Annotated in this window: 55 protein-coding genes and 4 pseudogenes (1 of these 59 running past the window's edge); 44 read left to right on the top strand and 15 right to left on the bottom strand. The window is 61.0% G+C overall.

Annotation, left to right across the window (positions count from 1 at the left end):
- The 4 genes from OB916_RS12910 to OB916_RS12895 form a co-directional block, all read left to right on the top strand.
- On the top strand, positions 1-219 hold the end of the coding sequence (locus OB916_RS12910; RefSeq protein WP_315909705.1) for an NOP5/NOP56 family protein. The gene continues 618 nt to the left of window position 1, outside the view; the window shows 219 of its 837 coding nt (coding positions 619-837); its start codon lies beyond the left edge, outside the window; the stop codon is at positions 217-219.
- The gene (locus OB916_RS12905) at positions 216-845 is read left to right on the top strand and encodes a fibrillarin-like rRNA/tRNA 2'-O-methyltransferase (RefSeq protein WP_315909704.1); all 630 of its coding nucleotides are present in this window, start codon (positions 216-218) and stop codon (positions 843-845) included. Before OB916_RS12910 ends, OB916_RS12905 begins: the two co-directional genes overlap by 4 nt.
- A 52-nt stretch (positions 846-897) precedes the next feature.
- A complete protein-coding gene (locus tag OB916_RS12900) occupies positions 898-1980 on the top strand; it encodes a glutamate--cysteine ligase (RefSeq protein ID WP_315909703.1) in 1083 nt (360 codons plus the stop codon).
- 65 nt (positions 1981-2045) lie between these two features.
- Positions 2046-2615, top strand: coding sequence for a winged helix-turn-helix transcriptional regulator (locus OB916_RS12895; protein WP_315909702.1), 570 nt, complete (start codon positions 2046-2048; stop codon positions 2613-2615).
- A 32-nt stretch (positions 2616-2647) separates the two neighbouring features.
- On the opposite strand, the gene OB916_RS12890 is transcribed toward OB916_RS12895, so the two are convergent.
- Positions 2648-3454 carry a TrmB family transcriptional regulator gene (locus OB916_RS12890; protein ID WP_315909701.1) on the bottom strand — a complete coding sequence of 269 codons (807 nt, stop codon included), beginning with the start codon at positions 3452-3454 and terminating at the stop codon, positions 2648-2650.
- Between the two features lie 167 nt (positions 3455-3621).
- On the opposite strand from OB916_RS12890, the gene OB916_RS12885 reads away from it, so the two are divergent.
- The 10 genes from OB916_RS12885 (at position 3622) to pfkB (OB916_RS12840) (ending at position 13947) form a co-directional block, all read left to right on the top strand.
- Positions 3622-6195, top strand: coding sequence for an efflux RND transporter permease subunit (locus tag OB916_RS12885; RefSeq protein ID WP_315909700.1), 2574 nt, complete (start codon positions 3622-3624; stop codon positions 6193-6195).
- Positions 6196-6304: 109 nt separating this feature from the next.
- Complete coding sequence (locus OB916_RS12880; protein ID WP_315909699.1) at positions 6305-6433, top strand: hypothetical protein; 129 nt, start codon at positions 6305-6307, stop codon at positions 6431-6433.
- 51 nt (positions 6434-6484) lie between these two features.
- On the top strand, positions 6485-7138 hold the full coding sequence (gene purE / locus OB916_RS12875; RefSeq protein WP_315909698.1) for a 5-(carboxyamino)imidazole ribonucleotide mutase: 654 nt from the start codon (positions 6485-6487) through the stop codon (positions 7136-7138).
- Positions 7139-7398: 260 nt separating this feature from the next.
- On the top strand, positions 7399-7806 hold the full coding sequence (locus OB916_RS12870; RefSeq protein WP_315909697.1) for an NADH-quinone oxidoreductase subunit A: 408 nt from the start codon (positions 7399-7401) through the stop codon (positions 7804-7806).
- 2 nt (positions 7807-7808) lie between these two features.
- On the top strand, positions 7809-8507 hold the full coding sequence (locus OB916_RS12865) for an NADH-quinone oxidoreductase subunit B (RefSeq protein ID WP_315909696.1): 699 nt from the start codon (positions 7809-7811) through the stop codon (positions 8505-8507).
- A complete protein-coding gene (locus OB916_RS12860; RefSeq protein WP_315909695.1) occupies positions 8504-10186 on the top strand; it encodes an NADH-quinone oxidoreductase subunit D in 1683 nt (560 codons plus the stop codon). The genes OB916_RS12865 and OB916_RS12860 overlap by 4 nt, the downstream gene beginning before the upstream one ends.
- Positions 10186-11244 carry a complex I subunit 1/NuoH family protein gene (locus OB916_RS12855; protein ID WP_315909694.1) on the top strand — a complete coding sequence of 353 codons (1059 nt, stop codon included), beginning with the start codon at positions 10186-10188 and terminating at the stop codon, positions 11242-11244. Before OB916_RS12860 ends, OB916_RS12855 begins: the two co-directional genes overlap by 1 nt.
- A gap of 28 nt (positions 11245-11272) precedes the next feature.
- Positions 11273-11734, top strand: a complete 462-nt coding sequence (locus OB916_RS12850) for a NuoI/complex I 23 kDa subunit family protein (protein WP_229122713.1) — start codon at positions 11273-11275, stop codon at positions 11732-11734.
- Positions 11735-11889: 155 nt separating this feature from the next.
- Positions 11890-12870: an isocitrate/isopropylmalate dehydrogenase family protein gene (locus OB916_RS12845; protein WP_315909693.1), complete on the top strand. Its 981-nt coding sequence runs from the start codon at positions 11890-11892 to the stop codon at positions 12868-12870.
- A 165-nt stretch (positions 12871-13035) separates the two neighbouring features.
- Entirely contained in the window at positions 13036-13947 is a 912-nt protein-coding gene (gene pfkB, locus OB916_RS12840; protein WP_315909692.1) for a 1-phosphofructokinase, read from the top strand.
- 97 nt (positions 13948-14044) lie between these two features.
- Here the strand turns inward: pfkB (OB916_RS12840) and tnpA are convergent.
- Positions 14045-14452, bottom strand: a pseudogene (gene tnpA, locus OB916_RS12835) (IS200/IS605 family transposase).
- A 44-nt stretch (positions 14453-14496) separates the two neighbouring features.
- Here tnpA and OB916_RS17040 point away from each other — a divergent pair.
- The 8 genes and pseudogenes from OB916_RS17040 (at position 14497) to OB916_RS12795 (ending at position 22034) form a co-directional block, all read left to right on the top strand.
- A pseudogene (locus OB916_RS17040) lies at positions 14497-15852 on the top strand (RNA-guided endonuclease TnpB family protein).
- Positions 15853-16058: 206 nt separating this feature from the next.
- Entirely contained in the window at positions 16059-16820 is a 762-nt protein-coding gene (glpR, locus tag OB916_RS12825; RefSeq protein ID WP_315909690.1) for an HTH-type transcriptional regulator GlpR, read from the top strand.
- Between the two features lie 2 nt (positions 16821-16822).
- Positions 16823-17749: a 1-phosphofructokinase gene (gene pfkB / locus OB916_RS12820; protein ID WP_315909689.1), complete on the top strand. Its 927-nt coding sequence runs from the start codon at positions 16823-16825 to the stop codon at positions 17747-17749.
- Between the two features lie 161 nt (positions 17750-17910).
- Positions 17911-19101 (top strand): PTS fructose transporter subunit IIC, encoded by a 1191-nt coding sequence (locus OB916_RS12815; protein WP_315909688.1) that lies wholly within the window; start codon positions 17911-17913, stop codon positions 19099-19101.
- A 24-nt stretch (positions 19102-19125) separates the two neighbouring features.
- Positions 19126-19590 (top strand): PTS sugar transporter subunit IIA, encoded by a 465-nt coding sequence (locus OB916_RS12810; protein WP_315909687.1) that lies wholly within the window; start codon positions 19126-19128, stop codon positions 19588-19590.
- Complete coding sequence (locus tag OB916_RS12805; protein WP_315909709.1) at positions 19590-19865, top strand: HPr family phosphocarrier protein; 276 nt, start codon at positions 19590-19592, stop codon at positions 19863-19865. Before OB916_RS12810 ends, OB916_RS12805 begins: the two co-directional genes overlap by 1 nt.
- A complete protein-coding gene (gene ptsP, locus OB916_RS12800; RefSeq protein WP_315909686.1) occupies positions 19858-21552 on the top strand; it encodes a phosphoenolpyruvate--protein phosphotransferase in 1695 nt (564 codons plus the stop codon). The genes OB916_RS12805 and ptsP overlap by 8 nt, the downstream gene beginning before the upstream one ends.
- The gene (locus OB916_RS12795) at positions 21549-22034 is read left to right on the top strand and encodes a PTS fructose transporter subunit IIB (protein ID WP_315909685.1); all 486 of its coding nucleotides are present in this window, start codon (positions 21549-21551) and stop codon (positions 22032-22034) included. Before ptsP ends, OB916_RS12795 begins: the two co-directional genes overlap by 4 nt.
- A 69-nt stretch (positions 22035-22103) precedes the next feature.
- Here OB916_RS12795 and OB916_RS12790 read toward each other — a convergent pair whose 3' ends face one another.
- Positions 22104-22937, bottom strand: a complete 834-nt coding sequence (locus tag OB916_RS12790; protein WP_315909684.1) for a DUF4397 domain-containing protein — start codon at positions 22935-22937, stop codon at positions 22104-22106.
- 334 nt (positions 22938-23271) lie between these two features.
- Here OB916_RS12790 and OB916_RS12785 point away from each other — a divergent pair, with 334 nt between their 5' ends.
- The 3 genes from OB916_RS12785 to OB916_RS12775 all read left to right on the top strand — a co-directional run bounded on the left by OB916_RS12785 (position 23272) and on the right by OB916_RS12775 (position 24702).
- Positions 23272-23550, top strand: a complete 279-nt coding sequence (locus OB916_RS12785) for an ArsR/SmtB family transcription factor (protein ID WP_315909683.1) — start codon at positions 23272-23274, stop codon at positions 23548-23550.
- A 52-nt stretch (positions 23551-23602) separates the two neighbouring features.
- Entirely contained in the window at positions 23603-23908 is a 306-nt protein-coding gene (locus OB916_RS12780; protein ID WP_315909682.1) for a hypothetical protein, read from the top strand.
- A gap of 68 nt (positions 23909-23976) precedes the next feature.
- Positions 23977-24702, top strand: a complete 726-nt coding sequence (locus OB916_RS12775) for a ribosome assembly factor SBDS (RefSeq protein WP_315909681.1) — start codon at positions 23977-23979, stop codon at positions 24700-24702.
- A 34-nt stretch (positions 24703-24736) separates the two neighbouring features.
- On the opposite strand, the gene OB916_RS12770 is transcribed toward OB916_RS12775, so the two are convergent.
- The 4 genes from OB916_RS12770 to OB916_RS12755 all read right to left on the bottom strand — a co-directional run bounded on the left by OB916_RS12770 (position 24737) and on the right by OB916_RS12755 (position 27088).
- The gene (locus tag OB916_RS12770) at positions 24737-25183 is read right to left on the bottom strand and encodes an adaptin protein (RefSeq protein ID WP_315909680.1); all 447 of its coding nucleotides are present in this window, start codon (positions 25181-25183) and stop codon (positions 24737-24739) included.
- A gap of 21 nt (positions 25184-25204) precedes the next feature.
- Positions 25205-25519 carry an FUN14 domain-containing protein gene (locus OB916_RS12765; RefSeq protein ID WP_315909679.1) on the bottom strand — a complete coding sequence of 105 codons (315 nt, stop codon included), beginning with the start codon at positions 25517-25519 and terminating at the stop codon, positions 25205-25207.
- A gap of 143 nt (positions 25520-25662) precedes the next feature.
- Positions 25663-26643: a transcription initiation factor IIB gene (locus OB916_RS12760; protein ID WP_315909678.1), complete on the bottom strand. Its 981-nt coding sequence runs from the start codon at positions 26641-26643 to the stop codon at positions 25663-25665.
- A gap of 163 nt (positions 26644-26806) precedes the next feature.
- Positions 26807-27088 (bottom strand): DUF357 domain-containing protein, encoded by a 282-nt coding sequence (locus OB916_RS12755; protein WP_315909677.1) that lies wholly within the window; start codon positions 27086-27088, stop codon positions 26807-26809.
- 110 nt (positions 27089-27198) lie between these two features.
- Here OB916_RS12755 and OB916_RS12750 point away from each other — a divergent pair, with 110 nt between their 5' ends.
- From OB916_RS12750 to OB916_RS12740, 3 genes are all read left to right on the top strand, one after another.
- Positions 27199-29028 carry a DEAD/DEAH box helicase gene (locus OB916_RS12750; protein ID WP_315909676.1) on the top strand — a complete coding sequence of 610 codons (1830 nt, stop codon included), beginning with the start codon at positions 27199-27201 and terminating at the stop codon, positions 29026-29028.
- A gap of 182 nt (positions 29029-29210) precedes the next feature.
- Positions 29211-29402 (top strand): hypothetical protein, encoded by a 192-nt coding sequence (locus OB916_RS12745; protein WP_315909675.1) that lies wholly within the window; start codon positions 29211-29213, stop codon positions 29400-29402.
- A 333-nt stretch (positions 29403-29735) separates the two neighbouring features.
- On the top strand, positions 29736-30032 hold the full coding sequence (locus tag OB916_RS12740; RefSeq protein WP_315909674.1) for a hypothetical protein: 297 nt from the start codon (positions 29736-29738) through the stop codon (positions 30030-30032).
- Positions 30033-30264: 232 nt separating this feature from the next.
- On the opposite strand, the gene OB916_RS12735 is transcribed toward OB916_RS12740, so the two are convergent.
- Both OB916_RS12735 and OB916_RS12730 read right to left on the bottom strand, forming a co-directional pair.
- Complete coding sequence (locus tag OB916_RS12735) at positions 30265-30468, bottom strand: hypothetical protein (RefSeq protein ID WP_315909673.1); 204 nt, start codon at positions 30466-30468, stop codon at positions 30265-30267.
- A 137-nt stretch (positions 30469-30605) separates the two neighbouring features.
- Positions 30606-32360, bottom strand: a complete 1755-nt coding sequence (locus OB916_RS12730; protein ID WP_315909672.1) for a MutS-related protein — start codon at positions 32358-32360, stop codon at positions 30606-30608.
- 131 nt (positions 32361-32491) lie between these two features.
- On the opposite strand from OB916_RS12730, the pseudogene OB916_RS12725 reads away from it, so the two are divergent.
- The 4 genes and pseudogenes from OB916_RS12725 to OB916_RS12710 all read left to right on the top strand — a co-directional run bounded on the left by OB916_RS12725 (position 32492) and on the right by OB916_RS12710 (position 38090).
- Positions 32492-33259: pseudogene (locus tag OB916_RS12725) on the top strand (glucose 1-dehydrogenase).
- A gap of 39 nt (positions 33260-33298) precedes the next feature.
- Positions 33299-33922: a zinc ribbon domain-containing protein gene (locus tag OB916_RS12720; protein WP_315909671.1), complete on the top strand. Its 624-nt coding sequence runs from the start codon at positions 33299-33301 to the stop codon at positions 33920-33922.
- Positions 33923-34221: 299 nt separating this feature from the next.
- Entirely contained in the window at positions 34222-36252 is a 2031-nt protein-coding gene (locus OB916_RS12715) for a hydantoinase/oxoprolinase family protein (RefSeq protein WP_315909670.1), read from the top strand.
- A complete protein-coding gene (locus tag OB916_RS12710; protein ID WP_315909669.1) occupies positions 36249-38090 on the top strand; it encodes a hydantoinase B/oxoprolinase family protein in 1842 nt (613 codons plus the stop codon). Before OB916_RS12715 ends, OB916_RS12710 begins: the two co-directional genes overlap by 4 nt.
- Positions 38091-38204: 114 nt before the next feature.
- Here OB916_RS12710 and OB916_RS12705 read toward each other — a convergent pair whose 3' ends face one another.
- Both OB916_RS12705 and OB916_RS12700 read right to left on the bottom strand, forming a co-directional pair.
- A complete protein-coding gene (locus OB916_RS12705) occupies positions 38205-39419 on the bottom strand; it encodes an alpha-amylase domain-containing protein (protein WP_315909668.1) in 1215 nt (404 codons plus the stop codon).
- 280 nt (positions 39420-39699) lie between these two features.
- A complete protein-coding gene (locus OB916_RS12700; protein WP_315909667.1) occupies positions 39700-41085 on the bottom strand; it encodes an ATP-binding protein in 1386 nt (461 codons plus the stop codon).
- A 233-nt stretch (positions 41086-41318) separates the two neighbouring features.
- On the opposite strand from OB916_RS12700, the gene OB916_RS12695 reads away from it, so the two are divergent.
- The 6 genes from OB916_RS12695 (at position 41319) to OB916_RS12670 (ending at position 47103) form a co-directional block, all read left to right on the top strand.
- Positions 41319-42008, top strand: a complete 690-nt coding sequence (locus tag OB916_RS12695; protein WP_315909666.1) for a TVP38/TMEM64 family protein — start codon at positions 41319-41321, stop codon at positions 42006-42008.
- A gap of 111 nt (positions 42009-42119) precedes the next feature.
- The gene (locus OB916_RS12690) at positions 42120-44702 is read left to right on the top strand and encodes an efflux RND transporter permease subunit (protein WP_315909665.1); all 2583 of its coding nucleotides are present in this window, start codon (positions 42120-42122) and stop codon (positions 44700-44702) included.
- Positions 44695-45597, top strand: coding sequence for an alpha/beta fold hydrolase (locus OB916_RS12685; protein WP_315909664.1), 903 nt, complete (start codon positions 44695-44697; stop codon positions 45595-45597). Before OB916_RS12690 ends, OB916_RS12685 begins: the two co-directional genes overlap by 8 nt.
- Before the next feature lie 242 nt (positions 45598-45839).
- Positions 45840-46016 carry a hypothetical protein gene (locus OB916_RS12680; RefSeq protein WP_315909663.1) on the top strand — a complete coding sequence of 59 codons (177 nt, stop codon included), beginning with the start codon at positions 45840-45842 and terminating at the stop codon, positions 46014-46016.
- Between the two features lie 211 nt (positions 46017-46227).
- Positions 46228-46584 (top strand): YbjQ family protein, encoded by a 357-nt coding sequence (locus tag OB916_RS12675; RefSeq protein ID WP_315909662.1) that lies wholly within the window; start codon positions 46228-46230, stop codon positions 46582-46584.
- A 105-nt stretch (positions 46585-46689) separates the two neighbouring features.
- Positions 46690-47103, top strand: coding sequence for a serine hydrolase (locus OB916_RS12670; RefSeq protein WP_315909661.1), 414 nt, complete (start codon positions 46690-46692; stop codon positions 47101-47103).
- A gap of 150 nt (positions 47104-47253) precedes the next feature.
- On the opposite strand, the pseudogene OB916_RS12665 reads toward OB916_RS12670, so the two are convergent.
- Positions 47254-47659: pseudogene (locus OB916_RS12665) on the bottom strand (IS5/IS1182 family transposase); the annotation flags it as partial.
- Between the two features lie 384 nt (positions 47660-48043).
- On the opposite strand from OB916_RS12665, the gene OB916_RS17035 reads away from it, so the two are divergent.
- From OB916_RS17035 to OB916_RS12650, 4 genes are all read left to right on the top strand, one after another.
- Positions 48044-49063 (top strand): tyrosine-type recombinase/integrase, encoded by a 1020-nt coding sequence (locus OB916_RS17035; RefSeq protein WP_390884085.1) that lies wholly within the window; start codon positions 48044-48046, stop codon positions 49061-49063.
- Positions 49064-49361: 298 nt separating this feature from the next.
- Complete coding sequence (locus tag OB916_RS12660; protein WP_315909660.1) at positions 49362-49649, top strand: hypothetical protein; 288 nt, start codon at positions 49362-49364, stop codon at positions 49647-49649.
- A gap of 594 nt (positions 49650-50243) precedes the next feature.
- Entirely contained in the window at positions 50244-50765 is a 522-nt protein-coding gene (locus tag OB916_RS12655; RefSeq protein ID WP_315909659.1) for a hypothetical protein, read from the top strand.
- A gap of 524 nt (positions 50766-51289) precedes the next feature.
- A complete protein-coding gene (locus OB916_RS12650) occupies positions 51290-51526 on the top strand; it encodes a hypothetical protein (protein WP_315909658.1) in 237 nt (78 codons plus the stop codon).
- Between the two features lie 503 nt (positions 51527-52029).
- On the opposite strand, the gene OB916_RS12645 is transcribed toward OB916_RS12650, so the two are convergent.
- Together OB916_RS12645 and OB916_RS12640 are read right to left on the bottom strand one after the other, a co-directional pair.
- A complete protein-coding gene (locus tag OB916_RS12645; protein ID WP_315909657.1) occupies positions 52030-53208 on the bottom strand; it encodes a hypothetical protein in 1179 nt (392 codons plus the stop codon).
- 1056 nt (positions 53209-54264) lie between these two features.
- Positions 54265-54810 (bottom strand): hypothetical protein, encoded by a 546-nt coding sequence (locus OB916_RS12640; protein WP_315909656.1) that lies wholly within the window; start codon positions 54808-54810, stop codon positions 54265-54267.
- 190 nt (positions 54811-55000) lie between these two features.
- Between OB916_RS12640 and OB916_RS12635 the strand changes: the two genes are divergently transcribed.
- Positions 55001-55375, top strand: a complete 375-nt coding sequence (locus OB916_RS12635; protein WP_315909655.1) for a hypothetical protein — start codon at positions 55001-55003, stop codon at positions 55373-55375.
- A gap of 254 nt (positions 55376-55629) precedes the next feature.
- The gene (locus OB916_RS12630) at positions 55630-56205 is read left to right on the top strand and encodes a rhomboid family intramembrane serine protease (protein WP_315909654.1); all 576 of its coding nucleotides are present in this window, start codon (positions 55630-55632) and stop codon (positions 56203-56205) included.
- Between the two features lie 185 nt (positions 56206-56390).
- Here the strand turns inward: OB916_RS12630 and OB916_RS12625 are convergent, their stop codons facing one another.
- Positions 56391-56918 (bottom strand): hypothetical protein, encoded by a 528-nt coding sequence (locus OB916_RS12625; RefSeq protein WP_315909653.1) that lies wholly within the window; start codon positions 56916-56918, stop codon positions 56391-56393.
- Positions 56919-57671 lie beyond the last annotated feature (753 nt).

Here is a 57671-nt window from a genome sequence, read left to right as displayed (position 1 = left end):
CGGGGGAACGCCCCCTCGCCGAAACACGGGGTCATCTACACCCACGAGTACGTCCGCGGGACCGACCCCGACCACCGCGGCTCGGCGGCCCGGGCCCTGGCGGGCAAACTGACGCTCGCGGCCCGCGTCGACTACTACAGCGGCGAGCGCCGACCCGAACTCGAAGCCGAACTCGACGACCGCATCGAGACGATCCGCACGCGGGGTGAGAGCGAATGAGCCTCCCCGAGGGCGTCCAGCGCCGTTCGTTCGACGGCCAGGAGTCGCTCGCGACACGGGGGCCGCAGGTCTCCGAGGAGCCGATCGTCGACGGGTGGCGACGCTGGGATCCCGACCGGTCGAAGGTCGGCGCGATGTTCGAGCACGGCCTGGATCACGGCCTCGACGGCGGCGAGCGCGTCCTGTATCTCGGGGCCGCCAGCGGGACGACGGCAAGTCATGTCGCCGACTTCGCCGGTCCGACCTACGCCGTCGAGTTCGCTCCGCGACCGACCCGCGATCTGATCGAGGTCGCCGCCGACCGCGAGCGGCTGTTCCCGCTGTTGAAAGACGCCCGCAAACCCGAGACCTACGCCCACGTCGTCGAACCGGTCGAGGTAGTGATCCAGGACGTCGCCACGCGCGGCCAGGCCGAGGTCGCGCTCGCGAACCGGCAGTTCCTGGAACGCGATGGCCGCCTGCTCATGGCGATCAAAGCCCGCAGTGAGGACGTCACGGCCGATCCCGAAGCCGTCTTCGAGGACGTCTGTGAGACCCTCGAATCGAGCTATGAGATCCTCGATCGGGCGCGTCTGGAGCCGTATCACGACGACCATCTGGGCCTGATCGCGACCCCGCGGCAATAACCCAGTAGTAACGGGAAGGTTTTAGCGGGCCGAAACCAAACGCGTGGTAGCGATGGATACGGGCACGGAGTCGCCGTTTACCCGCCTGGGAACGCTGGGTATCGAGGAGGAGTTCTACGTCGTCGACGATGCGGGCCGGCCGACTGCTGGGTCGGACGAACTGATCTACGAGTCCGACCCGCCCGCTGTGCTCGAGGACCGAATCGATCACGAACTCTTCAAGACTGTCATCGAAACCCGGACGCGGCTCATCGAGGATCCGGGGAACGCACGGGACGCTGTCCTCGAGGTGCGAAACGCGCTGCTCGACCACGCTCGTGATCACGGGTTCGGTATCGCAGGTGCAGGACTGCATCCGCTAGCGAAGTGGCGCGAACTCGAACACGCTGAGAAGCCACGCTACCGCAAGCAACTGGATCGGATCCAGTATCCACAGCACCGTAACACGACCGCCGGTGTGCACGTCCACGTCGGCGTCGACGACGGCGAGAAGGCCATGTGGATCGCCAACGAGGTTCGATGGTATCTTCCCATCGTGCTGGCACTGTCGGCCAACTCGCCGTACTGGAACGGGTACGACACGGGACTTGCCTCCGCGCGGGCGAAGATCTTCGAGGGACTGCCCAACACCGGGATGCCGACGGCCTTCGATTCGATCGAGGACTACCGGACGTTCGAAGGGCGGATGCTGGAGACGGATTCGATCAGCGATCGCGGCGAACTCTGGTTCGACGTGCGACCGCACACCGAATACGGCACCGTCGAGATCCGCGCGCCGGACGGCCAGGCCGATCCGGACCGAACGATGGCGTTCGTCGAGTACGCCCGAGCGCTCGTGCTCGACCTGGCTGCCCGGTACGAGGACGGCGAATCCGGCACGGACCTACGGCGCGAACTGCTCGACGAAAACAAGTGGCGGGCGATCCGTCATGGTCACGACGCCTCTTTTATCGCCCGCGATGGCGATGGGACGGTCAGCCTCGAAGAGGTCGTCTCCCGGGAGGCCGACCGGCTCGGCGTCGACGGCATCCGCGAGATCTACGAGGGCGAAAGCGGTGCACAACGGCAGCGACGCCTCCGAGACGAGGAGGGCGTCGACGCGCTCTGTGAGTCACTGCGCCTCCGAGAGCGGTGACAGCAACGGCGTGTCAGCCAAGGGTTTTTATCCGGGAGTCGCTTTTGTCCTCGTAGAAACGACGAATGTCACCAGACGATACCACAGACGACGAGCAGACTGACGCAACGGACGGAGAAGCGGTCGACGTAGAAACCGAAGACACGGAAGACGGCGGCGAGGCCGTCGAAGTCACGGTCGAGGACGACGGGAGCGTCCGCGATCGGCTCGAAGAGGAAGCCGACCGGGCTGTAGAGGAGTTCGACGACCGGCTGGTCGACCTGCTCGCGTGGGTGCTCGACACCGAGACGCGCGCGCGGATCTACGTCCACCTCCGCCAGCATCCCCACAGCACGAGCGAGGAGATCGCCGAGGGGACCGGTCTGTATCCGAGCACGGTCCGGGAGGCGCTGGCAGAACTCCACGAGGAAGAGAAAGTCACGCGGCGCAAACGCGAGAGCGGCGGTGCGGGCAACAACCCCTACGAGTACAGCGCGATGGCCCCGAGTGACCTCGTCTCGGACGTCGTCGACGACGTGCAGGAGCAACTCAACACCGTGTTCAACCTCGATTCACACCTCGGTGAGAGCGAGGACGAAACAGAGGAACCCGTGACGATCTCGGTCGAGGACGCGAGCGAGGACGGCGAGGAGTAACGCGGACGGCCACGACGTTTCATCCGACCTGACTACTGTCGCTCGTGTCCGGACGGCCCGCCCCGGTGACGTTCGCGCCCGGATTCCATCCCGGAGCGCATAAACGCCGCGAGAATTCGACCAATGCTGGAGTCGCCGGTCCACAGCGCCTCTTCTTCGACCGGCGAGGAATCTGTCTCGGCGGCCAGCAGGACCGTCCGGTCGTCGACCATGAGCGCGCGGCCGGCGAAGTCCGCCGGGTTGTCCTCCGACATGACGAACACGTCGATTTCGGTGCCAGCAAACCGGTCGCGCAGCGACGGTTCGGCCGTGACGACGGTCACAGAGACGCCCGAACTGGCGGCGTCCCGAAGCGCCGTCGCGATAGTCTCGGCCAACGACTCGGCGGTCGGCGAGACGAAGACCACCGTCGAGTCAGCGTCGGCGACGAGCGTCGCGATCCGATCGTCGATCGGCCGTCTGCCCCGCAGCGTCGCGACGTCGCCACCGGTCGGTGAGCGGTCGCTGGCGCGGAGTTCCTCGAGGGTGTCGAACGCGCGAGTCGTCTCGCGTTCGAGCCGTTCGGTGAGCAGTTGCCGGGCAGTCGAGAGCTCGACCGGCCTGTAGGTCTTCGGCGAGGACTCGATGACCTCCAGCAGGCCGCGCTCGGCCAGATCGTCGGCGGCCCCGTAGACTTGCGACCGCGGCACTTCGGAGTGGCGACTCACCCCCTGGGCAGTCCCTCCCCCGAGTCGCTGGAGCGTGACGAACACCTGCGCCTCGTAGTTCGACAGCCCCAGCGTCTCCAGCGCCTCGGCTGCCTCGCGTTCGCTCATTGCCGTCGCGTTGTCCCGGCTCATGTTTGGTTCTTTCCGATGTCCAGCTCCCGCGTTATCACCGTGCCCGCTCGCTCCGGCTGTCGCACACGACTGGCTGCAAATATAGTAGGAATCTACAAACACTTAAGTTGATCGTGGCTACTGGACACGTATGAGCAGCCAGAACCCGCGAGGAGCGAGGATCTAAAATGGCCGGGTCGATCTCGCGTCGGTACGCGAACTGGATCGCGGCCCACAGCAAAGCCGTCGTGTTCGCCGTGATCGTGCTGACGGTCGTCGTCGCGGCCGGTGCCGCGCTCGGGGGCGCCGGAAGTTCGGGTGTCGGCCAGTTCGAGATCGACTCGCCCGAGACGGAGGCCCAGGAGTTCGTCCAGAACAATTACGGGGACGACGACGGCGTGGTCGCACAGATCGTCGTCCGCAACGAGAGCGGTGACGTCCTCACGCGGGAGTCGCTTCTGGAGGGGCTGTATCTCCAGCGCGAGGTCAGAGACGACGAGAATCTGAACGCGACGCTGTCCGGGCAGGGAATGGTCGGCATCGAGAACGTCGTCGCGACCGCCGCCGTCCACGCCGACTCCGAAAGCGGCCAGCCGCCGACGGGAACGCCGTCGCTTGACCGTCAGATCGCGGCCCTCGAAGGGCTCGATCAGGCGGCGTTCGAGCAACTGCTCGCGCAAGTGCTCGACCCGAATGCCGAGCTGCCCGGCGAGCAGGATCCGTACGCTTTCCTGCCCCGGAGCTACGACCCGGGCGACACGAGCGCTGAGGCGCGGCTGACGCTGCTGCTGCAGGTCGACGACAGCGGTCCCGACGAGAACCCGCAGGCTGCCTACGACGCACAGGTCGAGATCGCCGACCTGCTCGACCAGCGCTTCGAGGACGCGTTCGTCTTCGGGCAGGGGATCCAGGACGACGCCTCGACGCGCGCGATCGGCGACAGCTTCGCCATCATCACGCCGTTCGCGCTCGCGCTGATCGTCTTCGTCCTCGGAATTACCTACCGGGATCTGCTGGATATCCTGCTGGCGTTCGTCGGCATCGCGGTCGTGATGGCCTGGCTTTCGGGGATCATGGGCTGGCTCGCGATCCCGATGAACGTCATCCTCATCGCCGTCCCCTTCCTCTTGATAGGGCTGAGCATCGACTACGCGTTACACGTCGTCATGCGCTATCGCGAAGCGCGCCGGGGAACGCTCGACGTCCAGAACGGCGACGGGAGCAGCCTCTCTGTCCGGGCGGCGATGGCACTCGGGTTCGGCAGCGTCGTTCTCGCGCTGGCGGCGGCGACCGTCTCGACAGGCGTGGGCTTTTTCTCGAACATCGTCAGCCCGCTCCCCGCGATTCAGGACTTCGCGGTCCTCAGCGCGGGCGGCATCTTCGCGACCTTCGTTGCCTTCGGCGTGTTCCTGCCGGCGCTGAAGGTCGAGGTCGACTCGTTCGTCGAGAACCGGCTCGGCCGAAGTCGAGACAAACCGGCGTTCGGCGTCGAGAGCGGGCTCGCTCATACAGTGCTCGAACGGCTGGGGGCACTGACCACGCGTGCGCCCGTCGCGATCGTCGTCGTCGCGCTCCTGCTCGCGGCCGGGGGCGGTTACGGCGCGACGACCATCGATACGGAATTCAACGAGGCAGACTTCCTGCCCCGGGACGCCCCGGACTGGGCCGGATACCTGCCCGGACCGCTGGAACCGGATACGTACACGATCGCCGACGATTTCGAGTATCTCAGCGACAACTTCCGGCTGCGGGGTGAGGGGGGCCAGTCCCAGATACTGATACGCGGCGACGTGACCGACGGCGCCGTCCTCGCTGCGATGGATGACGCTGGCACCGGCGTCGATCCGGACAGTGCTATCCAGCTCCGGCCAGGCGGCACAGCGGCCATCGAGGGGCCACACACGGTCATTCGTGCGGTGGCCGACGACGACGAGGCGTTCGCCGCGCTGGTCGATCAGTACGACACGGACGGCGACGGGTTGCCTGACGAAAACGTCGCCGAGGTCTACGCGGCACTGTTCGACGCCGACGAGCAGGCTGTGAGCGAGGTCCTGAGTCGCGACGAGGACGGGACCGTCACGTCTGTACGTCTCTTGCTGTCGGTTCGGTCCAGCGAATCGGCCCAGACCATCGCCGAGGACACGCGCACGTTCGCAACGCAGATCGAGCGCGGCGCTGTCGACGCCAGCGGCGGCGCGGCCGAGATTACGGCCGTGGCGACCGGCGGGACCGTCACGACGGCAGTCATCCAGGACGCGTTACTGGAGACGCTGATCGAGGCCTTTGCGGTAACGCTCGTGGTCATCTTGCTGTTCCTGACGGCGCTGTTCCGCGTCCGGTACGGCTCGTGGTCGCTGGGGCCCGTGGCGCTCCTGCCGGTCGTGGTGGCGCTGGCTTGGCTTCTCGGGGCGATGTCGGTACTCGGCGTGTCGTTCAACAGCGAGACGGCAGTGATCACGAGCCTCGCGATCGGGCTCGGCGTCGACTACAGTATCCACGCGAGCGAGCGATTCATGGCCGAACGCGAACGCGCCGGAAGCCTCGCGTCCGCACTGAACCGGACGATCACCGGCACTGGTGGAGCACTCCTGGCCAGTGCCGCGACGACTGCGGCGGCCTTCGGCGTGCTCGCCTTTGCCCTCTCGCCGCCGCTACAGCGGTTCGGAATCGTCACAGGACTGGCGATCATCTTCGCGTTCGTCGCCGTGGTCACGATGTTACCGGGCTTGCTCGTTGTGCGCGAGCGGTCGCTCCCGGACTGACGTTACGAGCACGCGGTCGAGTCGCTCCGGAAGATTCTGTTGAGGTGGTGCGTTCGCAATCGTTGCGGGTGTCGCGCTGGCTACCGGCGCGACCGGCTGGTACGCGGCGATGAGCCTGGATGCGGGCCCGGTCGTGTCGCTGTCGGCGTCGGTGTTCGCGGTCGTGCTCGCCGAGACGGTCGGGACCGCGACCGTGATGCTCTGGAGAGTGGAGATTCGCGACCATCTCGGCGCGTAGAGGATCTCGACATCCCCTCAATATTAGGCAGTGCCGCTTTCACCCTCGCACATGACGACTCCTGAAAGCGTCCAGTCGCTGATCGACCAGTTACACGAGCAAGCCGAGATGGATCTTCCGGACGAAGAGACGCCTGACGTGGGCATCGTGATGGGCAGCGACTCGGACCTGCCGACAATGGCCGGCGGCAAGGGCAAACGACCCGGTGCGTACGCCGCCCTCGCTGAGGAACTCGGCTTCGAGGAGCAAACCGACTACACGGACGCCCCCGAGGCGCGGTTCACGTTCGAGACGTTCGTCGTCTCCGCCCATCGCACGCCCGAACTGATGTACGCCTACGCCGAGACCGCGGAGGACCGTGGCCTGGACGTGATCATCGCGGGAGCGGGCGGCAAGTCCGCGGACCTGCCGAACATGACCGCCTCGATCGCCTATCCGCTGCCCGTGATCGGTGTGCCGGTCCAGGAGAAGTCCGTCGACAGCGTCATCGGCATGCCACAGGGCGCCCCGATCACCGCGGTCGACGCAGGCAAGTCGTTCAACGCCGCGCTGAGCGCCGTCCAGATCCTCTCGCGACAGCATCCCGAACTCCGCGAACGGCTCGTGGACTATCACCGAGACCTGCAGCAAAGCGTCGGTGAGGTTTCCCGGAACCTGCACGAACTCGGGACGCCGGGGTTCAAGACGGAGTACTGGAAGGAGTAACCGCGAGCGAAGCGAGCGGGTTTTTCGCCCACGTTTTTCGACGAGCGGTACCCGCAGCGTCGCGAGCAGAAGCGAAGCGATCAGCGAGCAGAGCGAGGATACCCGAGGAGGAAAAGATTGATGTACACGAGCTCGGGACGCCGGGGTTCAAGACGGAGCACTGAGAGACGTGACGACGAGCGAGAAACGGTCAGCGTTGCCGAAAACGGCAACACTGAATCCTTATATGCAACCGCTCCCAAGCGGTGATCAGGAGTCTTATGAGCAATCCGTGGATCGCGATCGGCGCGCTGGCGGCAGTGGCGATTCTCATCCCGGTGGCGATGATAGTCGTCTCGGCATTGCTTCGTCCGCGCGTCCCAGAACTGAGCAAACGCGCCACGTACGAGAGCGGGGAGATCCCGACGGGCGGCACGCGCATTCGATTCAACATCCAGTACTACATGGTTGCGCTGCTGTTCGTGGTCTTCGACATCGAGACCGTCCTGATCTTCCCCTGGACTGTCATCTATAACGACGCTGTCCAGGCTGTCGGGATGACACGAGCGCTCGTTCCGATGCTCGTGTTCATCGGAATTCTCGTCGTGGGCCTCGGCTGGGCGTGGCGCAACGGCGCAGTCCGGTGGGTGCGGAGCCCGCGGGCACAGCGTCAGAAGGTCGAACGGTAACCATGAGTAGTGAACAGACACCACAGGGAGACGGTACAGGCGGGAAATCAACCCAGGAAGCGCGGATGGGCGAGGGAGTCGACGATCGGTTCAACTCGAAGTTGCGCGATGCCTTCGGCACGTCGCCGTTCATCCTCACGAAGTTCGACAAGTTCATGAACTGGGTTCGCGGGTCGTCGATGTTCATGCTGCAGTTCGGGATCGCCTGCTGCAGCATCGAGATGATGCACACCTACTCGGTCAAACACGACCTCGACCGGTTCCACGCGGGCGTGCCCCGGGCGTCGCCGCGGCAGGCCGACGTGATCATCATCCCCGGGACGATCGTCTCGAAGTTCGCCCCGCGGATGAAGCGCATCTACGATCAGATGCCCGAGCCGAAGTTCGTCATCGGCATGGGCTCGTGTACGATCTCCGGCGGTCCCTTCCAGGAGGGGTACAACGTCATCAAGGGGGCCGAAGAGGTCATTCCGATCGACATCCACGTCCCGGGCTGTCCGCCCCGTCCCGAGGCGCTGATCTACGGTGTCGCCAAGCTTCAGGAGCGGATCGCCCACGGCGAGACTGCACCAGTGACGGTCAAACCGTACGAACTCGAGGAGTTCGGCGACCTCGAGCGGGACGAACTCGTACAGCATCTGGCCGATCAGATCAACGAGGACGACCTCGTCATGCGATACGACTGGACTGAGCAACCATGAGTTTGGAGAAACCCGTCCCGGACGCCCCGGACGAAGTCGGCGTCACCGAAGACGGACTCGACTACGACGCGCTAGAGGAGCTGGTCTCCGAGCACGTCATCGACCGCGAGAGCCACGTCAACGCCGAGGCGCTAGTGATCCGTCCCGACGCGGTCCAGGATACTCTCTCGGCGCTAAAAGAGGAGGCCGGTTTCGATCACTGCTCGGCGGTCACGGCCCAGGAGTACGAGGACCGCTACGAGTCGATCTATCACCTCAAGAAGTTCGACGACCCGACCCAGCAGTTGAGCGTCGTCGTCCCCGCCAACAAGGACGAGCCGGTCTCGGAAAGTGCAGAATCGGTCTACCGGACAGCCGACTGGCACGAACGGGAGGCCTACGACCTCGTGGGCATCGAGTACGACGACCACCCCGACCTGCGCCGGATCCTCCTCCCGGAGACCTGGCAGGGCCATCCGATGGGGAAAGACTACAACCAGAACCAGCCACAGGTCGTACCGCTGCGCGAGCACGTCAATCCCCTCGCAGAGGACCACAGTGCGGGCGAGGATTCGGACACGATGTTCGTCAACATCGGTCCGCACCATCCCGCGACCCACGGCGTCCTCCACGTGAAGACGGTGCTCGACGGCGAGCAGATCGCCGACATCGACCCGGACATCGGCTATCTCCACCGCAACGAGGAGCAGATGTGCGAGCAGTCGACCTACCGTCACCAGATCATGCCCTATCCCGACCGGTGGGACTACACGCCCGGCGGGATCCTCAACGAGTGGGCGTACGCCCGCGCGGCGGAGTCGATGGCCGACATCGAGGTGCCCGAATACGCGCAGGTCCTGCGGACGATGAGCGCTGAGCTGACCCGTATCGCCGCGCACATGCTTGCGCTGGGGACCTTCGGGCTGGACGTCTACGGTGACTTCAACGCGATCTTCATGTACGCGGTCCGGGACCGCGAGGCCGTTCAGAATATCCTCGAAGACCTGACCGGCCAGCGACTGATGTTCAACTATTTCCGGCTCGGCGGGGTCTCCTGGGACGTGCCCGAACCTCGCGAGGAGTTCTTCGAGAAGATCCGCGAGTTCCTCGACGGACTGCCGGAGTACATAGAGGAGTACCACAACCTCATCACGGAAAACGAGATTTTCCAGTTGCGGTGTATCGACACTGGAATCCTCCCGCCGGAGGTCGCGAAGAACTACGGTGCGACTGGACCCGTCCTCCGCGGGTCGGGCGTCGATTACGACCTGCGCCGGGACGACCCCTACGGCTACTACGACGAACTCGACTGGAACGTCGTCACCGAAGACGGCTGTGACAACTATTCGCGCGTGCTCGTCCGCATGCGCGAAGTCGAGGAGTCGGCGAAGATCATCCGCCAGTGTGTCGACCTGCTGGAAGACTGGCCCGAGGACGACCGCGAGATCCAGGCCAACGTCCCGCGGACGCTGCGGCCCGAGGCCGACAAAGAGGTCTACGAAGCCGTCGAGGGGGCGAAAGGTGAACTCGGGATCTACATGCGCAGCGACGGCACCGACAAGCCCGCTCGCTTCAAGATCCGCTCGCCGTGTTTCTCGAATCTCCAGACGCTGCCGGAGATGAGTGAAGGCGAGTACATTCCGGACATGGTCGCCTCGCTGGGGAGTCTCGATATCGTGCTCGGGGAGGTGGATCGCTGATGGTCGAGTCGGCGCCCCTTCCGGAGACGTTCTCCGATCTGCTTGGGCTGGAGCAGTTCGGCGTCGCCGGGGAGTTCCTCGCCGGATTGCTCGCTGCGGGGTTGGTCGGGACGTTCGTGTTGCTGAACACGGCCGTCGCCGGCCCGTGGGCCAAACGGAAGATCACGGCCTCGTTCACCGACCGGATCTCGGTCAATCGGGTCGGCCCGTGGGGTCTGGGGACGATCATCGTCGACTCGGTGCGCCTGCTCAGCAAGGAGCTGATCATCCCCGAAGACGCCGACCGGCCGGCCTACGATCTGGCGCCGCTGGTGCTCGCCGGCTCGGCACTGCTCGGGTTCGCGGTCATCCCGATGGGCAACGGCATCCAGGTTGCCGACCCCGAGGTCGGCCTGGCCTACGTCTTTGCCGTCGCCTCGATCGCTTCGCTCGGGCTGTTGATGGCCGGATATTCGTCGAGCAACAAGTACTCGTTCCTGGGCGGGTTGCGTGCGGTCGCGCAGAACCTCGCCTACGAGATCCCGCTGGTGTTGACCGGTGCGTCGGTCGTCATCTTCGCGGGGACCCTCCAGATGAGCGAGATCGTCGCCGCCCAGCAGGAGACGCTCCTCCAGCTCGGACCGGTCGCGATCCCCACGTGGTTCGGCATCCTCAACCCGTTCGCGTTCGCGCTGTTCGTCGTCGCGAACCTTGCGGAAGTCGGACGCAATCCCTTCGACATCCCGGAAGCGCCGACGGAGATCGTCGCAGGCTACCAGACGGAGTATTCCAGCGTCTATTTCGTGCTGTTCTACCTGGGCGAGTTCATCCACATCTTCCTCGGTGGTGCGCTCATCGCCACGCTGTTCCTCGGCGGTCCGGCCGGCCCGATCCTGCCCGGGATCGTCTGGTTCACCATCAAGATCTGGGCTGTCTTCCTGTTCACGCAGTGGGCGCGTTCGGCGCTCCCGCGCGTTCGCATCGACCAGCTCATCGAGATCGGCTGGAAGGGACTGCTCGTGTTGAGCTTCGCCAACCTGATCCTGACTGCCGTCATCGTCGGGGTGGTCGGTGTATGACGGCGCGAGTAACCCACGGTGATTCCCAATGATCGGACTGCTCAAATCGATGGCAACGACGATGAAACACGCGCTCGACGGCCAGACCTTTACCGTCGAGTATCCCGAAGACACACCCGAAGTGAGCCCTCGTTTCCGCGGGGTCCACAAGTTCAGTCAGGAGCGGTGTATCTGGTGTCGCCAGTGTGAGAGCGTCTGTCCGAACGACACGATCCAGATCGTTCAGGACGACCAGCGCAACGGCGAGCAGTACAACCTCCACATCGGGCAGTGTATCTACTGTCGTCTCTGTGAGGAGGTCTGCCCCGTCGACGCAATCTTGCTGACCCAGAACTTCGAGTTCACCGCCGACACGAAAGACGAACTCGCCTACAACAAAGAACAGCTCAAGAACGTTCCGTGGTACAAGGACATCGATCCGCTGGAGGCACGCGAACCGGACCGTGGTGCGTGGATCGGTGAAGGCGAAGGCGAAGTCGACTATCAGTAAGAGCGGTAAACCGGTTGTTTGACCTCGACCGAACGAAGTGAGGTCGAGATTTTTGGTCCAGCTTTTTCGAGGAGCGGTGGCGAGCGAAGTGAGCCACCCGACGAAGAAAAAGGTGGATCGACATGCTCTTTTCGTCGCCCGCGCGAACTGGATCCATGAGTCACCAGATCGCGGTGATACCCGGGGACGGGATCGGCCAGGAAGTGACGCCCGCAGCAGTCGATGTGTTGAACGCCCTCGACGTCGACTTCGAGTTCCGCGAAGGGGAAGCCGGCGACCACGTCGCCGAGGAAACCGGCGAACCGCTGCCCGAAGAGACGGTCGAACTCGCACGGGAATCCGACGCGACGCTGTTCGGTGCGGCCGGCGAGCGCGCGGCCGACATCATCCTTCCGCTCCGTGGGGTCGTCGGCTCCTACGCCAACGTCCGTCCGGCGAAAGCCTATCCCGGTCTGGAGGCAGTCAAACCGGACACGGACATCGTCTTCATCCGCGAAAACACCCAGGGCGTCTACGCCCAGATCGAGAGTCAGCTCACCGACGACGTCGCCACGCTGACCCGCGTCGTCACGCGCGAGGCCTCCCGAAAGATCGCCGAGTACGGCTTCGAGTACGCCGAGGAACACGGTTACGACAACGTGACGATCGCACACAAGGCGAACGTGATGCAGAAGACCGACGGCCTGTTCCTCGAAGCCGCCGAAGCGGTCGCCGAGGAGCGTGGCGCCGACTACGACACCGAACTGATGGACGCGCTGGCGATGAAACTCGTGATGTATCCCGAAGACTACGACGTGATCATCACGCCCAACCTCGCGGGCGACGTCCTTTCGGATCTGGCAGCCGGGCTCGTCGGCGGGCTCGGGTTGTTGCCCAGCGCAAACGTCGGTGACGACAACGCGCTGTTCGAACCGGTCCACGGCTCGGCTCCCGACATCGCCGGGCAGGGAATCGCTAACCCCTCGGCGATGATCCTCTCGGCTGCGATGCTGCTCGACCACCTGGATTACGACGCCGAGGCGGCCCGCGTGACTGACGCCGTCGAGACGGTCCTCGATGAGGGGCCACACACCCCGGATCTGGGCGGTGACGCCTCGACCGAAGAGTTCACGGCGGCTGTCATCGACCGCCTGTAGAGCGCTCCGGACCGACCCGTTTATGAAGCCTCGGTGAGTCAATGCCGGCTAGTAGACCGCGCCGTGTGATACGGACTGCTGTACCGATCTACTGCGACGATCCACAACTGTGTGATCGGTACAGGACAGACGCACAGCAGTCCGTATGACGGCGTGTCGAGAGCCATGATACTGACAGTAACACCAAATCCGGCAGTGGACCAGACTATCGAGATGAACGAACCGCTCGAGGCCGATGCCGTCCAGCGCTCGGCCGGTGCGCGGTTCGATTCCGGCGGGAACGGCATCAACGTCTCGCAATTCGTGACGGCACTCGGCGACGAGACGGTCGCGACCGGGATCGTCGGCGGCTTTACCGGGTATTTCATCAAACAGGATCTCGCGTCGTTCGACGTCCCGACGGACTTCTGTGAGGTCGAGGAAGCGACCCGGATGAACACGGCCATCCTCGCGCCGAATCACCAGTACCGACTCAACCAGTCCGGTCCCGAGGTCGACTCAGAGGTCATCGATGAACTCGTCGCTGTCCTCCGGGAGTACGATCCCTCGATCGTCAACGTCGGGGGGAGCCTCCCGCCGGGCATGGAGCCGGCAGACATCGACCGACTCGCAGGCGCCGGCGACTGGGACACCGCGATCGACATCCACGGCGACGACATGATGGCACTCGAGGGGACGTACGAGTACGTCAAGCCCAACGAGGTCGAACTGGAAGAGGCGACCGGGATCGAAGTCGAGGACATCGACGACTGTGCGGAAGCCGCCAGGCAGCTCCAGAGCGAAGGGTTCGAGCGCGTCATCGCGTCGCTCGGTGCGGAGGGTGCGATGATGGTAACGTCCGAGAAGACGCTCTACGCGCCCGCACTCGACGTCGAGGTCGTCGACACCGTCGGTGCCGGCGACTCGATGTTCGCCGCCGTCATGTGGGCCTACGAACAGGGCTGGGACGACGAGCAGGCGCTGCGCGCCGGCGTGGCGACCTCGGCGACGGTCGTCGGCCACTCCGGGACCGGCGTCAGGAACCTCGATCCGACGGAACTGATGGACGACGTCCGGGTCTGGACGCTTCGTGGTTGATACTCTCATCTGGCGACTCCCGAGTATCGGTCCGATACTGCCCTCTAACGAAAGGCAGCGCGAGTTCCCCGCCCCCTGTGGGCGGGGGTGAAGCGCGTCACTCCGGCGTGTGTTCCGTCTCTTCGATATACCGCTCAACCACTTCTTCCGACACCGCTCCCGTCGTTCCCACGTAGTACCCAACCTTCTAGAATCCGCCACCCCAGAAATACGACTCTCGAATTCCGGGATACCGCTCCAGCAAGTGCTTACCCGAATACGACTTGAACTGCCGAGCGATGTCAGCCGGACTATGCTTCGGGTCACACTGGACAAACAGGTGAACGTGGTCGTCTGCAATCTCCAGCGCCAGAATCTCGTGACCGAAGTGGTCAGCAGTCTCACCAAACAACTCTCGCACATCGTCTTTCACTACATCAAGAACCGGGTGGCGGTACTTGGGACACCACACGAAGTGATACTTGCAAGAACTAACCGAATGCGCGTGACTGCGGAACTCTTCCATCCCTAATCCATATATTTCTGATGAGTTAGAACGATTGTCAAAATATGGGTGAGGAAGCCACGAAGACGATTCAGACGCGCCTTCACATAGTCTGGTGAACGGTCGTGGCTTCACGACGCCCGCCTCGCCTCACGCGAGATATTCAACGACACCATCCGCCTCAAACAACAAGGGTACAATCGCACCGAGATACAGAAGGAGGTTGACCGCGACGACTTCTTGCGGAACAACAAGTGTGCAGTCGTCGGCAAAGCCCTCCAAACGTGGGGTTCCTATCAATCCCTCAAAGAGTGGTGGGAGAACCAAGACGACCCTGACGGAGGGAAGCCGACGCCGCCGAGTACGGACAGATCTGGTGCGTATCCGCTCGTGATGGCACATACGGAAGGCTACCGCCTCACCGTAGATGATGACACGAACCGCGTCCAGTTCCGCATCAGCCCGAAACCCTACAAGAAGGTGAGGGGGCATCTTCGTGGCGAACCGGACGCGATGAACGAACTTCGGGACGCTATCACGTCGGATGAGGTGGATGTGGGGCAGGCCGAACTCCTGTCTCGAAAATCGAAGATTTTCGACGAGTCATCGAAGTGCTCCGCACTTCGAGATACCGCGATGGCGTGTACTACCTACACGTCACGGTCACACGAGAGTTCGACGTGCCCAAACCCGACACCTCTGATACTGTGGTCGGCGTGGACATCAACGAGCGTAACGTTGCTCTCACCGCCCTCGACCGCGATACAATGCGTACGAAGGGCACACTCATCCTCGACTACGGACGGGTCAAGGAAGAACGCCAACGCTACCACACCATCACCACTCGCTGTCAGGAACACGGCAAGACGAGCATCCACCACAGGCTCGGTGACAAGGAGGAACGATTCACCGAGTGGGTGTTGCATCGGCTCTCCCGTGCTGTCGTAGAGTTCGCAGAACAGTTCTCGAACCCGGTTATCGTGTTCGAGGATATGAGCGGTATCCGCGAAGGAATGCAGTACGGGTCATATATGAACCGTCGATTGCACAAACTGCCGTTCCACAAGTTCGAGACGTTCGTCTCGTACAAGGCGACGTGGCGGGAGATTCCTACGGACACAGTGGACGCGTACTACAACTCAAAGACGTGTTCGTGCTGTGGTGAACGCGGCAGTCGGCAGGGGCGTCGGTTCCGCTGTACGAACGACGAGTGTGATGTGGCACAAGACCACGCCGACCGGAATGCGTCGGTGAACATCGCGTGGCGCGAGACGGCGAAACTCGACGGTAACACGACGAATTACCGGACTCACAAAACCCAGCCGCAGGTTCGGTTGGTGCGTCTGTCCGGGTCGGGGCGTGTAAGCCGCCCAACCTCATCCCGCTCGCTTGCCGAGCAGGGAGTGCTAGCGCACGGCTGAGGGAACTACAAAAGCCTCGGGCCACCGCGCCCGAGGCTGTTTACTAGCCATTCTCGCTGACACTCTCTCCGTCAAGAGTAGCCCGATTTTCGACTCTTCGTGATCGGACCGGCGAAGAATAGCGGTCTCGCGATAGAAAACAATCAGATACGAAGGAAAAAAGTAAATCCGTTCGGTAGTTACGGGTGATTATACGCGAGATAGATATGCTCCCGGAAAAACGCCGGCGGACGATCGTAGACATCGTTAACGAACGCGGTGGCTGTTCGGTATCTGAGCTGGCCGAGGAGCTTGAATACTCGAAGCCGACGATCCGCCGCGATCTCACTACGCTCGAACAGGAGGGGCTCATCGACCGGTCACACGGTGGTGCCGTGCCGGTCGATAAGGTCGGGGCGGAACAGTCCTACAGACAGCGGGAGGTACGGAACCTCGAAAGCAAACAGGCTATCGCCGATCGTGCTATCGAGGAGGTTCTGGAAGACGAGATCGCGTTCTTCGACGGCGGGACGACGACGATGCAGATCGCAAAACGGATGCCGGAGGAGAGGTCCTACGTCGCGGTGACGAACTCGCCGCTGCTGGCGGACGAGCTCGTGACCACGGCTGACGAGGTGAAACTGACCGGGGGCACGCTCCGCGGGAAGACCCACGCGCTGGTCGGCCCGACCGCCGAGCAGTTCATGCACCGGACGAACTTCGATCTCGTTTTCCTGGGGACTAACGGGATCTCACCCGACGCGGGACTAACGACCCCGAGCGAGGACGAAGCCGAGATCAAGTCCCTCATGGTCAAAAACGCCAAGCGGGTGATACTGGTCTCCGACGCCTCGAAGTTCGGACAGCGGAGTTTCGCGCAGTTCGCGGAGCTTGAGGACGTCGATCTGTTGATCACCGACGAGGATCCGCCGGCGTCGCTGCGCAGCGAACTAGATGGCGCGAACGTATCCATCACCGTCACGAGATAACCATGATACTAACAGTCACATTCAATCCGGCAGTCGACCACACGTTACGCATCGAAGAGTCACCGCAAGTCGGCCGGGTTCATCGGGCCACCGAGGGGGGGCAGTTCGACGCTGGCGGGAAGGGGATCAACGTCTCGCAGTACCTGGCTGCGCTAGACTCGGACACCGTCGCGACCGGTTTACTGGGCGGGTTCACTGGTGACTTCATCCGGTCGAAGCTCTCCGATGAACCCTTCGAGACGACGTTCGTCGACGTCCCGGCACCCACTCGCGTGAATACCACGATCCTCACCGCGGACGGTGAGTACAAATTCAACGAGAACGGCCCGAAAGCGACCGAGGCGGCCGTCGACGAACTACTCCAGTGGATCGAGGCACTGCGTCCGAATCGGGTCGCTGTCGCGGGGAGCCTTCCGCCGGGGATCGGTCCGGACGCGATCGACCGGATCGCCCGGGCCGGCCCCTGGAAGACCGACGTCGACGTCGGCGGCAAGATGCTGACGAACCTTGCGGCGGCGTACGACACCTGCAAGCCCAACGAGGAGGAGCTGGCAGCGGCGGTCGACCGGGAGATAGCGGACGTCGACGACGCCGTCATGGCAGCCCGGGAGCTGCTGAATCGGGGGTACGACCGCGTCGTCACGTCGCTCGGTTCGGAGGGTGCGGTACTGGTCACCCCGGACGTCTCGCTGTACGCCGAAGCCGTCGACACGGAAGTGATCGACACCGTCGGTGCGGGCGACTCGCTTTTCGCCGGCGTCCTCTCGGCGCTGGAACGGGGTCTGAGCGAGCGTGAAGCCCTGAAGACCGGAATCGCCGTCGCCGGTCGCGTCGTCGCGACTGCCGGCACGAGCCCGCCGTCGTTCGAGGATCTGGAGTCGCTCCGGGACGAGGTCGACGTTCGTTCGGTTCCGCTGGCATCAGACTGATCGCCAGTCCTGGCACCGTCTTCGCTGTTGATAATCCTCTGTTACTACCCCGCAATGTTGTGCTATCATGATCGAAACTCATATAATATCAAATTAAACAAAACGAAATAATCACATTCGAAGATTACTTTTCACAAGACGTTCATCGATCATGATGTAGCATGTCGAGCACAGACAGCGACTTCAGATCGAAACTCACGTCGCTCAAAGACGACGTGATGACTGGGGTATCGTACATGATCCCGTTCGTGACGATCGGCGGGATCTTCCTCGCACTCGGGTTCGCGTGGGCGTCCCTGCCGTTCTCGGGGACGACCGTAGAGACGATGTTCGAAGAGAGCGCGCGGGGAACACTCGCGTGGTTCTTGGGACAGATGGGTGGTCTCGGCCTAGAGATAATGATCCCGATACTCGGGGGGTACATTGCCTACGCTATCGCGGACCGCCCGGGTCTCGCACCCGGTTTCCTGCTATCGTACCTGATTCAGCAGGGCGGCGTCCTCGCCGAAGCGAACGTGGTGCTGGGCCTACCAGCCGGTGACGGCGGCGCTGCAGCGGGGTTCCTCGGTGCGATTATCGCCGGGCTGCTCGCGGGGTACGTCGCCCTGTGGTTCAAGAACCTGGACGTACCGAACGCGATACAGCCGATGATGCCGGTGCTGATCATTCCAGTCGCGACGACGGCCGTGCTTTTGCCCGTGATGTTGTTCGCCGTTGGCGTACCGGTCGCGATCGCCAACGCTGAACTGACTGGGTGGCTCGAAGGCCTGGAAAACGCCGCCGGGGCAGGTACGGTAGGACAAGCAGCGCTCCTTGGGGCGATTCTCGGGGCAATGATGGCCTTCGACATGGGTGGTCCAGTAAACAAGGTCGCGTACGTCTTCTCGGTCGGACTGGTCGGCGAGCAGATTTACGGACCAATGGCCGCCGTGATGATTGCCGGGATGACCCCACCGCTGGGAATGGCGCTGTCGAACTTCCTGGCCGAGCACAAGTACCCCGATGAGATGTACGAGAACGCGAAAAGCGCGACCGTCATGGGCTTCTCGTTCATCACTGAAGGGGCGATCCCGTACGCCGCGTCGGATCCCGGCCGGGTGATTCCGAGTCTAATGGTTGGTAGTGCGACCGCGAGTGCCCTGGCGATGGCACTGGGTGTCGGAATGCCTGCTCCCCACGGCGGTATCTTCGTCCTCCCGCTGGCCAGAGGTGGCGGCGCGATCCCCGGCCCGCTCGCGTTCCTCGGCTGTATCGCGGTCGGTACTATCGTCACCGGCGTGCTGGTTACGTTGCTCAAACCCGACCACGTGCCGGAAACGGAGACCGCCGCCGAAACCACGACCGCGGACTAAACACAGTTATTCTGATTTCAAACAATGGATAAAGAAACCGTAGATCGCGTTATTTCGCCGGATCTCGTCTCTCTCGAGGAACCGCCCGCAGACAAACGCGCCGTCATCGAACATCTACTCGATCTGGCCGTCGAGGCCGGTCGCGTGAGCGACCGCGAACAGGCGCTCGAAGACCTGCTCGCCCGCGAGGAGGAGACCTCGACGGGCGTCGGCAAGGGGATCGGTATCCCCCACGCCAAGACAGCCGGTGCGATCGAGCCGACCGTCGCGTTCACCCGCTCCAGCGATGGTGTCGACTTCGGCGCTCCGGACGGAAAGCCGGCGACGCTGTTGTTCATGATTCTCGTGCCCGAAGCGGGGAACTCCGAACACCTCGAGATCCTGAGTTCGCTGTCGCGAGCGCTGATGAACGACGAGGTGCGCGAGGACTTACACACTGCCGATTCGCCGAAAGAGGTAACGACCGTCCTGACGAATGCTATAACATGATGGAACGAACCGTCACCATCGTCCCGGAAGCAGGATTGCACGCTCGACCCGCCTCGAAACTCGTCGAGACGGCCAACGAGTTCGAGTCCGAGCTGCAGATCGCCACCGACGGCGCGGAGCCCGTCGACGCGCGCAGCATGCTCGCAGTATCGAGCATGGCCGCCGAACAGGGCGAAGACGTTCGGCTGATCGCCGACGGACCCGACGCCGAGGCGGCACTGGACGCGCTCGAGGAAGTACTCTCGACGCCGGAAGGAGAGTACGACGATGAGTGAGCGGCGGCTCGAGGGGATCGGCGTCACGCCGCTGTCAGGTGTCGGGACGGTCATCTGGTACGATCAGGAGGTCGAACTCCCGGAGCCGCCCGCGTCCGAGAACGTCGACGCTGACGCCGAACACGATCGCTTCTCGAACGCGCTCGGCACGGCGCGCGAGGAGTTGCAGGCCGAGCGCGACCGGACCGCCGAGGAGGTCGGCGAGGAAGAAGCCGAAATCTTCGACGCCCACCTGCAGTTCCTGAACGACCCGCAGATCACCGGTGCCGTCGAGGACGCCATCGACGAGGGGTTGCCCGCCGACCATGCCATCCAGGAGGGCTTCAAGGGCGCGATCGAGCAGATGGAAGCGGCGGGCGGCCGGATGGCCGAACGCGCGGACGACCTGCGTGACATCCGCGATCGGCTGCTCCGGATCGCCACCGACGCCGAACGCCTCGATCTGTCGGCACTCCCCGAGGGCACGATCCTGCTCGCGGAGATGCTCACCCCCAGCGACACCGCACAGCTCGATCCCGAACGCGTGGCCGGGTTCGCGACCGCGAAGGGCGGACGCACCTCCCACGCGGCGATCTTCGCCCGCTCGATCGGGATCCCTGCTGTCGTCGGCGTCGGCGAGCAACTGCTGGAGATCGAGGCCGACGCCGAAGTCGCTGTCGACGGCGAAGCCGGCGAGGTGATCGTCGATCCCAGCGAAGAAACTCGTGAGCGTGCGGCCGAGGGTCGCGACGTCGAGATCCGTACCGAACGAGTCGAAACTGCGGACGGCGAGCCCGTCGAGGTCGCGGCCAACATCGGCACTGCCGCGGAGCTGGAGGGCGCAGTCGCCCAGGGGGCCGATGCAGTCGGCCTGTTCCGGACCGAGTTCCTGTTCCTCGACCGGGAGACGCCACCGGACGAGGCCGAACAGCTCGATACCTACGTCGAGGCGCTGGACGCGTTCCCCGAGGGGCGCGTCGTCGTGCGGACGCTCGACGTCGGCGGCGACAAGCCGATCCCCTACATCGACGCTGAAGAGGAGGAGAACCCCTTCCTCGGCACGCGGGGGATCCGCCGGTCGCTCGGGCCTGACGCGGAGCTGTTCCGAACGCAGCTGCGGGCGCTGTTGCGCGCGGGTGCCGAGGGCGAGGGCGACCTGGCCGTGATGTTCCCGATGGTCGCGACGGTCGAGGAGGTCGAGCAGAGCCTCGACGTGATCGAAGACGTCCGGGCGGAGTTAGACAATGAAGACGTCGATCACGAGGTGCCCGAGCTCGGGGTCATGATCGAGACGCCGGCCGCGGTGTTCATGGGCGAGCAGCTAGCCGAGCGACTCGATTTCTTCAGTATCGGGACCAACGATCTCACCCAGTACGTGATGGCCGCCTCGCGACAGAACGAGGCCGTCTCGCACCTCCACAATCCGCGCGATCCGGCCGTGTTGCGCGCGATCGACCAGGCCGTCGATGCGGCCCACGCGGGCGACGCCTGGATCGGGATGTGCGGCGAGATGGCCGGCGACCCCGAGCTGACCGAACTGCTGCTCGGACTGGGGCTGGACGAGCTGAGCATGAGTGCGGTCACGATCCCGGACGTGAAAGCAAACATCGTCGATATCGACACGGAAGGCGCACGAGAGTTCGCGGAACAGGCGCTGGCAGCGAGCACCAAAGACCAAGTAACTCAAATGTTAACAGATAACACATGAAGTTCGTCGCAGTCACGTCATGTCCGACAGGCATCGCGCACAGCCAGATGGGTGCAGAGGGGCTTGAGCAGGCAGCGGAGTCGCTCGGGCACGAGATCACCGTTGAGATCCAGGGTGCGATGGGGGCCGAAAACGAACTCACGGGCGAAGACATCGCCGAGGCGGACGCGGTCATCATCGCGGCTGACACATCGGTGAGTCGTGATCGTTTCGAGGGGAAACCGGTCGTCAAAGCGCCCGTCGCAGACGCGATCAACGAAGCCGAGGATCTGCTGCAGCAGGCCGCTGAGAAGGCCGAAGGCGACACAGCTGAGACGACGTCGGAGGAAGGGGAGACGACGGAGTCGGAAGCCGCGACGATCGAACCCGAGAAAGAGACTTCGGCCGAAGCAGATGCGGATACGGAGTCCGAGCCCCCTGCTAGCAGTGATCGCTCCGAAAGCACGGGACTCCTCGGAAAGATCAAACAGTTGTTCTCCTGATCGCGTTCGGATTTCGTTTCTGCGGTCTCCGCTGGCGGTCACAAACCTCACCGGGAGTCGAGTCGACCGTTACTGCGTGCTGTCCTGCCCCACGAGCAGGTCAAACGGCACGTCTGCCGGCTCGTCGTCGGGCGTGAGATAGCCGGCAGCGAAGGCCGTGTAGACCGTCCCGCCGTCGAGGCTGACGTCGAAATCGGCGACGACGTCGCCGTCGTTGTCGTCTGTGTCACCGCGGATTTCGACGGTGTAGTCGCCGGCCGCGACCTCAACATATCCCGATTCACCGTATTGGACGCCGTCGAAGAGCACGGTGTCCCCGCCAGCGGCCGTGACGTCGACTGCGGGCGCGTCCGGTGACGCGTGGACGACACGGAGCCGCGACTGGTCGCCTTCGACCGCGCTGTTGTCGTCTTCCAGCACCAGCGGCTCGAACGGCTGATCCGCGTCGTCGCCGAGTTCGCCGATCGCCGCGACGGTGTAGTCGGTGTCCGCAGCGACTGTCACGGGGCCGGAGAACACGGACGTATCCGGGTCGCCGGCGGCCGTGATCTCGATTTCGTGTTCTGCGGCCGGCACGGTCAGGTAATCACTCACGTCCCCGAAGGGTACGTCTTCCAGCACGGCGTCACCGTTCACGTAGACGTCGACGTTCGGGGCGTTTGGCGACATGTGTGCGACTCTGAGCCGAGCCTGCTCCGTGTCAGTGTCCGTCTCCGTGTCAGTGTCCGTCTCCGTGTCAGTGTCCGTCTCCGTGTCAGTGTCAGTGTCCGGCTCCGTGTCAGTGTCCGGCTCGGTCGTTCCGTTTCCGTTCCCGTCCCCGTCAGTACAGCCGGCCAGCGCGATGGTTGAGGTCGCTCCGATCCCCACCAGCAGTTTTCGCCGCGTCGTTAGTTTGTCTGTCATGGGCACGTCTGCCTGGCAGTGTAATACGGTTAACAGTTTCCGAAAATCAGACTCAAATTCGCCGTGAAAGTGCCGAAGTTCGCCCGCAAACCCCTTCATAGTCCAATCCAGTTTTGAGAGAGAATTGCGTCTGATCTACCAAAAATCCTATTTCGCTGGTTCGGATAGGCCAGACCGATGAGTTCGTTCGCGCGGCCACGCCCGCTCGTGCCAGGCACTTCCGACAGCAGCTACCTTCGAGCCCCCCGCGTGGACAGCCGCCGATCGCTCACTCCCGGAAATCGAGTTGTCCGACCGATGGGTTATTTTGTGCCGAGAGCGAATCAAAGGGTGTATGGAGGGGGTTCTATGGCAAACGTTGGCAGGGACGCGCGGCGGCCCCAATCGGGCGCGCATTCTGCGTGCGCTCGACAACCGACCGCGCAACGCCAACCGCCTCGCCGAGGACCTCGATCTCGCGTACAACACCGTCCGACACCACCTCGACGTGCTGGAAGACAACGAGATCGTCACGAGCACCGACGAGAGTTACGGCGTGGTGTACCTCCCGAGCGGGCAGGCGCGCCAGCACTGGGACACCGTCGAGGAGATCACCTCACAGGTAGACCATTGAACTGCAGAGCGACCACGACTGGCGTCGCATCACGTTCGACCGGGGAAGACCGATGACTGTGCCGCTGGAGCTCGTCCCGGGCACGCTCACGATCGCGCGTCTGGCAGCGGTGATCAACGTCGTCCTCCTCACAGCGCTGATAGTCGTCTGGGGCCGTCTGTACCGCGAGATCCGCTCGACGTTCACGCTCGGCTCGATCGTCTTCGCAGTCTTTCTGCTCGCGGAGAACGTCATCGCGCTGTGGTACTACTTCAACCCCACGCCCGGGCTGCCGCCGTTCGCCGTGGAGATCATGATGGTCCTGCAGGTGCTCGAGGCGCTGGCGATCGCGACGCTACTGTATATCACCTGGCAGTGAGAGCGGTCGCCTCGTTGCTCCCGGTCGTTCGGAAACACCTTTTACCCGTCCCCAAGTAGCACCGATATATGATATCCCTTGACGAAGCAGTCACGGCTCGCTTGGAGAGTCACGGCGAGCGCTTCGAAGTGCTGGTCGATCCGGATGCCGCCCTGGCGATCAAACGCGGGGAGTTCGACGGCGAACTCGAGGACGTCATCGCCGCCGAGGACGTCTTCGAGAATGCCTCTCGCGGGGACCGTCCGCCCGAAAACGCGCTCGAAGAGGTGTTCGGTACGACCGATCCGCTGGAAATCATCCCGGAAGTGATCGAGCGCGGAGAGATCCAGATCACGGCCGAGCAGCGCAAGGAGATGCAAGAACAGAAGCACAAGCAGTTGATCCAGCGGATCACGCGCAACGCGGTCAACCCCCAGATGGACGACGCGCCCCACCCGCCGGAACGGATCGAATCCGCACTGGAGGAAGCCGGGTTCCGGGTCGATCCGATGGAGCCCGTCGAGAATCAGGTCGACGAGGCCCTGGAAGCGCTTCGCCCGGTAATCCCGATCCGGTTCGACGAGGTGACGATCGCCGTCCAGCTCCCGCCGGATTACGCCGGCAGCGGCCAGTCGAAGATTCGGGAATTCGGAGATCTCGAACGCGAAGAGTGGCAAAACGACGGCTCGTGGGTCGGCGTCATCCAGTTCCCGGCCGGACTGCAAAACGACTTCTACGATCTGGTCAACGAGGTCTCCAGCGGGACCGCCGAAACGCGGATGATTCAAGACGAGGACGAGATCAACCGTCGGTGAAGGCGGTCTCACCTTTCTCCCGCCATTGGTACTATCAATCTGCCGTCACTTCGAGGTCCACGTCACCACTACGGACTACATCGACGAACTCCCAGGGATAGTAGTGGGTCCAGTCCTCGATGTACGAGAGGTCTTTGTCGTCGACGACGAGATAGTCGTCCGCGTCGGGGAATAGTTCGGCGAGCATCTCCACGCGGCGAGCGCGACGCGGCCACCCGTCGACGTGTTCGTCGTCGTCGGTCTCGTTGAACTCCCGGTACCACTCGTTTTCGAGCCGCATGACCGCCTCGCGAACGCCCGGAATTCCGGCTTCCGATTTCAACCGCTGGTTGCCGATCGCCCAGACCTCGTGGTCGGTCTCGTTTGCCCAGTGTTCGATCCAGGACAGCGGCACAGCGGACCGGTCAGCGGGGGGATTGACGTCGACGGTCCGATCGCGATCGAACGCCAACACGAGATAGCCACTCACTGATGTGGACATCGGTAGAAACAGCCCCTCCGCTCACGCTTTCTTGAATCCCAGTGCGAATCCACCGATGAACCCGGCCCCGACGCCGGCCGTCGAGATGAACGTCGTTACCCAGTCTTGCGCCTGTTCTGTCCCGGCTTCTCTGGCCTTCGTCAGCCCGGCCGTCAGTCGGTTCCAGTCGACCGAAATGATTCCCCGGGATTCGAGAAACTTGAACAACACGAGTTCGGCGCCGATGATGACTGCGATCACTTTCGCGATTTTCTTGGCGGCGAACCCGATCAGAAATCCGAGTGCACCGCTGCCGCCGACTTCGAGTCCGAACTGTGTGGCGTCGAGTTCTACCATGTCCGGATAGTTTCCGCCGGCCATAATGATTCTTGTGTCCGAGGACACCCGTCAAACGGCGACGGCGGTCACTACAGCGAGTTGAACAACGCAAGAGACACCGCGAAAAACAGCGAGCGAGGCGACGACGGAGCGACGGCCGATTAGACCGGCATGTCCCGGACGCCGTCGGACTCCAGCAGTTCCTTGTAGCGGTTGCGGATCGTCACTTCGGAGATGTCCGCCACCTCGCTGACCTGGCTCTGAGTGACGCGCTGGTTGCTCAGCAGGGCCGCAGCGTAGATCGCGGCCGCCGCGATACCGACCGGGCTCTTCCCGCTGAGGATCCCCTCTTCTCGGGCCGCCTCAATCAGCCGTCGGGCGGTCCGCTCGACCTCGTCAGACAGGTCGAGATCGGAGGCGAATCGGGGGACGTAGCTCTCGGGGTCGGCAGGCTTGATCTCGAGACCCAGCTCGCGGACGATGTAGCGGTAGGTCCGGGTCAGTTCCGTCTTGTCGACCCGGGAGACGGTCGTCATCTCGTCGAGGCTCCGGGGGACGCTCGCCTGCCGGGCGGCGGCGTACAGCGCGGCCGTCGCGACGCCCTCGATGGAGCGGCCGGGCAGCAGATCCTCCTGCAGCGCACGGCGGTAGATGACCGAGGCGGTCTCGCGGACGTTCTCGGGCAGGCCCAGCGCGGAGGCCATCCGGTCGATCTCACCGAGTGCCTGCTTGAGGTTGCGCTCCTTGCTGTCGCGGGTGCGGAACCGCTCGTTCCAGGTGCGCAGCCGCTGCATCTTCTCGCGCTGGGAGGCGTTCAGCGACCGCCCGTAGGCGTCTTTGTTCTGCCAGCCGATATTGGTCGACAGACCCTTGTCGTGCATCATCGTTGTCGTCGGCGCACCGACGCGGGACTTCTGGTCTTTCTCGGCGGCATCGAACGCGCGCCATTCGGGCCCGCGGTCGATTTCGTCCTCTTCGACGACCAGTCCGCAGTGGTCACAGACCGTCTCGCCGCGCTCCTCGTCGGTTACCAGCGGACCGCCACACTCCGGGCAAACTTCCTGCTCGGTCGTCGGCGTCTCCGCTCGTTCGTTGGCTTGCTCGTACTCGCTGTTGGTGGTTCGTGTCGTTGTCTCGCTCATGGTGGTGGGGAGGGCGAAACCGCGTGGTTCGGGGGACCAGAGCCCTCTTGACTCATAGTTAGTCCGAAAAACATATAAACCTTTTGGTCACACTTATATACTGGGGATCTCTGGTATTTATTCATCACGGTCTTTTCGTCGTGTGAGTGTGGCACACGCGGATTCAAACAGTAAAAAGGTGTCCCTCTGTCGGGACCTCGAACAGTCCGAGTCGAGCGCCGGCATCGAGCCAGGCGTGCCCGTAGGAAAACGCTGCCAGCGCGTTGACGAAATCGTCCTGTTCGCGGAAGTGTCGTCCGTCTTCGAGGTACGAGCGGGCCATCTCAAGGTACTCGGCAGCCGCCGTTTCGAGCGGGGTGTCTTCGGGCGGGGCGACGGTCGCTTCTGCAAGTGCCTCGCTGAGCAGTCCCTCGTAGCGGTCGGTTTTCTCGACGATGTCGGCCATAGCGAGTACGACGCCCCCCGCGTGCCTGAACGTGACGGTTCGGCATAACTCCGAGCGACGGCTCGCCACGTCCCGCAAACCGTTTGTAGCCGACTCGACTAGGACAGGCAGTGACAGAGGACGATACTCCCGAGCCGACTCTAGAGGCGTTCTACGACGCGCTCGAAGCGATCGGGCAGCCGGTCGTGACGGCGACCCGCTACGCCCAACAGCGTGGGCTCGATCACGACGAGGCGACTGACCACCTCGATGCGCTGGTCGAGGCGGGCTCGCTGGAGCGACAGGACGTCTCCTCGGATCCGGTCGTTTACTATCCCGAAGAGTGGTCACGGATGACAGATCGCGAGCGGATCATCGCTTTCCCCGACCGCCGTCAGCTGGTCGTCGATCAGCCCCGCCAGTTCACGCGCGCGCAGCTCTCGCAGTTCGCCCGCCTGATCGACACGACCGGTTCGGAGAGCTACCTCTACGAGATCCGGCCGGCCGACATCTGGCAGGCACCCTACGACGACGTCGAGGCCTTACTCGGGACAGTACGGGACGTGCTTCCCCGGCGAGAGCCCGACCTCGAATCGTGGATCGAGAGCCAGTGGGAGCGAGCCCACCAGTTCACGCTCCGGACTCACGAGGACGACTACGTCGTGCTCTCGGCCGCCAGCGCGGATCTGATGGGCAACGTCGCCAGGCAGAAGCTCGAGGCGGGCCAGCTCCGGGCTGATCTCTCTGACACCGAGAGCTGGGTCGCCGAGGAGGCGGTCGCGGAGGTCAAGCGCACGCTCTACGAGGCCGGTTATCCCGTCGTCGACCGTCGCGATCTCGACACCGGCGAGCCGCTCCCGGTCGATCTCCGCCCCGAGTTGCGACCCTACCAACACGAGTGGATCGAGTCGTTCCTCGAACGCCGGTCCGGCGTGCTGGTCGGGCCGCCGGGCAGCGGCAAGACCATCGCCGCGATGGGGATCCTCTCGCGAATCGAGGGTGAGACGCTGATTCTCGTGCCAGGCCGGGAGCTTGTGACCCAGTGGCACGAAGAACTGCTGGCTCAGACGACGCTCACCGACGACCAGATCGGCGAGTACCACGGCGGACAGAAAGAGGTCCGCCCGGTGACGATCGCGACCTACCAGACCGCCGGCATGGACCGTCACCGCCACGTCTTCGACGACCGGGAGTGGGGACTGATCGTCTTCGATGAGGTCCATCACGTGCCCAGCGACGTGTTCAGGCGGACTGTGGATCTCCAGAGTCGTCACCGACTGGGGCTGTCGGCCTCGCCCGTCCGCGAAGACGATCGCGAGGAGGAGATATTCACGCTGATCGGCCCGCCGATCGGCACCGACTGGGACGCGCTGTTCGACGCCGGGTTCGTCGCCGAGCCGACCGTCGAGATCCGGTACGTTCCCTGGGCTGACGAGACCGCGCGCAACGAGTACGTCAGCGCCCAGGGCCACGAACGCCGCCAGCTGGCCGCGAGCAACCCCGCCAAGATCGAGGAGACGCGACAGTTGCTCCGCCAGCACGAGAGCCAGCAGGCCCTGATCTTCGTCGACTACCTCGATCAGGGCCGGGAGCTTTCGGCGGCGCTCGACGTCCCGTTCGTCAGTGGCGAGACCCGCCACGCCCGCCGGTCGGAACTGTTCGATGCGTTCCGATCCGGGCTGCAGGACACGCTGATCGTCTCCCGGGTCGGCGACGAAGGGATCGACCTCCCGAACGCGGAAGTCGCCGTCGTCGCTTCGGGACTCGGCGGGTCGCGCCGACAGAGTTCCCAGCGTGCCGGCCGAACGATGCGCCCGGACGGCCGAGCGAGAATGTACGTGCTCGCGACGCGCGGCTCGCGCGAGGAGGACTTCGCCCGCCAGCGCATCCGACACCTCGCCGAGAAGGGCGTCAGGGTGACCGAGCAGTCAGCCCAGACCGTCGAACCCGACTCGTCTTGAGCCCGTCGATCACGCCACTGTGTGGTTCACGTACTGACCTCTGCGTGGAACTGTCCTACTAGCTTCTGTGAGGTTCTCATCCTGACTTTCGTCTGGTTCCCAACCTGACCACGGTGTGGTATCTATTCCCATGTGAGTGGTTTCCAATAGTGCAAAAGAACTAATATATTCCCCCTCACAGGATGAGATACAGCGATCAGGTGATCCAGATGACCGACGTCCACTATCCGTCGCCGGCCGTTGCGACCAGCAACGGCACGGCCGCGATCGAGGGGCTGATCCCAGCCCCGTCGATCTGCGGCGAGGTGGCGGGGGACGTCGGCCCGATTCTGGGTCGCTGGTCCACCCGGTTCGCAGCCAGCCTCGCCGCGTAACCCGCTCCGCGGGAGATCGGCACCCATTGGGTGCCCGACGGCGGCGAGTGGCCGCGACCGGCGTGGACGCGTCCGTTTTCCGCCGTCGATATCTCCCCGAGCGACCCGTCACCGGAACCGCCCGGCGCATACGGCACGCTGCTGTTCGTGTGACCGGCGGTCCCGCCTGTAGCGGCCCGCCAGACGCATCGCCGTCGATCAGCTGCAGCACCCGGCGCACGTGGTCGTGACTGCCGGCCGTCCGTTCGGGAAGGCTCTCGGTGCCTGAGGTACCGAGGATTCCCGAGACAGCACGGCCGGGAGTATGGCCGGTTCGATCCCGGCCGCCGGTCTATGGCAGTGCAAGCCAGACACACCGACGTGACGGTGACAGTCACGCTCTGGGTCCGCCGCGACGCGGGCGGCGATCTCCAGACCAGCGTCGAAGGCGTTCTCGGCGACGTCGAGGGCGTCGACACGGCCCAGGTTCGGGACGTGACCGACGTGCAGCCGCGGGCAACCGACATCCAGGTCACCGCCGTTGCTGACGTGACGATCGTCGTTCCTGGCGACGACGAACAGCCCGTTCGGGAGACGCTGGCCGATGGCTTCGGCGTCATGGACGTCGGCCGCTGCACCGTCGAGCCGTGACCGGACGACCGATCACCCCGGCTGGTACGCCGACGATGTCGGCGTGTGGGTTCGATTCCCGCACGGGGACTGGGGATACTACCCCCGCTGATAGCATGTTCCAAGAAACGGTCCTCCAGGCTGCACTCCTGCGACAGGAGTACAGACGCAGACGCACAGGTCACAACCACCGACGACACACCGGCCGTACACATCGACGGTACTATCGGTGACCGTCGGTCGCTGCGGTCGATCAGTCGCTCGTTTCCGTTCTGACGACATCGACGCCGTCGTCTTCGGCGTCGTCGCCACCGCGTTCGAACGCGAGTCCGGCGAGTCCGGCCGCGATCATCCCGACGCCGGTCGCGCGCGTGGCGTCCGTGTACCACTCGCGCGGTTCGAGTTCGTCGGCGTTCTCGAACCCCATCGCCAGCATCTTCGTGGACAGTTTGAGCATCAATCGCGGTGCGATCGCGTACAGGAATCCGTTGAGCACCATCCACGCGTAGCCGAGTTTACGACACTTGCTGCACGGTGACGGACGCTTGTTGAACATCACCAGCAATAGGGGTTCCAGTACCGTCAATGCACGCTTTATCGCGACCACCGGGCGTCAGAAAGCGTCCGCTGGACGGCCTCCTGGCCGATTGCCCGCGCGAGCGTGTCGAAGCCGGCCCGCTCTTCGCGGTCGTCTGCGTTGGCCACGAGTCGCGAGACGATGAACTCCGGGGTCGAACGTCCGACGGTCTCGAAACGCGGCTGGTAGTCGACTTCGAGTTCGAGATCCGGCGTCAGCCCCTCGGCGAAGATGCCGTCGACGCGGGCCGACTCCGGCAGGGGCTCGAGATCGTCCGCAAGGTGGGTGACGAACACGCCGAGTGCCTCGCGTTCGACGGTCAGTGTCACCAGTCCGTGCAGCAGGTCGGCGGCGCTACCGGGTTCGGTGATCGCTTCGAACTCGTCGACCAGCATTAGCGTGTGCCCCTCGTTAGTCAGCGGTGGGACGACGTTCTTCAGCGTCGATTCGAGCACGCCGGCGTTGAAGCTGGCGTGGCGCCGGTGGAAGACGACCGCATCCACGAGCCCGACTTCCGCTGTTTCGGCCGGCACGGGCAGCCCCATCTGTGCGAGCAACTGCACCTGTGCGAGCGTCTCCAGCAGCGTCGTCTTCCCCCCGCTGTTGGCTCCCGTGAGTACTGCCACACGATCGCCGCTGGGCGGAGCGTTCGCCGTCGGATACTGGAGTCTATGATCGCCGACTGCGTAGTTCACTGTCTGGACCGCCTCGTCGCTCGCTTCGAGAAAGAGGTTCCGAGCGCCCTCGACCGCGAGGACGTCGCTGTCGTCGGCGAGCGTCGGACGGGTGAGTTCGAAGTCGATCGCAAAGCGGGCCAGCGACAGCGACAGTGCGATGTCGTCGACGGCCTCGACGGCGGCATCGATCTCCGAGCGAGCGTCTTCGGTCGTCGATCGCGCGTCCGCGGCGACGATCTCGGCCCGTTCGTCGACAGCCGAGCGGAGGTCGTCGGCGAGCGACCGAAGCGTCTCCGCGACGAAATCGCGGGCGTCGGCAGCATCGGCCGGCATCGCGGCCCGGACGCGATCCCGGCCGACGTCGGCCTCGCGGACCACGTAATCGAGCACGCCTTCGTCGAACTCGTCTGCCGTCCGGATTTCGTTCCGGACCGCTTCGACGACGGACTCGCTGTCCGCCGCCAGGTCCTCGGCCGTCCCGAGCTGTGAGTCGAGCCGGTCCAGCGTCTCGTCAGCGCCGGACGCGACGCTCCCGTCTCCTTTGAGGGCGGCCAGCGCGTCGGCCGCGTCGGCGAGGACGCTGGCGTCCAGCTCACCCAGCGGCGCGAACACGCCCGAGTCGAGCCCGGCGTCCCGGAGCGCGAGCGCGGCCCGGACCGCCGACTGTTCGCCGTCGAGACGCTCGTAGGTCTCGAAAGCGTCCAGGACCGTCTCCCGATCTGCGTCGCCGAGACGACCCCAGGTGTCTCTGGCCTCGATCACGTCGTCGAGGCGGTCCTCGATGTCGGCGCGGTCGACGAGCGGCGTGAGCAGACGGATCCGATCGGCGGCGTGATCGGTCACAGCGTAGCGCCCGACCACCGCGAGCAGGTCCTTGTAGACCTCGCGGGTATCCCGCGTCGCGAGGATATCCATCGCTGACCCGCCCTCGACGCGTCGGAGGATTCGCGTCGCTCGGCCGCGGCTCAACCCGGCCTCGGTCAGCGTCCGGATGTCTCCGCTCTCGATGGCCTCGATGGCCGTCTCGACGCCCAGTTCGGAGGCGAGCAACTCCCGGGTCTTCGGCCCGACGCCCCAGTAGTCCTCCAGTCGCATATCGGATCGTCGGACCCGGTCCGGGTATAGCTTTCCTCGTCTCGCCGGTTATCGGTAGGTGATAATTCTTCCAATCCTATATTTGCTGGCCAGGTCTACAACCAGTCGTCCAGTAATCGGACGTGTTCAACATGGACGGGATCAGCGACAGCGTCGCGATCGTCACGGGTGCGAGTACAGGGATCGGCCACGCGGCAGCGCTTTGATTCGCCGAAGAGGGATCCAGCGTCGTCGCCGCCGACGTGAACGTCGAGGAGGGGGAAGCGACGGTCGAAGAGATCGAGGAGATGGGTGGTGACGCGGTCTTCGTCGAAACGGACGTCAGCGCCTGGGACGACGTGCAGGCGATGGTCGACGCCGCGGTCGACACCTACGGCGGGCTGGACTTCGCGTTCAACAACGCCGGCATCGAAGGAGCGAACGAACCGACGGCCGACCAGCCGATGGACAACTGGGAGCAGGTCATCAACGTCAATCTGAAAGGTGTCTTCCAGTCGATGAAAGCCGAGATCCCGGTCATGCTCGAGGACGGCGGCGGCTCGGTCGTCAACATATCCTCGATCGCCGGGAAAATCGCCGGGAAAGTCGGCTTCCCCGAGATCAGTTCCTACGTCGCCAGCAAGCACGGCGTCATCGGGCTCACCAAGACCGCGGCACTGGAGTACAGCGAAGCAGGGGTTCGAGTCAACGCCATTTGTCCGGGTGTCATCGACACGCCGATGGTCGACCGTGCGTCCGGTGACAGCGAGGCCGTCAATCAGGCGATCGCCGCGACACCGATCGGTCGGCTGGGCGAGCCGGAGGAGATCGGCGACGCCGCCGTGTGGCTCTGCTCGGACGACGCGACGTTCGTCACCAGTGAGGCACTTGTGGCCGACGGTGGCCTGACGAGCCAGTAGCCCCACACACTGAAATACGTCGGGCGAGAACCGTCGCCGGTGAGTGACGAACGCCCACGGGAAGACGTCGAAGCCACCTGCCCGCAATGTGGCACGTCGATCGCGGATCACGACGGGTCGTGTCCCTCCTGCGGGCTCGTCTTTCTCGACGACGAGGGTGGCTTGACCGACGAGGCTGCGGACGCACTCTTCGAGGACAGCAATCTCGATCTCGAGAACCTCGACCTGTCTCGCAGTGAGTATTACACGCCACAGTGGATGCGATTGATCGTCGGGCTGGCGATCAGCACGCCGATGGCACCGCTCGTGCTGTTCGTCGTCGGATCGATCGTGTCGCTCCCACTGTGGGTCAGCGGGCTCGTCTTCGTGCTCGGCTGGCTCCTGCCGGCGGTCTTGCTCTCGCGGCTGGCGTTACCGAGCGTGATCGTCGCCGTCGGGCTCGTCGTCCTCGGTTCGACGCTCGCGCTGGCCCCGCCAGCGATCGTCGTCGGACGCGCGGTCGTCGGCTCGGACGCCGAGACGATCGGGACGTTCGGCCCCGACGCCTGGGCGGCGCAGGCCGCGTTCCTGGCTGTCGGCATCGTCGTGCTCGGACTCGGTGGATTCCTCTACCGATATGCGAGTGTGAAACGCGGTGCGTGGGCCGAGGACGGGCATCGATAGACCGTTTAGCCGGCAGTATGAAGTGCCCGACTCCCCAGTCAGTATCCACTGACACATCGGGCGACTGCCGTTCCCGGTGGGGTGTCGATTCTTCGTGCTGACGCCTCACTTGCCGCACGCGACCGTGCGATATCCGGCGACTGGTGGCCCGGACACGACTGAAACATGATCTATCAGCGATCAACTACGATACAGGACGTTTCGAGCGAACCAGTCGTTGACCGAAACGCGACTGGCCAGCGAGACGGGCAGCGCTCCGGTCGAGCAATCTCGATTCCCTGTGGGAGGGACACCGATCAATGACCCGCATCGGCGTCGACATCGGTGGCACCTTCACCGACGTCGTGATCGTCGACGACGAGGGGCGCCTCAGGGGAGTGAAAACCCCGAGCACGCCGGAGCAGCCGGATGACGGCGTCGTCGACGGGCTGGAGCAGGCCCGTGACGACGGGATCGACGTGGCCGACACCGAGTTTCTCGGTCACGGGACCACTGTCGCGACCAACGCTGTCCTCGAGGACGACCTCCCACCGACCGCGCTCGTCACGACCGACGGGTTCCGTGACGTGCTCGAAATCGGGCGACAGGACCGGCCGGATCTCTACGATCTCGATTTCGAGCGGCCGCCCCCACTCGTCCCGCGGGACCACCGACTGACCGTCTCGGAACGGATCGGCCCCGACGGGAACGTCGTCGAGCCACTGCGCGAGTCGGAGGTGGCCGAACTCGCAGATCGGCTCCCGGACGTCGACGCGGTCGCGGTCTCGACGCTGTTTGCCTTTCGCAACCCGGTCCACGAGCGAGCGATCCGCGAGGGCCTGCGCGAGCACGGCGACGACGTCGCCATCGCGCTCTCGTCGGCGGTGCTGCCCGAGTTTCGAGAGTACGAACGCACGTCGACCACGGCGCTCAACGCCGCGCTGAAACCGCGACTCGACGCGTACCTCGGCCGACTGTCCGACAGGACGCGAGCGACCGGCATCGACGAACAGTGGGCCGTAATGCAGTCACACGGCGGGCTCATGAGCGTCCGCACGGCCCGCGAGAAGCCCGTCAACACGGTTCTTTCGGGCCCCGCTGCGGGCGTCCAGGGTGCCCAGTATCTCGCCGACGAAGCCGGATACGAGGACATCATCACGATGGACATGGGCGGGACGAGTACCGACGTCAGCCTGGTCGATGGCGGCGAACCGTCGCTCTCGACGGACTGGGAGATCGCCGGCCACCCCCTCGGCGTCCCGACGATCGACATCCACACGATCGGTGCCGGCGGCGGCTCGATCGCCTGGATCGACGCCGGTGGCGCACTCCGGGTCGGTCCCAGGTCGGCCGGTGCCGATCCCGGACCCGCGGCGTACGGCCGGGGTGGGACGCAACCGACGGTGACTGACGCACACGTCGTCCTCGGACGGATTCATCCCGAGTACCCGCTCGGTGGCGACCTCTCGGTGGACGTCGACGCGGCCCGGGAAGCCATCGAACGCGGGATCGCCGACGAGCTGGGACAGTCAGTTCGCGACGCAGCGCAGGGCATCCTGGAAGTGGCTCGCGCGAACATGGAACGGGCACTGCGTGTCGTGAGCGTCGAACAGGGCTACGACCCGCGATCGTTCGCGCTGGTCGCGTTCGGCGGTGCCGGACCGCTTCACGCGCCCCGACTCGGCGAAGAGCTGTCGATCCCGACAGTTCTCGTACCGCGTCTCGCGGGCGTCCTGTCGGGACTCGGGCTGCTGGCGTCCGATCTCGAACACGCCTACGTGACGTCCGTCGTCGAGCCGCTGACCGACGTGACCGCTGACGAGCTCCGCGACTGGTTCGCCAAGCTCGCCGCCGAAGGGACAGAGACGCTCGCGGCGGACGGGATCGACGAGGCGTCGATGCGATTCGAGCGATCGCTGGACCTCCGATATGCGGGACAATCGTACTCGCTGAACGTTCCGATCGAGGGCGATCCGTCCGAGGAGACGCTCGCGGCCGCTACCGATCGGTTCCACGCGGAACACGAGGCCCACTACGGCCACGCGAACCCCGACGAACGGGTCGAACTCGTGAACGTCCGCCTCCGAGCGATCGGAGAAATCCCGTCGATCGACGTCCGAACCAGCGTCGAGGGAACCGTCCGGGACGCCGTCCTGGGCGAGCGGCCGGTTCAGTTCGGCGACGAGAAACGCGAGGTCACGGTCTACGAGCACGGTCACCTGCCATCCGGCGGCGAGTTCGACGGGCCCGCAGTGGTACAGGCCGCCGAATCGACGACTGTCGTGCATCCGGGACAGTCTGTCTCGGTCGACGACCGCGGCACGCTCGTCATCACCACGGGGAAAACATGACTGACGACAGCCATCAGGAAGACGACAGTTACGGCCGTTACGAGAGGGGCGACGCATACGACGGTCACGAGACGGACGACGCGTCCGACAGTCACCAGACGGATCGAGATCACCAATCGACCGACCCGGCAGGCGACACGACGACCGGAGGAAACCTGGCCACGGACGGAGGAGAGATCGACCCTGTCACCCTGGAGGTGCTCCGGAACGCCTTCGCGACGGTCGCAGAGGAGATGAGTGCGAACCTCATCCGGACGAGCTATTCGCCGAACATAAAGGAGCGAAAGGACGCCTCCTCGGCGGTCTTCGACGCACGGGGGCGGATGCTCGCCCAGGCCGAGAACATCCCTGTCCACCTGGGCGCGATGCCACACTCCGTCCGGACGGTCGTCGAGGCCTTCGAGGGAGCGTTCGAACCCGGCGACACGGTGATACACAACTCCCCGTTCAGCGGCGGGGCACACCTGCCCGACATTACATTCGTCAGTCCGGTGTTCGTGGACGGTAAGCTGGTCGCGTACGTCGCGAACCGCGCGCATCACGCGGACGTCGGTGGCAGCCTGGCGGGGAGCGTGTCGGCCGACGCCACGAGCGTCTTCGCCGAGGGGATCCAGATCCCGCCGGTCAAACTGTTCGAGCGCGGCGAGATCGTCGACGGCGTGCTCGATCTGCTCACCGAGAACGTCCGCACGCCGGACGAACGCGAGGGTGATCTCCGGGCCCAGCAGGCCGCGAACGAGACCGGCCGCCAGCGGTTCGAAGCGCTGGTCGAGAAACACGGCCGCGAGACCGTCGAAGCGGTGGCCGATCGGGTCCTCGACTACAGCGAACGGCGGATGCGCGAGGAGGTTCGCGACCTCGCCGACGGCGTCTACGAGTTCGCCGACGCTCTCGACAGCGATGGCGCGGGAGCCGAGGACGTCACGATCCGGGCGACGGTCACCATCGATGGCTCGTCGATCGCGGTGGACTTCGCGGGCTCGGCCCAACAGGTCGCCGGCGCGGTCAACGCCCCCATCGCCGTCACGACGAGCGCCACGTACTACGCGCTCCGTGCGGTGACCGACCCCGACATCCCGCCCAACCAGGGATGCTACCGGCCGTTCTCGGTATCGGCACCCGAGGGGACTGTCGTCAACGCTTGCAAGCCGGCCGCCGTCGTCGGCGGCAACCTGGAGACCTCTCAGCGGATCGTCGACACCGTCCTCGGCGCGATGGCTGAGGCGGGCGTCCGCTCCATCGCTGCCGCAGCCAACGGGTCGATGAACAACGTCACCTTCGGGAGCGCGGACTCGACACTCACCGACCCGTACACGTTCTACGAGACGATCGGCGGCGGATACGGTGCACGCCCCGAACGAGACGGCGTCGATGGCGTCCACGCCCACATGACGAACACGCAGAATACGCCGATCGAGGCGCTGGAACTCGCCTATCCGCTCCGGGTCGAGCGCTACGAGCTTCGGCCCGATACCGGCGGTGCAGGGGAGTTCAGGGGCGGTCTGGGCATCCGTCGAGACATCCGCGTGCTCGGTCACGACGCGTCGTTCTCCCTGTTGAGCGACCGCCGTCGCAACCGCCCGTACGGCCTCGACGGCGGGCAACCGGGAGCCACCGGCGAAGACCGCGTCGTTATCGACGGCGAGGAGCGTCACATCGACAGCAAGACGACGCTCGAACTGAGTGACGGCGACCTCGTGAGCGTCCGCACGCCCGGCGGCGGCGGGTTCGGCCCGCCCGAGGACAGGTCGCTGGCGGCTATCACCCGGGACCTTGAAGACGGACGTCTCACGGCCGAACACGTTGCAGAACACTATCCGCACTACGACGGAGAGTGAGCGTCGTGACGGACGCCTTTCAGCAATTATAGTGGACCTTGCACCCGTTCGTTCCCGATTCGAAGGGGATCGCCGGTCACGTGCAGGAGTTCGTGCGGGGTTCGACAGCCACGATCAGGACGTGGCCGCCGGTGCATAACACACCCAGTCGACCGGTGGGAGCGACAGTGTGACGGCCCCGTCGGCGTCGGTCGTGACCTCCTGTCCGGTGTTGGCGTAGTCCTGCAGCGTGGCCCTCTCCCAGGACGTGTCAACTGTGACGGAACGACGGTCGTCAGCGCGGTTGAGTCCAACCAGCAGGTTCCCCTCGCGTTCGAACACGTAACAGGCTGAGTCAAGATGGCGCGTCAGTGCCGGCCCCGCGGCGAAGCGCCGCCGGATCGATAGCAGGTTCGAGATCGTCTCGTCCCCGACGTCGAAGCGCTTGCTGTACACGCGAGGATACCCCTGGTACGTGAGGATGAAGGCGTGTGCGAGCGCCTCGTACTCCGGCGGTGGACTGTCGTGATTGGAGACGAACGTCATCGATCGGCCCGGATGTCGGTTCACGAGGCCAGCCCCCTCCAGGGCGTTGAAATCGCCGTCCCGGTGGAACACGTCTTCGTGCATCGTGAAATAGAGCGGATAATCCATGACCGTCATGCCCGTCTCGAGATACGTCTCACAGTACGAGACCGAGCCGTGCAGCACTTCTCCGACGGTGAAGAGGCCGCGTTCGGCCGCCCACGGGTTCGCGTAGTCGCGGAAGAACGGCGCCTGAACGTGCTTGACCGCGTCCCAGCGAATGCCGTCGACGCCCATCTCGGCGTACTTGTCGACGTACGATTCTAGCACGTCCCGGACGTGATCCGACTCCTGGCGGAGGTCCGGCAACCCCTCGAGATCGCGGTACTGGAGCTCCCAGTCGTCCTCGTCGTCTCTGATCGGACCCTCGTGACGGAAGTCGCCCCAGCTAAAACGCGGGAACTTCTCGAAATCGACCCCCTCGGCCATGTGGTTGATGACCGCGTCGGCGATGACGGCCAGCCCGTGCTCGTGGGCCGTCTCGACCATGTCCCGGTACGCCGATTCAGTACCGAAGACGCTGTCGAAATCGAGATGATCGATCGGCTGATAGCCCCGTGGCTCTGGGTCCGACCAGGTGCGTTTGCTCCGCTGGGCCGGCGGGACCTGGATCGCGTCGTAGCCGGCCGCGGCGACGGCGTCGAGCGACGCCCGTATCTCCGTCCAGGGCGTGTGATAATACTGGTAGACGGCACCCGCACCGAGGTCGATCTCGGCGTCGGCCTGGGGCCCACCCCCGACGGCGGCCGCTCCGTAGCTGGACATTGATATCTGCCCCATCACAACGTAGTACTGAAGTCCTTTCGCTATGGGACCGCAGTGCGTCTATTCGCTGTGATACCGCACCAGCACGCGACACCCGTCCGCCAAACGGATGCATTGAAATCGAAACTGTGGGCCTGAACCGAAAGAATGCGGCGGTGCAGTCCTGTCACGGTCGTTCCGGTGATTCGGCTATAGAATTGCTGCCAGCTCGCTCAGATCGACTAGCGACCAGTTGTCGCCCACGCCGTCCCTGAGCGCCCGCCTTCCGAGCGACCGAGATTCACCCATCGCCGACGATCTCGGCGAGATCGAACAGGCGGAGATCGTCGCGGTCGGCGGCGGCTTCCCGGATCGACTGCGCGAACCCATTTCTGGCGAACAGTGTGTATTCCCGACTCACGTCGTCACCACTGTCTGGCGACCACCGGATCTCAGCCGCGTGTTTTTCCAGCGATGCGAGCGCGCTGTAATCGAGTGGATCGCTGGTGAACTTACACTCGCCGGCGACCATCGTCCTGTCGTCGGTCAGCCCGACGATATCGACTTCGTGTTCCTTGTACCACCATCGGCCGATATCGACGAACGCCTCGTCGGGATATAGGTCCGGGAGGCGATCCTGACAGAGCCGCTCGAACTCCTGGCTCACGAAGTCGGCCATCTCCGGTTCGACGACGGTCTCGTAGGCGTCCTCGCCCAGTCGTTCGTACCGGTCTTCGTTCCCGTAGACGAACCGGAACCAGAACCGGAACAGCGGGTCGAGAATCCGGTATCGGCCCCGACGTGACTTGGTCGGGTCCTCGGTGACGGGGACCTCACGCTCGACGAGCCGCAGCCGCTCCAGTTTCTGGGTGTACGTCGAGATCTGTTTGCCGTCGATGCCGACCGTCCCCGCGATCTCGTTGGCGGTCGCGTTCCCGGCGGCGATCGCTTTCAGGATCGCGAAATACCGGTTCGGCTCTGTGAGTTCGGTGCGGAGAACGTACTCGGGTTCGTTGTGCAGGAACCCCTGCTGGGAGAGGATCGACTCCTGGATAGCCATCCCGAGGTCGTGGTTCGGCTCGATACCGTCGAGATAGTACGGCGTCCCACCGAAGACGCCCCACGCGAACACCTGCTCTTCCGGCGTGTAGGTCTCCGGGAAGAACTCGCGTACGGCGTCGAAGTCGAGTTTCCGAAGGTCGATCTTCTCGGTGAATCGGCCGTACAGCGGACTGTTCCCCAGCAGAGTCGCCTCTTCCATCATGCTGATCGACGAGCCGACCAGAACGAACGTCGCTGTGCTGTCCTGGACTTCTCGATCCCACAACCGCTGGACGACCGACGGGAGACTCCCGTCAGCGTCGATGAGGTACGGAAACTCGTCCAGTACGACGATTGCACCTTGGTCGGCGAGGTACCCGAGGAGCGATTCCCACTCGGGCTTGATCCGGTCGATGCCGGGGAACGACTCCGCGGCGACGTCAGCGAACTCGTCGAGTTGGATCTGTTGTGTCGTCTCTGTCGCCTGGTACAGCACGACATCCTCGCGGCCGGACAGCGATTGTTGTACGAGTTCGGTCTTCCCGAGGCGACGCCGGCCGAAGATGACGATCATCTCCGCGTCGTCGGACTCGTAACAGTCCCGAAGCCGCGAGAGCTCGGATTCGCGGTTGACGAACCGATCCATACGTATCAGTGCGTACGCCTCTGGGAAAGTAGTATCGGCTAACCAAATACAGAATAGGCTAATCTCAAATTGGCTATTCTGCGTTTGCAGAAGTGCGCGGAAAAAGCCTCGCGCTTTAGGATCTCCTCTCAGTTTCGTGTGCTCGTCATCCGGCAGGAACCGCCGCCACAGGCCGAGAGCACTGCCCTCCACCGAGTGAGATTTTTATATTGGCGCGAGAAACAGCCGACGAAATGGGCCTGTTCACGTCGGCGGCGAACCGGCGCCGCGTTGCCGTCCACGTCGCGGTGGTCGCGGCCGTGCTGGTGGGGTCGTATCTCCTCGCTCGACAGTATCTGCCCTTTCTGCGGTCAGCCGAACAGTTCCGTGCGTGGCTGCTCGGATTTGGCCCGTGGGCACCCGTGATGTTCGTCGCCGTTCAGGCGCTGCAGGTCGTGGTCGCTCCGATCCCGGGGCAGGTCGTTGGTGTCGCGAGCGGCTACGTCTTCGGCGTCTGGTACGGCACCCTCTACAGCATGATCGGTACCCTCATCGGCACTACCTTCGTGTTCGTGATCGCTAGGCGGTACGGCCGTCCGTATGTTGAGCGGTTCGTCGCCCCCGAGTGGATCGACAGGTTCGACACGAACTCCGCTGACAGGGGGGCGCCGCTCATCTTCGGCTTCTTCCTTATTCCGGGCCTACCCGACGACGTGATCTGTTTCGTCGCCGGCATCACCAAGATCTCTATGCCGTACCTCGTCGTCCTCGCCGCAGTCGGCCGGTTCCCGTCGATCCTGCTGTTCAATCTCGCGGGCTCACAGGTGGCTGACGACCGGATCATCAGCGCCGTGACCCTCCTCGTCGCTCTGCTCGTAGTCAGCACCGTGGCCCTGTACTATCGCGATACGCTGATCGCCGTGCTCCGCCGGGAGCGTGCCTGATACTGCCGGCTATATGTCTGTCACGAATTGCGGGCCTCGAATTCTACATTTTGATGGTAATATAGACGTAATATAGGAACTCATAAGTTTCAAAAGGACCACATTTGTCCCATGCTAGTTCGTACAATAGATAAGGTAGTTGATATTATTACGGGCCGCAGCAAACTCACGGTTGCGGTCATGCTCGTTCTGACCGTCGTGATGCTCGTGGGTGCGGCCAGCCCCGCCGAACCGGCGAGTTCTGAACTCGGTGAAGACAGTCTCGAACAGGAAAAACTGGACTACATCAACGCGAACTACGGTGTTGGCGAAGAGGAAGTGACGCCAGTGCAGGTGTACGTCCGCAATACTGACGGGAACGTACTCTCGCAGGAATCGATGGTAGCGACGCTTCGCGTCCAGCAGGATCTCCTCGCTGAAGAGGCCGTTGCAGATGTAGCCAATCCGAACACGCCGGTGTTCGACATTTCGAACCGGGTGGCAAGCAGACTCGCCAGCGAGCAGAACCTGGATCTCGACGCACAGATCGCTGCACTCGAAACTGCCGACGAGCAGACTGTCTCCGAAACTGTGAGACAAGTGCTGGCAGAGGAACCTGATGCCCAGCAGTTGCTACCGCGGACCTACGAATCCGGGTCAGCGACTGCCGAATCGCGGACCATGGTGTTCGTCTTGGAGGGGGCACCCGAGGACGCGTTTGCTCCAACGGGTCCGATTGCCGACGCACAGGAAGTCATCCACGACCGAACCCAGGCCGAACAGCAAGACGAGTACTTCATGCTCAGTGGCCCTGCAGCTCAGGAAATCAACGCCCAGGCGGTCTCTGATACGCTGACGCTGATTGGTCCCATCGCACTCCTGTTGATCCTGGTGGCCCTGGCCTTCGCCTACCGGGACGTCGCCGACGTTCTCGTGGGGATGTTTGGTGTGATCGTCACGCTCATCTGGATGTTTGGGCTCATTGGCTGGCTAAACGTTCCCTTCGGGCAGGCAGTCATCATCGCGCCAATTCTGTTGATTGGCCTGAGTATCGACTACGGCCTGCACGTGTTCATGCGTTACCGGGAGGAACGTGGTCCCGACGAGCCGATTCGCCCGCCAATGCGTCGGGCGCTGTCCGGTGTGGCCGTCGCCCTGGTGCTCGTGACGGTCACGACCGCGCTTGGCTTTCTCTCGAACTTCACAAATCCGCTTTCGGAGATTAGATCGCTCGCGTTCGCCACTGCACTCGGAGTCATCGCTGCACTCATCGTGTTTGTGACTCTCGTACCGGCGGTCAAAGTGGAGATCGATGGCCTCCTCGAACGCTTCGGCAGGAACCGTCGCAAGCCTTCGATCGGAGCCAGTGAGGGCCGCGTCAGGAGCTTCCTCACCCTCGGCGTTTCGGCTGCCCAGCGGTCGGCAATCGTAGTCGTTGTCGTGGCGCTATTGATTACGGCAGGCGGGATCTTCGCCTTCGGCGCGCTCGATACGTCGATGGGAGACCAGCCTGACCAGCCCCCAGCGTGGCAACAGAACCTCCCCGAACCCTTCGCAATCGAAGAATACGAGTATCTCGACGACTGGAAGTATGTCCAGGAGAACTTCCAGCGGGCGGGACCCGGAGTCTCTCCGGCGCAGATTCTCGTCGAGGGTGATGTCGCGACGGCGGAGGCACTGGCGCGGATGGATGAAGCAGAACGACAGTTCGCCGAGTCAGATGTCGCCTTCCGGCGGACAGACGGGTCGGTGCCGAGCCAGACGCCGCTGTCGGTGATGCGCGCGGCTGCGGCCGAGGACCCCAACTTCCGTGCGACTTTCGAGGCCGCTGATACAGACAGCAACGGCGTGCCTGACCAGAACATCCAGGAGGTGTACGACGCGCTGTTCGCCGCGGCCCCACAGGAGGCATCACAGGTCCTCGAACGACAGAACAACGAGTACCGGTCGGCTCGACTCGTGCTGCCAGCGACGCAGGACCTTGATTTCACGCGTGTGGCCGGTACGGTCCGTGGGAGTGCCAGCACAACAGGCGAGGCGCCCGGGGTGATCGCGACTGCGACTGGTGAGGATGTGATCATCCAGGTCCAAGTCGAACTGCTGACGGAGAACATCCTCCAGACGCTCGTGATCGCGCTGATCGTCATCTTCGTCCTGATGTCGGTGTTGTACCGGGTCAGGCGGGGCAGTGCTACCCTCGGCGCACTGACGGTGCTACCGATCGGGATGGTCATCGCGTGGGTGTTCGTCGCGATGTGGCTACTGGACGTGCCGCTGACGCTGTTCACAGCCCTACTGATGAGTCTAGCAATCGGACTGGGTACAGACTACACGATCCACATCAGCGAGCGCTTCGCTCAGGAACTGGAGGAGACCGGAGATACCACCGAAGCGCTGGAAACAGCCGTCGCGGGCACTGGTGGCGCACTGCTGGGCAGCACTGCCACGACAGTCGCTGCGTTCGCTACACTCTCGCTGTCGACGTTCCCCGCAATGCAACAGTTAGGGATGCTGGTCGCAATCGCGTTGCTAAGCTCGCTGGTGATGGCGGTGTTCGTGCTCCCGAGTCTCATTACGCTTTGGGTACGATACGGTGGGCGGGAGCCGACAGCTCCCGAGACGATGTCCTCCGCAACGTCGAGTGAAACCGAGCCGATAACCGATGGCGGGTTCGACCAGTGGTCTGAGACCGACAACGGGGGCAAACGTGACTGAAGATAGTCCAAAGGCGGCCAAACCTGGCGATCCGGACGGCTCCGCTTCGTTCGGTGCACTATACGATCGTGCGGTCGAATCACTCCTGAGCGTCCCCGTATCGGACACATGGATCGACTCGGCGAGCGGCCGGACCCACCTGCTCACTGCCGGCGATCCCTCCGCTCAACCAGTAATCGTCTTTCAGGGTGGCAACGTGACGAACCCGGTGACTTTGTGCTGGATACAGACGCTGGCCGACGACTACTATCTCATCGCGCCGGATACCCCTGGCCAACCTGGGAAGACGACCGTCGAGATAGCATCCGATTTCGGACTGTGGGTTGTCGAAGTGCTCGATGGGCTGGGTCTCGATAACGTAGCAATGCTCGGAATCTCCCACGGAGGTGGCATCGTGCTGGAAGCGGCTGTCGAAGCACCGGCCCGGATCGACGCCGCTGCGTTGATCGCCCCCGCTGGCTTCGGAACGTCACTCTCCCTGGATCTCGTGCGGATTGTTCTCCTCTCGCTTGGCTATCGGTTTCTGCCGCGGCAGCAGTTACTGCAGCGTGCCCTCGCACCGATGTTCACACAGTCGATTTCGACGGTCGACGAGACTATCATCGAAACCGTGGGCACCGCACTCCGGACTGAAGATTTGCGGGCGGAGTTCCCGGGACCAGCGGATCCCGAATCGCTAGCAGGGTTCGAAGCCCCGACACTGGTCATTACAGCCGAACAGGACCCGTTTTTCCCGGGGAGACGAACCTGCAAGCGGGCAGCGCGTCACCTACCATCGCTCGAAGAATGTGTCATGCTTACAGAGGAGCGTCACTTCCTCTCACCAGCGGGACAGCACCGCGCGAGCGAGCGGATCCAGACATTCCTTGGCGAACACACAGGTGTGACTCAATGACGGGTGCCTACAGCCCCCGTTTCAGTCGGAGCTCTGTCTTCTGGATATCCCCAGATAGCACCCTCTAGTGCTACTTTATCCCAGTTCGAGATGTAGCGTCTACCGGGATGGTACAATCTTCCTCACGCGGTATCGGAGATATCCGGACAACGAGACGACGAGTACTCGCGACGACAGCGACACTCGCGGTCGTTGGGCTGGCTGGTTGTGCTGACGAACCCAATTCCGACGGGAGTCTCAGAGTGACCGTGAACAACCAGCGCGGGACTGCCCAGCGGATAACGGTAACTGTCACCGACAGTGACGGTGAACAACATGTGAAGAAAACTGACACCGTCCCCGCGAACGTCAGCCAGCCTTTCGAAAGCAGCGGGTACGAGGATGGCCAGTACACGATTCAGGTTCAGGGCGAAGACTGAGCGACCAGTAGCGTCTGGCGGCCCAGTGTGTGTCGGAATTTCGAGTTTCTCACACGTCTTAACTCTCCCGACCAGACGCCGATGGTAGCCGCAGAATCGTCCTGTCTCGACGATCAAGAATAACTGCTTGCTATCGATTCTTTCATCTGATGTGCCAGGTAATGTGACTCACTGCTAGTTTATGCTCTGGGAGAACGTTTAGACATATAACATGTCTTCAGAGACTGATTCGTTAGAGAGTCGACCGTCACTCGTCGCCACAGTCACGACCGAAACGATCCCGGATCGAGAGATAGTGGAAGTCCTCGGAATCGCCCGGGGAAACACAGTCAAGGCGCGGAACCTGGGTCGAGATATCACACAGGGATTTCGGAACATCGCTGGCGGTGAACTCAAAGCTTACTCGACGTTGCTTTCGCAGGCCCGCGACGACGCTATCGCGCGAATGGAAGCGGACGCAGTCGAGATGGGCGGCGATGCCGTCGTCAACGTCCGAATGGAAACGTCTGAAATCACCAAGGGCGCTTCTGAAGTGATCGCCTACGGAACCGCTGTTCGACTCGACTGATCCGGACGACTCCTGGCGGTCTACCATTGAAGTGGCCAGCCAGTCGCCCTCCGATACTTCCAACACACCTACAGTATTATTAGCTCTCGACACCTCGTGGTCCTGATGAGCGAGCAGCAACCGACACCCGTCCGAGGAGAAGTAGCGGCGGGTTTCGAGCCAGTCGAACGCGTTTTTCGTGCAAATTTCACAGATCGGAACGAACTCGGTGCAGCATGTGCGGTCTACCACGCCGGTGAGAAGGTTGTCGACCTCTGGGATGGATACAGGGATACCGCCGCGACGAAGCCCTGGGAAGAAAACACGATGGTGCTCGTCTTCTCCACGACCAAAGGTGTGTCCGCGGCCGCGATGGCACTCGCCCACGCTCGGAACTACTTCCAATACGATGACCAGGTGAGCATCCACTGGCCGTCGACAACTAGTACCGGTTTTATCAACCGGCGGATCGGGAGTAACGTCAAAGCCGGATTCAAACAGATGAACGAGGCCCTCAAGGAACGAGTTGAAACCGAATAGCTGGCAACAAGATCGTGTATCCGTTACCGGCTCGAAACCAATAAAAACCGATCGGGATCTGAAAGTCGATTCCGTTCACGTACTGCACGTTTGTCCCGCAATAGCTCGGCTTCTCAGGCGTCGGCAAGTTGTATGCTACGAGCGATTACTCGTCAGCTTTGTTTGTTTCGTGTAGTGCTTCGAGGCGTGACTGCGGTCAAAGCCGGCGGCATCAATCCCGGCGACACCGTTGGTCGGGAGAACGTGACTGAGAGATTGAGAAGAACCCGCCAAACAGCCATGTCAAGGCGATTGAAGGCCTTACACAACGTCGAAGGAGACGAGATCCCCTCAAGATTGAGGAGGGACTCCGAATCCGGGGTATCTCGATAAGTTCGTCAAGAAGCGTCCGGTACGTCGTATTCTTCCGAACCTTGAGACAGAGGAGGACGATGTGTTGATGAAGTGTGTACCGCCATCTCGAGAACTTTGAGGAGTAACGAGCGACAGCTCGCCAAGCCAGGTGCATCGCTTGCTCAACGAACCGGAGTAACTGCGACTTCGGGAGGGCTTCCATCCGGTCAGACTATGGGACGAACCTGTAACTCTCTGAGGATTTCAACAGAGCCACTTTATCGTAACCGCTAGATGGCGATGGGGCGGGTGCACTAAGCGACTCCGACCTAAAGGAGACTGACCCTGGGGTCGCAAGACTGCGAGGCAGTGTAGTACTTCACGCGAACGAAGGAAGCGGATGGGTCGGGGCGGATTTGGAAACCGGCCGACATGACGGGCCTGCTCAAAACCGCTTGCGCGGGCCCGTCTAACATCGCCCGCGCTCGCTCCGCTCACGAGGGCGATGCTTCCTCCGTGTGAATAGGGAGCGATCCCAGCCTGATACGGTTCGACTGGCACAGTGCTGCGGAACCCTGTCGTGGTAACACGAAACAAAGGGTACATCATGTACAGTGAACCGATTTCACCGTCCCAGGCGATCGAAGAGTATCTTACCGCCCGATCGAACGAACTGGCCGACGCAACGGTCCAGAATCATCGATACCGATTGAAGCAATTCCGGCTCTGGTGTGATGAAGTCGAGTTCACCGATATGCGTGAGCTCTCGGGTCGAGAAACGGAGTCATTCCGGCTGGCACGTGAAAGCGAGGGCTTAGCTCCGATGACAGTCCGGAACCACCAGATGACGCTTCGTGTCTTTGTCGAATGGTGTGAGACCCAAGGATACGTCAAGCCCGGTGTATCCGAGAAAATTCGCACCCCAGCAGTAGCGAAGTCCGATCGAACTCGAGACGACAAGATTAGCCACGAAACCGCTCAGGATATGATTAATTCCCTGAGCCGATTCGAATACGGCTCTCTGAGGCACGTTCTCATCCACGTCCTCTATCACACCGGGATGCGTACCGGAGCAGCCCGAGCATTAGACGTCGATGACTTCGTCTTGGATCCGGATCCACATCTACAGGTCCGACATCGCCCCGAGACTGGCACCCCATTGAAGCGGGGCATCGATGGCGAACGGAACGTGTCGATCGTTGACTCCGAACTCGTTAAAGCGCTCCAAGACTATCGCGATCGGACCCGTCCTGAAGTCACTGATGAAGACGGCCGGGAACCACTATTCGCATCCCGACAAGGCCGGATAGCGAAAACAACGATCCAGGCCCATAGCTACAGAGCGACCCAGCCCTGCGAATGGACTGGGGCCTGTCCTCACGATCAAGAGGTGGACGCGTGCCCGTACCGATCAGCAGATAAGGCATCACAGTGTCCCTCATCGATCTCCCCGCACGCGTTAAGGCGATCGGCCATCACCTCGCATCTAGACCGTGACGTTCCGAAAGATATCGTCTCGGGTCGGACCAACGTTTCACGGAAGCGTCTGGACCAGCACTACGATGCCAGAGACGAAGAGTCGAAACGGCAGACAAGACGTCGCCAGTTGGAGAATATGGATATATAGACGGTATTAATTTCATCCGAATCTCTCTACTATTTCGAACACAGAGAACCAGTTGGAGATATCAACACAGCAGGGATCACACGTGGGTGGGCAGTGAACCCAGCAACATCCAGATTATCCGGTCGCTCATACCGACGACTCATGACTTGGTTGAATCCCGGGTAGTGAAGCTTCTAATGCGTTCGATTTCGGCGATCTCATGCTCAGGTTACGACTTCGCAGGATGAGCGAAATGCTCTTTCTTCACTTTCACCGTGGTCCGGGAACCTTCTTATAACAAGATGACAAATTAGGGCACATGGATCCAATAGATGATCCATACGCGGATGATTCGCTTGACGCGGACTCCTTCGGTCTCGAAGGGTGGGATGGGATAGACGAGATCGAGGTGGAGGATAGCGAAAACGAAATATGCGACCACGACGAGCACAAGGAGGTCGTGCCTCTACAAGAAATGCGAGGGGCATCAGCCATGGGTTATGGCGGGCAGTTCAGCACAAGTGAAGCGATGATCGTTTGCAAAAAGTGTGGGAAGGCTAAACCCGCAGAAAGAGTCGACCAAGGTAACGATTTCTTCGGGTTGTAGGGCGTTTCGGGCCTACATTATCATAAAGTGAGTGTGTAATATCGTGTTGGGGTATGGCCGACGAACGAGACTGGACAAGGATTTTCCAAATAATGTGTGATACAGATGAAATCAAAGCACGCGCTGGTGCCGAACACACTGATGAAACCTCACACGCCATCAATTTCTACTCAAAACAAAACGAACGCTCGATATGGGTGATCGGGTAGCTGTACAGGGAGACACCAAATTGGTCAGTTTTGAAGATAGTGTAGACTTAGTCGGTATCGTAGACTCTCCGAACTATGTCCGTAACTCGATACTGGATGAAAAAATAGCCAAGCGAATCGTGGAGTACCTCGATGATCGGGAGAATATATTCGACGACTGTGTTGAGGAAGTAGGACGGTTGAAACGAAAACGGAGAGAGAATGAGCATGACGACGTCGTCTTGCCAACCTCTTCAGGTGGGTGTTGAATTCGATCCCATTATGTGCGATCGAAAGCTCTCTATCGGGGAATAAGACCACGGCACTCAGTAGGATTGCCGATATTTTTGACTTCTATAGCTGATACCGCAAAGTAGAACCTCAGTCAGAGATTAGTTATATTAACATGGTGAACAAGCGGGAGCGTCTGATTCGAAACAAGGCAGCCACAGTCGCCAATCAAGATTCATATCAGATCCGGGAAGCCGATATTGACCATCTTGAGACTCTTCGTGAGGCATGTGGTCTGAATATGGGTGAAATTAGCAATCTTCTCGGGAAGCCCAATAATTGGTACTCAAACCATCAACGAGCAGGTGGGACGCATGAGTTCTCACGACCAGACTATTTCAGAATCAGAGATCTACTGGAAGTCGAATACCTTCGAGACCGCGTTGGATTCAGCGAAAATGAGGTTTCGCGTGGTGTCAACAATTCGTCAGGGTGGTACGAAAAACATCTAAAAGACGGATTCAAAATAGATGAGTACAATAAAGTTCTTGTTTTCCTTGTGACAGCAGCAGTCATCCAATATAAAAATGATGTCCTTAATGAGGAGACACTAAATGAGTTTGTCAACCACGGAATTGTTGGTGAGGACCTCATCCAAGATCTAAAGAGCTCCGTCGATATTGACTATGGTCATTAGTAGATAATGAGTATTCATTAGAGTCCGATATCAAACCTATCACGTGTTACTCTTTCTGTAGGTGTGTCATTAAGATCAGTAGACCGTGGACGTCCCTCCTCAAGCGTGTATAGGTCCCGAATTTGGCGAAGTGGATAAACCAGGCTCCAAGAAAGTTGATCCCCGTCGGAGTAGCCCTACGTCTCAGTGAGTAATTCGACCGCTCTTGGATCTATTTGGTACGTGATGTAGCCAATATCGGGTGGTTTCGCGGTAATATAGTACTCAGTCTGTCGTGGGTGAAGAGTTTCGGATGCACTCACACGTCGATTCAGGGTTGGCATCGAGTATGTAGAGAATCAAAGACGACGGTAATGAAGCTACCCCAGTATCTTGCCACCTGAGAGTGGGCTTGACGACCACTCCAAGTTATTACCAGGAGAATTAATTACTTTACCATCTATACGGAAATATTTATGTTATACACCTCTAACTCTACTTGCCATGGTATCCGTACCATGACAGCGATTGAAACCTAGAATACAATGAACAAAGAAGATGATCTGAACAAATCTGATTTGGATGAGAAGCAGCGTGCTGTTTACGTTAGTGAGGAGGTCTGGGATGCCGTTGACGACGTATTTAGAAAGACAAACGCTCTTCGTGAGCTTGACGACAAGGAACAGTTTGAGAAGCACAAGCACTTCATGGAAGCATTATTCAAATTCGCGATTGAGCACAAGGACGAGATAGAGGAGAAGGCCGAAGAGGAACTGAAGTAACACAACAGTAGACAACGATTAGAACCCGAATTGTTACAGTATAAATTTCCAAGTAAACGGTTCGAGACGTTAGTTTGCAATGAAAAGACTAGCGGGAATAATCTCCTTGAGATTGATCGCATGAGATCTAGGTGGTGCCAACCAGATCTTTCAGGGACTGAATATCACCTCGATCCACCTGCCCACACACAAAATAACACTCGCAAAGTGGAGTCTCACTCGGCTCCGAAAGTAGTGGGATGACTTATGAATCAGAGTTTGCTTAGGAATCACCGGCTCCAAAACAGCTTAGCAAGATGAGGTTACTGAGGATTCTTGAGAACCAATTTTCCTGCCTTCTTGGAACTCTTAGTAGTTGGTTCCAACAGAGCCATGCATTCGACGAACTTTATTTCCAACCGGGTTCCGGATTAACGTGGGTTGTTCAGCTACGACGACTCCCTGAGATTAGCCAAGGAGGTTCATTGTCCCAGAGATGAAGGGGGGCTTTTCTCAGAGGCAGATTACATAGGAGTTGTAGCAGAATACTCGTCTTCAATATCTACTCGGCTCTTTCGAAATGCCCGCCTGCCCCACGCATCCACTGTCGACGAATGAAGGAGCTCATCCTGCTCCATCTCGTCAACCTCTCCGAGATGAGGTAATTGGGTTAGAGCGTACACTGCACCTTGTGAATTCTGCCCCTGGAACTCGTAGTCGGTAGCGTTCACTTCATCTGCGTCGACAAGCGGGATCTCGTCTTCGCCGTTACCTCGGATTGAAATCGTATCCCTGTCGACCCTGTTTCCTCGCATGTTATCAGGGGAGTATTCACACTTCTCAACGAACTTCTCCACGACCGGCTTGAAGAGATCTCGGTCGACGTCGTCGTTACAATACACCATAATGTGTGCGTGTGGTGTTGCACGGTCATCTGTGCCTGCGATTACCAGAAAGTACTCCCAGTCATCAGACGAAAAAGGACTGTTCGGACTCTTCTGAAGCCGATAGCGAAGCGACTGCAGAGTGGGCGTCAATGCTTCGTTGAGTTCTGTAAGCAGGTCCAATCGACCGTGCGATTCTGGAGACAGTCGCAGAGACAAGAGGACTGTTGTCGGATTCTCATACGTGTCCAAGCACTGCCGATCGAGTGCCATCCCTTTTTTGTACCGGCTATTAGCGGTGTGCCGGCGACCTCGTCCCCAACCGTACTGATCGCTCGTAGAGCTCTCTCCGTGTCGTTGTTCAATGTAGGACTGAATGGCTTCTGACGCCGTCAATGGTTGCCCGTCATCGTCGAGATAACGATCCTTGTCGACAAGATCTGCGTTGGTCGCGATAGGTTGATGAAGTCCGAAATAATCTTGAGTCGTATCATCGGATGACTTGGGCCCAGATTGTCCACTGGGTTTGCTCCAACCGTTTGTGTCGTGGCCGTCTTTTGCTGTACATCCTATGTAATCTGCGTTCTCACTAGCCTTGTCTTCCCATAGGCTGTTCTCTTGAGGGACTGGGATCTGGTTGAGACTCAGAGCGTCGTTTTCTATCAGAAGGTGATTGATCTCAGTCTTGCTGTAGCCGTTCGCTTCAGCTTGCGCTCGGACTTCATCAATGCTTATCGGCTCGCCGGGGTCTACACCGACGCACTTCGCTGCTTCAACTATTAATTCGTCTAATGTGTTCGATAGTTCGCGAGATTCCATGCGACAGGCGACAACGTCAACGGCTCCGATGCGACAAATCTGCTTATGGATACTTGGATTTAAGCACTCTTTAAACTAACGAGATAGCATCACGCTCGTTAAAAATCACAATCTCAAACAGAGTAAATATCTACATCCAGTAAGCGTATATTTGGATCGACTCGGGTTTTATACGCTCTCCCTCATCGTCGATCTTGATCAGTTCGTTTGCTGACCAGCGGTACCTGAAGTCCGACATCGGCCCGAACTCGGGACACGTCTGAAACGGAGTGAGACTCACGAGCGGAACATGAGCGTGACTGACAACGTCGCAGATACCGCCATCGACGCGCACATCAACACCGCCTGATCGCCAGCAAGATAACACGGAGGGGTGGGAGATTACCACTGTATCAGGGTGTCATAGAACCAGTCACAAGGTATAGATTTCAAATATATCTTAATCGAATATATTGCTCACACCAGTATGTTCACAACGAGAAAAGGGTGATGAGGAATAATAGAGGATCGGACAGTAATTGTACAGTATGGGTGATGGGAGAGTCTATAAAAGCAGTAAGGGCGAGTATTTCGGTGATGCAGACGTTTGGGATCGGTTAGAATCGGGTCTGTGGGAACCCTGTTGCTGGTGCAGAGAAACAAACAGAGAATGGGTCGAAACACAACAGGGAGACTTACTCCTGTTAATCCCGATCTCTCGGCACGCAGTGCCTGACTGGAAAACCATCAGCTCTGATCCCGATGGTCTCAGGATACAGGAGAAACAACAGGTGTCCGTAGAGTGACCTCAATTCACCCTGTCTCTACCAATTCGCTCCACGGGTGTGCCAATCGTTCTATGACACCCTGACTGTATACTTGAATCTGTAGCCTTTCCTCGTACGGTATTTGGCCCGAATCAGAAACTACCGTGAAACGTCGTGCGACACATGACTGATAACAGCGACCACTGAGGACGACCCATTAGGAACGATTCTACAGTACAAAACAAAATGCACCTGTCCGGGAAACCCTATACTCGAAAAGACGCTCTAGAAGGTCATCTTGAAATGCGAATCAACTGGACTCCCAGTAATTAACAGCTGCTTCCAGTCTGCGAACAGTTCCGAGCAACATGAGTAGACCAATCGCTACCGCATACATCATAAATCCAATACTTATATAGAAATTGTCGGACAGGCTCACATCTACCGAGACACCAGCACCCTCCGCCAAAGCGCCAAAGATGAAGAATGCAAGACCAAGAAACAGTGCCCCAGATATAAGATCCCGAATCCCACTTCTATCACGGAACGTGATCAAGTCAAGGATGTTCGCATTTCTAAGACGACCCCCGTCGGTGACTATCGGATTATATGCGAGGTCATAGAGAGTGACATTATTGTAATTGTACTCGTCTAGTACATCGAGCTCGACTAGTTCATCCAACCGGTCATTAACTGTCTTCTTTGCCGGATCTCCCTCAAGATGCTGTTGTATCATGTATCGAGACCAAGGCTTCTCCTTTTTCTCTTCGTCCATCACACGGACGATATCTTCATGCTGAACAACCCAAGAAGGGTCAGAGTCCAGCTTGTCCTGTATGTCATCGGGAATCGCCATATTCGTTCATCCTACGCGAGTATGATAAAGCCAGTACAATGTTTAACTGATATTAGTTGTTACACGGCCGGATGGCATGATTATCCGGGCGGATAAATGGTCTAATCGGGCGTATTAGGACTTCATGGGCGCAATATTGGGTAAAACGGCCACCAGGGTATTTTACCACCGAAACCATTGTCAGTTATGTATGGTGTCACAACCTACAGCTGAGATATTCAGTGCGTTCGTGTATGGTGTAGCTGCAATGATCGGTGGCGGGATTCTGTTCGAGGGAGGAAAGAGATACGTCAAGACAGCTGGTAGTAATCTGTTTAAAGGGAAGATCGAGGCGCTACCATTCTTTTTCAGCGTGCTTGTACTAGGATGGATTCTTAAATACTTGGATCCAGCTGTGAGTGTGTTTGTCTATTCTATTCCAGTATTGCAACGATTGGGGATAATGGTCCTTGGCACAATGCTGCTGTTCAACTATTCGGTGGACAACTTCCGGTACACTGACCCAAAATCAATAGCAGTGTATGCTGTGGGCGTGGCCCTTGTTCTCTCTCCAACGTTCGGATAAGACTCTCACGAAGGAGATTATTAGTGGAAAGCATCCTGTCAATGTTGACAGCTACCGATTGATGATTCTGAGGAGGTATTGAGTCATTCCCTGCTATACTAAGCATTCATAGGGTAAGATGCTCTTCTCCGTACCAACAGTGAGATTTCGAAGATCGTCAAAGAAAGACGATTAGGACCTGTCTACAATAAGCCATATTACGTGAGATAACGACCCACTGCATATTTGTGGAAGCTGAATCAATTTATTCGGCTGTGGCAATTAATGATATTCCGTGGGTCACGATCATCTTGACCTTGGTGATGGGGGCGACCCATCTCGTATCGCCCACTATTACACCCCTCTCTTACACTATCCTCGCCCCGTGGATGCATGCGGGTTTCAATCACCTTTGGCAGAACCTCCTCGTGTTCGTTCTACTTGGTACGTTGGTAGAGAGGCGTGTGGGCTTAGTCACGTTCCTCTTGTTCGCAGTGTTGATTCCTTATCTCGCGCTTCATCTACCAGTAGTGTTTGAGTACGGCGGGCCCTCAAGAGGCGCAAGTGGTCTTACTATGACGTTGACTGGATACGCAATTCCGGCATTAGTCGTCGACCTTGCTGAGCGTATCGAGTCTTTTGAAGCTGATGCAAGAGATGTTGCTCTCGGAATCGGGATTCTGCTCGTCTTGATATACTTGAGCTTGGATGTATGGGTGACAGTCCAACGGTTCGCAGGTATTCAGTCGCGACCAGATGGTGTAGCGGTTTCGGCGCACGCGACTGGGCTTGTTCTTGGAGTGCTATGGTTTGGTTGGCGGGTACTTCGTCACGATCTGGACAACGCATGACGGGCGTGTTGCAAGCTATTCGCGCTGTGTATCGTGGCCTGCCCGGTTCGATCTAACGAGAAACTTCAGTAGAGGCAGGGAAATATAGAGAATGTATTCAGCAGGCTCATCCTGGTCAGACTGCTTGAGTACTTCGCCACCCACTCTATTCATTGCGTTATGAGGGAATCATCAAGGCATTCAGGTTACTCCGCTGCTGCTACCTCTAAGCGGATCTCAATGTTGCGTGCATCGCACATTTTCTGAAATTTCTGTTTTGACTCCCAATCAACTTCATTTAAGAGAAGTGTGACCTCAACTTCCCAAGAGCTTATAGAGAATTCCGATTGAAAACTCTCGCTCTCCATCAAGAGCTCACCAATGACTTCTTCTGGGACCTCACCATCAGTGTTTTTCACTTCAACCAACTCATAGCAGTGAATCTCTTTCTCTGGCCAGCGTTCTGAGTCTCTTGGCCAGCGAACGACACTATCTATCCGTTTTCGCGTTTGGAGAGCAACCTCTTTGAATACAATCGCATAGTCTTCTTTCCGGGTTTTCGATGGGTACTCTCCCGGTGTAGTTTCCCAGACATCGGGCCCATCCGAGCATACTTTGTCTAACCATCGGTTGAATATCTCCTCTTCCGCTTGATTTTGTATTTTGCTTCTGGATTTGTCAGTTAGGGAATGGAGCAGATCATCTCCTGGTGGTTGTCCATTGGGATCTGGCACGGGCATTCTATTAATTGAATACGTGGTTGTTTCTTTTAGCACTTTTTACAAGTTACTGAGACGAGCTACTCCTTGATTGTCACTAATTTGGTCTTCATCGGTTTCGGGCGAATACTGGCCCGCTGTCAGCGACCACACGTGCCTTGATCTTGACTCCTATCGGTCCTCCCGTCTGTATCGAAGAACCTCGCCTTCTGTCTCGTCATCCGACAGCGGGGCTGTTCTTCCGTATTCTGCGAGTCATCGTCGGCAAGCCGACTGAGATCTGCCCGTAATGCCTTGTTCGTGTCTTGCTGGGACAGAATGTCTAGGTCAAGAGCAACTTCTCCGTGCCTATCCATTATCACGATGGGGGAGATAAAGAGTCGAAAAGATAGACCCGGCGTCGCCAGTTAGAAAACATGGAGCTATAGCAACGGTATTGATAATATCTTTACATACGCGCTCGCGTCGAACGCGTATCTGATCTTCCAGACCCTCTACTACACGGGGATCAGACGATCAGACATGTGGTCGCTGGATGTCGACGACTGGGTCGCTGACCAACGGTATCTGAAGCTCTAACATCGGCCCGAGCTCGGGACACGTCTGAAACGGGGTGAGACTCACAAGCGGAACGTAAGCGTGACTGACGACATCTTAACTACCGCTATCGACCATCCGTGTTCGGTTAAGGAGAGAAACCGAGAGACGCTAGCGTTTTGATGAGGTTATCTTCAGAAACCGCGTAGAGAGAGGTTGTGCTACCTGAAC

The sequence above is a fragment of the Halapricum hydrolyticum genome (genome assembly GCF_025517535.1).
Classification (GTDB): Archaea; Halobacteriota; Halobacteria; order Halobacteriales; family Haloarculaceae; genus Halapricum; species Halapricum hydrolyticum.
Note: the sequence above shows the minus strand (reverse complement) of the source record. Positions and strands in the feature narration are given on the sequence as shown.

Coding starts and splice junctions, on each gene's coding strand:
- OB916_RS12760 (WP_315909678.1), bottom strand. CDS start 26,643: ATGAGCGAGACAACGACACGAACCACCAACAGCGAGTACGAGCAAGCC.
- OB916_RS12900 (WP_315909703.1), top strand. CDS start 898: ATGGATACGGGCACGGAGTCGCCGTTTACCCGCCTGGGAACGCTGGGT.
- purE (WP_315909698.1), top strand. CDS start 6,485: ATGACGACTCCTGAAAGCGTCCAGTCGCTGATCGACCAGTTACACGAG.
- OB916_RS12670 (WP_315909661.1), top strand. CDS start 46,690: ATGAGCGAGCAGCAACCGACACCCGTCCGAGGAGAAGTAGCGGCGGGT.
- ptsP (WP_315909686.1), top strand. CDS start 19,858: ATGAGTGAGCGGCGGCTCGAGGGGATCGGCGTCACGCCGCTGTCAGGT.
- OB916_RS12765 (WP_315909679.1), bottom strand. CDS start 25,519: ATGGTAGAACTCGACGCCACACAGTTCGGACTCGAAGTCGGCGGCAGC.
- OB916_RS12635 (WP_315909655.1), top strand. CDS start 55,001: ATGGTGTCACAACCTACAGCTGAGATATTCAGTGCGTTCGTGTATGGT.
- OB916_RS12790 (WP_315909684.1), bottom strand. CDS start 22,937: ATGACAGACAAACTAACGACGCGGCGAAAACTGCTGGTGGGGATCGGA.
- OB916_RS12655 (WP_315909659.1), top strand. CDS start 50,244: ATGGTGAACAAGCGGGAGCGTCTGATTCGAAACAAGGCAGCCACAGTC.
- pfkB (WP_315909692.1), top strand. CDS start 13,036: ATGATACTGACAGTAACACCAAATCCGGCAGTGGACCAGACTATCGAG.
- OB916_RS12780 (WP_315909682.1), top strand. CDS start 23,603: ATGACTGTGCCGCTGGAGCTCGTCCCGGGCACGCTCACGATCGCGCGT.
- OB916_RS12880 (WP_315909699.1), top strand. CDS start 6,305: ATGAGCCTGGATGCGGGCCCGGTCGTGTCGCTGTCGGCGTCGGTGTTC.
- OB916_RS12895 (WP_315909702.1), top strand. CDS start 2,046: ATGTCACCAGACGATACCACAGACGACGAGCAGACTGACGCAACGGAC.
- OB916_RS12905 (WP_315909704.1), top strand. CDS start 216: ATGAGCCTCCCCGAGGGCGTCCAGCGCCGTTCGTTCGACGGCCAGGAG.
- OB916_RS12735 (WP_315909673.1), bottom strand. CDS start 30,468: ATGCTCAAACTGTCCACGAAGATGCTGGCGATGGGGTTCGAGAACGCC.
- OB916_RS12815 (WP_315909688.1), top strand. CDS start 17,911: ATGTCGAGCACAGACAGCGACTTCAGATCGAAACTCACGTCGCTCAAA.
- OB916_RS12695 (WP_315909666.1), top strand. CDS start 41,319: ATGGGCCTGTTCACGTCGGCGGCGAACCGGCGCCGCGTTGCCGTCCAC.
- OB916_RS12845 (WP_315909693.1), top strand. CDS start 11,890: ATGAGTCACCAGATCGCGGTGATACCCGGGGACGGGATCGGCCAGGAA.
- OB916_RS12795 (WP_315909685.1), top strand. CDS start 21,549: ATGAAGTTCGTCGCAGTCACGTCATGTCCGACAGGCATCGCGCACAGC.
- OB916_RS12660 (WP_315909660.1), top strand. CDS start 49,362: ATGGATCCAATAGATGATCCATACGCGGATGATTCGCTTGACGCGGAC.
- OB916_RS12850 (WP_229122713.1), top strand. CDS start 11,273: ATGATCGGACTGCTCAAATCGATGGCAACGACGATGAAACACGCGCTC.
- OB916_RS12705 (WP_315909668.1), bottom strand. CDS start 39,419: ATGTCCAGCTACGGAGCGGCCGCCGTCGGGGGTGGGCCCCAGGCCGAC.
- OB916_RS12715 (WP_315909670.1), top strand. CDS start 34,222: ATGACCCGCATCGGCGTCGACATCGGTGGCACCTTCACCGACGTCGTG.
- OB916_RS12675 (WP_315909662.1), top strand. CDS start 46,228: ATGTCTTCAGAGACTGATTCGTTAGAGAGTCGACCGTCACTCGTCGCC.
- OB916_RS12740 (WP_315909674.1), top strand. CDS start 29,736: ATGGCAGTGCAAGCCAGACACACCGACGTGACGGTGACAGTCACGCTC.
- OB916_RS12745 (WP_315909675.1), top strand. CDS start 29,211: ATGAGATACAGCGATCAGGTGATCCAGATGACCGACGTCCACTATCCG.
- OB916_RS12710 (WP_315909669.1), top strand. CDS start 36,249: ATGACTGACGACAGCCATCAGGAAGACGACAGTTACGGCCGTTACGAG.
- pfkB (WP_315909689.1), top strand. CDS start 16,823: ATGATACTAACAGTCACATTCAATCCGGCAGTCGACCACACGTTACGC.
- OB916_RS12890 (WP_315909701.1), bottom strand. CDS start 3,454: ATGAGCCGGGACAACGCGACGGCAATGAGCGAACGCGAGGCAGCCGAG.
- OB916_RS12860 (WP_315909695.1), top strand. CDS start 8,504: ATGAGTTTGGAGAAACCCGTCCCGGACGCCCCGGACGAAGTCGGCGTC.
- OB916_RS12690 (WP_315909665.1), top strand. CDS start 42,120: ATGCTAGTTCGTACAATAGATAAGGTAGTTGATATTATTACGGGCCGC.
- OB916_RS12785 (WP_315909683.1), top strand. CDS start 23,272: ATGGAGGGGGTTCTATGGCAAACGTTGGCAGGGACGCGCGGCGGCCCC.
- OB916_RS12650 (WP_315909658.1), top strand. CDS start 51,290: ATGAACAAAGAAGATGATCTGAACAAATCTGATTTGGATGAGAAGCAG.
- OB916_RS12870 (WP_315909697.1), top strand. CDS start 7,399: ATGAGCAATCCGTGGATCGCGATCGGCGCGCTGGCGGCAGTGGCGATT.
- OB916_RS12700 (WP_315909667.1), bottom strand. CDS start 41,085: ATGGATCGGTTCGTCAACCGCGAATCCGAGCTCTCGCGGCTTCGGGAC.
- OB916_RS17035 (WP_390884085.1), top strand. CDS start 48,044: ATGTACAGTGAACCGATTTCACCGTCCCAGGCGATCGAAGAGTATCTT.
- OB916_RS12640 (WP_315909656.1), bottom strand. CDS start 54,810: ATGGCGATTCCCGATGACATACAGGACAAGCTGGACTCTGACCCTTCT.
- OB916_RS12810 (WP_315909687.1), top strand. CDS start 19,126: ATGGATAAAGAAACCGTAGATCGCGTTATTTCGCCGGATCTCGTCTCT.
- OB916_RS12755 (WP_315909677.1), bottom strand. CDS start 27,088: ATGGCCGACATCGTCGAGAAAACCGACCGCTACGAGGGACTGCTCAGC.
- OB916_RS12805 (WP_315909709.1), top strand. CDS start 19,590: ATGGAACGAACCGTCACCATCGTCCCGGAAGCAGGATTGCACGCTCGA.
- OB916_RS12770 (WP_315909680.1), bottom strand. CDS start 25,183: ATGTCCACATCAGTGAGTGGCTATCTCGTGTTGGCGTTCGATCGCGAT.
- OB916_RS12645 (WP_315909657.1), bottom strand. CDS start 53,208: ATGGAATCTCGCGAACTATCGAACACATTAGACGAATTAATAGTTGAA.
- OB916_RS12775 (WP_315909681.1), top strand. CDS start 23,977: ATGATATCCCTTGACGAAGCAGTCACGGCTCGCTTGGAGAGTCACGGC.
- glpR (WP_315909690.1), top strand. CDS start 16,059: ATGCTCCCGGAAAAACGCCGGCGGACGATCGTAGACATCGTTAACGAA.
- OB916_RS12865 (WP_315909696.1), top strand. CDS start 7,809: ATGAGTAGTGAACAGACACCACAGGGAGACGGTACAGGCGGGAAATCA.
- OB916_RS12855 (WP_315909694.1), top strand. CDS start 10,186: ATGGTCGAGTCGGCGCCCCTTCCGGAGACGTTCTCCGATCTGCTTGGG.
- OB916_RS12885 (WP_315909700.1), top strand. CDS start 3,622: ATGGCCGGGTCGATCTCGCGTCGGTACGCGAACTGGATCGCGGCCCAC.
- OB916_RS12730 (WP_315909672.1), bottom strand. CDS start 32,360: ATGCGACTGGAGGACTACTGGGGCGTCGGGCCGAAGACCCGGGAGTTG.